Below are 43,707 nucleotides of genomic sequence, written 5' to 3'. Positions count from 1 at the left end.
GGGTGGGGGTGAGGAACTGTACGTTGTTGCCGACGAGCACGGTGGAGCCGATACGAATCGGGCAGACGTCCAGGAAGACGCAGCCAAAGTTGAAGAAGGAGCCGTCACCAATGTAGGTGTTCACGCCGTAGTCGAAGCGTGCGCCGGGGCGGATGTGGGAGTGCTCGCCCAGGTGGCCGAGGTGTTCACGGTAGACGTGCATTGCCTGTGCCTGCTCGCCGCGTGCGTAGTGTTCTTCGGCGAGGACGGTTGCAGCGTGGATGCGCTTAGTCTGCGCGGCGCATTCGGCGTCGGGCATGTAGGCGGCGCCGGAGACCATGCGGTTGAAGATGTCGCCGTTGGGGCGCTGCGGGGTGTGCATTAGTGGGCTCCTCCCAGAAGGTAAGCAAGTGCGATGATGGCCATTCCGAACAGGATGACGACTCCTCCGGCGATAGCGAATCGCTTGGAAATCTCGCGGAGGAGCTTCTTGAACTGCTCGTCAGTGATGTCTTGCTGTCGTTTACTCATGCTTTAAGTATCCCAGAGTTGCGGGGTTCTGCCTTAGTGTTTCGGTGTTTATTGCGGTATCTGGGGCGGGCGTACCGTGTGAGTTTCTGCATGGGAAGAGACCCCGCTGAGTTGAAGCCTGCGGGTGCGGGAAGGCACAATCATTGCATGACTGAGGCTCAGAAGAACACGAACCTGCAGGATGCGGCGGCTCCTGCATCCCCCGCTGGCGCATCCGCTGGTGTAGCTGCTGGTGCGCATCCGTTGGCGCATCGCCCCTGGTTGAAGAACTATACTCCGTGGACTGCGCGCGATATTGAGCTGCCCGAAACCTCGCTGAGCCACCTCATTGACGAAGCGGTTCGCACCGTACCCCACAAGGTGGCGCTGGAGTTCTTTGGCGCGACCACGACTTACGCTGAGCTGGGCGATCAGATTGAGCGTGCCGCGGAGGGCCTGCGTGTGGCGGGTGTGCAGCCGGGCGACCGTGTGGCGCTGATTCTGCCGAACTGCCCTCAGCATATTGCGGCGTTTTACGCGATTCTGCGTTTGGGCGCGATTGTGGTGGAGCATAACCCACTGTACACGGGTGCGGAGTTGCGCCACATGTTTGAGGATCACGGCGCGAAGGTCGCGATTGTGTGGGATAAGATTGCCTCGCATATTACGGGTCTTCCGGCGGATATCCGCCCGAACCATATTTATTCGGTGAACATGATTTCGGCGATGCCCGCGCTGATGCGTACCGCGCTGAAGTTGCCGCTGAAGAGTGCGCGTGCTTCGCGTGAAAAGCTGACGGGTCCCGCTCCGGGCACTGTGTCGTGGGCTCAGCTGGTGAAGAGCGAGCGTATTGATCCTGCGCATCGCCGCCCGACGGCGCACGATATTGCGCTGCTGCAGTACACCTCGGGTACGACCGGTCTGCCGAAGGGCGTGATGCTCACGCACCGCAACCTGGAGTCGAACGGCCGCATGGGTGAGGCGTGGATTAACCCGGGAGATGACGAGGTGATTTACTCGGTTCTGCCGCTGTTCCACGCGTACGGCATGACCCTGGGCGTGACGATTGCGTCGCTGTGCCGTGCCCGCCTGGTGCTGTTCCCGACCGTGGACATGGACCTGATTTTGAAGGCGATGAAGAAGACTCGCCCGACCATTCTACCTGCGGTTCCGCCGGTGTACCGCCGCCTCATGGATGAGGCGAAGAAGCGCGGTATGTCCCTGGAGGGTATCCGTTACGCGGTGTCTGGCGCGATGAACCTGCCGCCTGAGCTGGTTGCCGAGTGGGAGGAAGCCTCCGGCGGTTTCATGGTGGAAGGCTACGGCCTGACCGAGTGCGCGCCGCTGGTGTCCTGTAACCCGCTCAATGACACTCGCCGTGCCGGTTTCATTGGTGTTCCGTTCCCCTCCACCGATATTCGCGTGGTGGACCCGGAAACCGGCGAGGATGTGCCCGAGGGCGAAGAAGGCGAGCTGTGGGTGAAGGGCCCGCAGCGTTTTGCAGGCTACTGGAAGCGTGAAGATGAGACGGCGAAGACCATCACCCCCGATGGTTGGCTGCGCACCGGCGATATTGTGCGCCTGGACGAGGACTACTTCATCCAGATTGTTGACCGCATCAAGGAGGTCATCATCACCGGTGGCTTCAACGTCTCCCCGACGGAGGTTGAGGTCGCCCTCAAGCAGCACGATACGGTCGCGGACGCGGCGGTGGTCGGCATTCCGCTGCCCGCAGGTGGCGAGATGGTCGTTGCCGCTGTGGTTCCCGCCCCGGGCCGAGTGGTGGAGGAGCACACTCTGCGTGAGCACTGCTATTCGAAGGTGACCCGCTATAAGGTTCCGCGCCGCATCGTGGTGGTAGATGATCTGCCCCGTTCGATGCTGGGTAAGGTTCTGCGCCGTAAGGTGCGTGAGCAGCTGATTACTTCGGGCGAGTTTGACCAGTAGGCGCTAGCGGCTCGCTGATTACCCGTTTTATGAACGCCGGCTTGGGTTTTCGTACCCTTGCCGGCGTTTTGTGTGCGCCTGAATACACCGATAATGGCGCTTTGTGACCTGGAAATAATCACCGTATGACGAAATATGACAAAATATGACGACCTTGACGTTCTGTGTCTCATGAATAGCTCTTAACTTCCACACCCGCCCCCGCGCGTGCTGTAATTGTCCCATCATCATTCCCATCGGACGTGCTAATACCAACGTCAGCACCCGGCGGAACGCATCATCATTCAACAGAAAGATTCATAGCCGTGAAGAAGTTTGCTGCTGCACTCGCAGTTGTCCCCATGGTCTTTGGCCTGGCAGGCTGCGGTTCCACCAACTCCTCCTCCTCTTCCTCCAGCTCCAAGAAGGTCACCATTGGTGTGGTGGGTTCTGAGAAGTTCAACAAGACCCTGAAGGAAGAAGCTAAGAAGCAGGGTATCGACATTGAGTACAAGGAGTTCAGCGCTTACACCGAGCCGAACCCCGCACTGGACGCCGGTGACATCGACATGAACCGCTTCCAGCACATCGCGTACCTGTCTAACTACAACGTGAGCGCTAACAAGGACCTGCAGATTGTCGGCCCGACCGTCATCTACCCGATGGCTCTGTTCTCCAAGAAGCACTCCAAGCTGGCTGACATCCCCCAGGGTGGCGAAATCGTTATCCCGAACGACACCGTGAACGAAGCACGCGCACTGAAGCTGCTGAAGACCAACGGTCTGGTTACCTTCAAGAACGCTGACGTTGACGCACCCACCATCGACGACGTGGACACCGCTAACTCCAAGGTGAAGGTCACCCCCGTCGACGCAACCCAGACTGTGGTTGGCATGGAGTCCGCTGACGGCGCAGTCGTCAACAACGACTTCCTCAAGGATGCAGGCCTGAAGCCCGCAGACGCACTGGCTCAGGACGACCCCAAGACCGACCCCTCGGCAATCAAGTACGTGAACCTCTTCGTTGCTCAGAAGGACAAGGCTGACGACGAGACCTACAAGAAGATTGTTGAACTCTTCCACACCAAGGCCGTCATGGACGTCGTTCAGGAAGAGACCCGCGGCACCGCTGTTGAGGTCAACGTGAGCACCGACGAGCTGCGTCAGTCCCTGGCTAACGAAGAAGCCAAGCTGCGCGCCAAGAAGTAATCTTCTCAATACACGCCTCCTCTAGGCATACGCAAAGGCGGTAAGTCTAAGAACCCGATGCGGGTGAAGGCTTACCGTCCTTTGCGTAACGGCGTTAAGGCCCTTTAGCGCCCCAACCACGACATTTACGGATACATATTTATGAGTGAACTGGCACAGAGCTTCGGCGACAGCACCTCGCCCATGGTGGTTCTGGACGGAGTCTCCAAGGTCTTCGGCAACGGCCCCAAGGCAGTAGTTGCTGTCGACAACGTCTCCCTCACCATTAACCGCGGTGAAATCTTTGCAATTATCGGCTACTCCGGCGCCGGTAAGTCCACCCTGGTCCGCCTCATTAACGGCCTGGAAACCACCACCAGCGGCACCCTGACCGTTGGCGGCTTCGAAATTTCCGGCAAGCGCGACTCCGAACTGCGCGAAGCACGCACCAACATCGGCATGATCTTCCAGCAGTTCAACCTGATGAACTCCCGCACCGTGCTCGGTAACGTTGAGTTCCCGCTGAAGATTGCCGGCTGGTCCAAGAAGGACCGCCGCGCCCGCGCCCTGGAAATGCTCGAGTTCGTGGGTCTTGCCGACCGTGCAGGCCACTACCCGAACCAGCTTTCGGGCGGTCAGAAGCAGCGCGTGGGTATTGCCCGTGCGCTCGCGACCAACCCCGCCCTGTTGCTGGCGGATGAGTCCACCAGCGCGCTGGACCCGGAAACCACTCATGAAGTGCTTGCGCTCCTTAAGCGTGTGAACCGCGAACTGGGCGTGACCGTCGTGGTGATTACCCACGAGATGGACGTGGTCTCCAGCATCGCTGACCGTGTGGCGGTCATGGAGTCCGGTCGCGTGGTCGAGCAGGGCAACGTCTACGACGTCTTCTCCAACCCGCAGACCGACGTGGCGAAGCTGTTCGTGGCAACCACCGTCAAGCTTGCCCCCACCGGCAAGGAGGCGGCTGAGCTGCGTGCAAACCACAAGGGTTACCTCATCAACGTTGAAATTGTGGAGGGTAACCAGGAGCTCGGTAAGGTGCTGTCCTACCTGGGCGCCCGTAACGTCCGCTTCAACATTGTGGGCGGCGGTATTGAGACCCTGCAGGGCAAGGCGTACGGTACCCTCACCCTGGAACTTCTCGGCGAAATCACCAGCATTGATGCCGCTGTTGCTGAACTGAAGACCGTTGCCCGCGTGCAGGAGGTGCGCTAAATGTTTGCTACTACTCTTCCGCTGGCTGCGTCTAAGACTGACTGGTCTGAGTTCCTGCCCGAGAAGCTGCTCCCGGCTATTGGCGACACCTTCTACATGGTGTCTATCACCATGCTGTGCGCCGGTCTGGTTGGCCTGATTGTGGGTGCACTGCTGTACACCACCCGTGAGGGCAACATCTTCCAGAACCGTTTCGTGTACACGATCCTGAACATTCTGGTGAACGTGATTCGCCCGATTCCGTTCATTATCCTGATTGCGGCGCTTGGCCCGCTGACGAGCGCCGTGGTGGGTACCCGCCTGGGCGTGAACGCGGCGGTCTTCGCGATGAGCTTCGGCGCTGCGTTCGCCATTGCCCGTATCGTGGAGCAGAACATGGTCTCCATTGATCCGGGTGTGATTGAGGCGGCGCGCGCGATGGGCGCTTCTAAGCTGACCATCCTGTTTACCGTGATGATTCCCGAGGCGCTTGGCCCGCTGATTCTGGGTTACACCTTCCTCGTTATCGGTGTGGTGGATATGTCCGCTATGGCCGGTTACGTGGGTGCCGGTGGTCTGGGTAAGATCGCGATTGTGGACGGCTACCAGCGCTTCAACGACGAGATCACCTGGGCTGTTGTGGCGATTATTATCGTCCTGGTTCAGCTGGTTCAGTTCATCGGTAACTTCCTGGCGAAGAAGGTTATGCGCCGATAAGCTCGTACCGCTTAGGTATAAGCCGATAAGGCATAGAAGACCCCCGGTTTGCTCTTGATGAGCGGGCCGGGGGTCTTTCTTTGTGTCGGGTTTCTTTGTGCCTGGTTCCTTTGCGCCAGGGGAGGGGGCGCTAGTCGCTTAGCCCTGCGCCGCCTCAGACTGCTGTGCCGCCTCAAGCTTGGCGATCCAGGTGCGTGCCGCCTCCCAGAGCTGCGGGTCCTTGAACGAATCGAAGCGGCCAAAACCGGTAGGTGCCTTCTGCAGGTCGGTACCGGCGGGAGTGTAAATCATGACCTTCGTGCCGGCGTCACGTGCCGCCTGCGCGCCCGCGGGGGAGTCCTCGAACGCCAGCGCCTCGTGACCTTCAAAGCCGAGGCGACGTGCCGCCTCCAGGTACATGTCCGGGGCGGGCTTACCGGCCGGAACGTCGTTGCTGCTGACCCAGGTGCGCACCAGCGGGGCGTAACCGTAGCTTTCCATTTTCAGGGTCAGGATCTTCGCGGTGGAGTTCGACGCCACCGCAACGGGCATGTGCTCGCTCAGGAAGCTCAGGAACTGTTGCGCACCCTCGATCAGGTCCACGCCGGAGCTGATGACCTCGTGCTCGGTGGCGAGCAGGTCCTTCATCACGCGTTCATGGTGCTCGGCGTACTCTGCGGAGGCAACATCCGCCTTGTGACCGTTCTGCGCCTCGTAGGAGAGCAGGGCAAGCTCCTCAGCGACGTCGGCTGCCGCCAGGCCGGTGAGGCGGTGCTCCACCTCCTCGGTGAAGGGAACAGACCAGCGGGCGAAAAGCTCACGCTGCACATCGTTCCAGACGGTCTCGGAGTCGAGGAGGATGCCGTCGCAGTCGAAGATTGCGCAGCGGGGGAACCAAACGGAGGGTACGGTGTGTTCAAACATAATGTCAGTCTCTCACAGGGTTTTAGGCTATGGAAGCGGTGGCTCGGTGCGTGAGAAAACATGCAGGGCGCACACTGGGTGAGGGCACAAAAGCACGCGGCACATAAGTAGGCATAAAGAAACCCTCCCGCCGCATCCACAAGAGAACGCAACGGGAGGGTAAAGCTCAACAGCTTAGAGAGCGGACACCGGCTTATGGGTCACCTGACGCATAAACGGAATGGTCGCCAACAGGCCCACATAGACCAGCACCAGACCCAGCGCAATAGCGCCGAAGGTCATACCGAACATCTTCGTCAGAATCTCACCGGAAAGACCCTGCGCCGCAATCAACGCCGTCAGCGGTAGACCCAGCAGCGCAGAAACCACGCTAATGAGCACCAGCGGACCGAAAACCACGGTCAGGCGCGAAGCCTGCAGCAGCCTCGTGGGGGTACCCATCATATTCAGCGAAGAGTACAGCGAACCACGCTCGTAAATGGCGGCGCTCTGGTTCAGCACTGCGGAGAGGGTGACCAGCAGGTACGAGAAGAACAGCATCAGCAGCATGCCCTGGAACATGTCCGCCATGATGGTCATGAAGGGGCCGGCGGCGGGGCCTACCTCCTTCGCCGTTTTGTTCATCTCACCCGCCAGAATCAGGATGGGGCCGAAAAAGGTCACTAAGAAGGTCGACAGTGCCACACCCGAAACCTGACGCCACGCACCGCGCGGGGACTCCAGCACCGCACGGTAACCCAGCAGAACCGACGCCTTCTGGGTCATGCGCACACGAATCTTTGCGTACGCCCACACCAGGAAGGTACCAATCAGGTCGATAGCAACCATCATCAGCAAACCAGGCAGAGCAATGAAAATCGCCAGGTTCTTAATAGCGCTATCGGCACCGCCGTCCTGGAAGGGCGAGAACATCTTGAAGCCCGTGGAGGTCGATGCCAGAATCATCACGGCAATGATCAGAACAACACCGATACCCAGGGCAATGTAACCGGCAGAACCAGCCTTCGCGCGGGTACGCACACCCAGCGGGCTGATGCTGACCTTCGCCAGACCGAAGAGGGAGCTCAGAGCCGCCAGAACCATACAACCCAGGAAGCAGTAGAAAATCATGCTTACCGGCAGGAGCATATTCTCAGCACCCAGCGGAACGTTCATGAAGTGCATGGCACCGAATGGGAAAATCAGCACCAGGTAGAGCAGCAGACCGATGATGAAGCCCACGAGGGAGTACACCAGCGCATCCGCCACCGACAGACCCACAATCAGGGTCGTGGAAGCACCAATCAGACGCAGGGACGCAAGACGCTCGTCACGGCGGCGGGCACTCAAACGAGCAGCCGAAGCACCCAGGGTAAAAAGCGGAACAACCAGCACCAGAGCGGCAACCCACGCCAAACCCATGTAGAGCTTCTGAATGCCCATCAGGTTCACCAGTTCGTGGTCAACGTTGGTGGCGTGGTCAAGCCAAGTGCTCAGCGCCTGAACACCACCGGCAACCGTCAAAAACAGTGCCGAGGAGGCGGCAAAAGCCAGCACGGGAAGAATCGCCTGCGAACTCCATAGGGTTCGCTTGGCGAGTAGAGCATAGATTTGCATTATGCACCTGCCTGAGACTGAGCACCCGGAGTCTGAACGCCGAGGTTCTGAGCACCGAGGTTCTGAGCGGGAACGCCGCCCTGGTTATTGCGCTGATCGCTCACAATCTGACCGTCCTGCAGGTACACCACGCGGGAGCACGCCGCCGCCACGTTCGGGTCGTGAGTAACCACCAGCAGAGTCTTACCCTGCTGCGGAATCATGGTCAGCAGCAGCGCCATCACCTCACGCGCGGTCTTCGAATCCAGCGCGCCGGTCGGCTCATCCGCAAAGGTCACGGGAGCGCCGTTCACCTGAGAACGGGCAATCGCCACACGCTGAGCCTGACCACCGGACATCTCACCCATACGGCGGTCCAGCATCTGACCCAGACCCAGACGGTTCAGCAGATCAGCCGAAATGGAACGCGCCTGCTGGCGGGGAACACCGGCAATCATCGCGGCGAGGGAAACATTCTCCTCCGCGGTCAGCTCGGGCACCAGCAGACCCTGCTGGAACACGAAACCAAACGAATTAGCGCGCAGGGAGGTGCGCTCACGCTCGCTGAGGGACTCCACCGCCACCTGGCCGGTGGGGCCATTGAAGAGCACGGAACCGGCATCGAGCTTGATAATGCCCGAGAGCGCGTGCAACAGGGTGGTCTTACCCGAACCGGAAGGACCCATAATCGCCACGGACTCGCCGGGGAAAATATCGAGGCTCACGTTACGCAACACCGGGTTATTGCCGTACGACTTGTGCAGGTTACGGGCAGAAATAATCGCGCCGCGTGCGAAGGGCGCCTGCTGCATCTGCTGAGGTGCCTGCGCGGGGTAGCCCTGCGGCTGACCCTGATAGTAGCCCGCCTGGCTCTGCTGGTTAGGCTGACCGGGCTGACCGGAATACTGACCGGCAGGCTGCGCCGCCTGCGGAGGGGTCATTGAATACGGGTTCTGAGCCTGGAACTGCGGGTTCTGAGATTGAGGATTCTGCGTCATGACAACCTTCATTGGGTATGAACTAACGGAAGTACCCTTCTATCATCTCAGCTTCTCGGCGGCTCAACCCTCCGTCTGGGGGCTGAAAAATATGGGAAAACCCTGAAAAAATTTGCCCGACCGGGCGCTCAATCGTCCTGTGGCTCATACCGCGGGATGAGTGCGCTTCATGAGAGAATACGCCTCTTGCCCCCTTGAACTGCGCGGGGGCAATGCCATACTAGAAGGATGACCGACGCACAGAACACCCTCATCATCACTCCGGTACCCAACCCCGAGGCAGGAACCCGCATCATCTTCCTGCGCCACGGCCAGACCGACTGGAACATCGACCACCGATTCCAGGGTGGCACCGACATCCCGCTGAACGACACCGGCCGCGAGCAGGTACGCACCGCCATCGGCGCCCTGAAGCAGGCAGAAGCCGACGGCACCACCGTGGACGCTATCGTCTCCTCGCCCCTGTCCCGCGCAGTAGAAAGCGCCGAAATCATTGCCGAAGGCCTGGGCGTACCCTACCACGGCGCCTTTGACGGCTTCCAGGAGCGCTCCTTCGGCGACCTGGAGGGTCAGGTTGCGACCCGCGAGCTGATTCTCGCCTCCCGCCAGTCCAACAACGCATACAACGTGGAACCCAAGAAGGACTTCCTCGCCCGCTCCCTGGCGGCGTTGAACCGCGTCCGCCGCGAATACGAGGGCCAGACCGTCGTGGTTGCCGCGCACGGCATGCTCATCGCCCTGACCATGACCGCCCTGCTGGCTGACCGCCACCCCGAACTGCTCAACGAGGACGGCATCTACCCGATCCCCGTGAACGCCTCCCTCACCGAGGTGCCCCTGCAGTACCTGGACGACGCCATCGACCGCCTGCTCGTGCAGCATCTGGAGCCCGAGCTGGGCCCCGAGGAGGTCCCGGCGGGTGCCGAGAATACGACCCTCACCCTGATTCGTCACGGCCAGACTGACTGGAACAAGGCGAACCTGATGCAGGGCATCACCGACATTCCGCTCAACGAAACCGGCCGCGAGCAGGCACGCACCACCGGCAAGAAGCTCGCCGACATGGGCCTGGAGTTTACCGTGCTGGTGTCTTCGCCGCTCTCCCGCGCCCACGAGACCGCGCAGCTGGTCGGTGAGCACTTCGACCTGCAGGTACACAAGACCTACCCCGAGCTGGTCGAGCGCGCCTACGGTGCCGGCGAGGGCCTGGACATTCCCGCCCCCGAACGCCGCGCCCCGGAACGCTACTACCCGAACGTGGAATCCGAACGTGACGTGTACATTCGCGCGGTGCGCACCCTGCGCAATATCGTGCGTGAACTCTCCGAAGAGCCGGGCGACCAGAAGATTATCGCCGTCAGCCACGGCAGCTTTATCCGCCGCGCCCTCTCCGCAGCAGCCGGTGAAGAATGGACCGTGACCGTGCCGAACGCCGAACCGCTCACGATTGACGTGCCGGGCCTGTTCGCATGGGACTCGGCCAAGCAGTTCGACGAGGTGGGCCGCCTTGTTTGGTAAGGGACAACCCGGTAGCGGTCATTCTGGCGCTCGCGTGTGGCGGTTGATTCTCTGGCCCGTCACTGCGCTGTACTGCGCCGTGGTGGCGAGTATCGTGTTCGCGCCCGTGCACGTGGACGATAACGAGATGGGTGGCCGCCTCGCGCAGCTGCTGGACACCGGTCACGCCGAGGGCTGGCTACCCGCGTTCATCACCTACTCGAGTATTGAGCAGCTTTCGAACGTCATCATGTTCATTCCAGGCGGTTTTCTCTTCGCCCTGCTGCTGAGGCCGAAGGCTCGCCCGCACGTGCTGTACGCGGGCTTCCTGGTCAGTGCCTGCATTGAGACGATTCAGAGCTTCATGCCTGATCGTACGGGCGACCCGGTGGATGTGCTGATGAACGGCTCGGGCGCCCTGCTGGGTGCCGCAGGTGCTTTGGGTGTGCATCGTTGGCGTCGTGCGCGTCGTGAACGCAAGGGTAAATAAGGTTCTATGCCTGGTGGAGGCGCCGGTTCCGAGGGCTCTCGGAGCCGGCGCCTTATGCTTTTTGCCCTGCTGCGAGTGCGCTGGCGGGGTCTATCAACACCGTAGGTGGCGGGGAGAAGCAAAACCCAACAGTTCATTAGGTCAAACAGACATAAACAGGCAACAGCTCGCAAATAGGTGTGGTTTCGGTAGGGAACATTCGGGTAATATTCCGGCAAATACAGCGTTTTATATTGACTTACCCACAAAAACCCACATAAAATCAAGTATTACCCTAAAGCGTTCTGCCAACTCACTGAAACCATGCCTTTCACGGCTCTATAGCCACGCAGAACGCAGACGAGAACACACAGATTTCCTCCCCACTAGCCCAAAGGAACACCGATTTATGTTCGCAGAAGAACGCCGTGCCGAAATTGCAAAGCTTGTTGCCTCCGCACGTCGTGTCAACGGCGCTGACCTTGCGCGTCGTTACGATGTGACCATGGAGACCGTGCGCCGCGACCTCGCCGCACTGGAAGAAGCAGGTAAGCTCCGCCGCGTCCACGGTGGCGCTGTCACCATTGAGCAGTCCACCTCCCTGGAGTCCTCCATTTCCTCCCGACAGGGCATGAACACCCCCGAGAAGCGCCGCATTGCCACCAAGGCGTACCAGATGCTGCGCGACTCCGAGGCGGGCTCCATCGTCCTGGACGCAGGCTCCACCATCGAAATTCTCGCCGACCACATCGGCGCCGAGAACTTCAGCCTTAAGACTGGCAACGACCGCATCATTATCACCCACGCGCTGCACATTGCAGTCAAGCTTGCCGAAGCTGAGGGCGTCACCCTTGAACTGGTTGGCGGCCAGCTGCGCAAGATGACCTGGGCTGCTGTTGGTGCACGCGCCGCAGAGCACTTCGGCACCATGCGCCCCGATATCGCTTTCATTGGTGCCAACGGCATTGAAGCCCACTTCGGCATCTCCACCCCCGGCATGAACGAAGCCATCGTCAAGACCGCAATTTGCAAGGCAGCCCGCCGCGTGGTCTTGCTCTGTGACTCCGCGAAGTTCGGTCAGGAATCCCTGGTTCGCTTCGCAGGATTTGAGGATATTGACACCCTCATTACTGATCGCGAGCCCGAAGGTGCCCTTCGTCAGGCACTTGAGGCCGCAAACGTTGAGATTGTGATTGCCTAATGATTATTACTCTGACCGCCAACCCCAGTCTGGACCGCACCATTGAGCTCGGTGCGCCCCTGGCTCACGGCGCCGTGCAGCGTGCTGTTGGTGCCGTACAGGATCCCGGTGGCAAGGGCGTGAATATTTCCCGCGCCCTGCAGGTTTCCGGCGTGCCGACCCTCGCCATTGTGCCCGGTGAAGCCACCGACCCGGTGCTGACCGCACTGCAGGCTGTGGACGTCGAGTTCGCTAACCTGCCCACCGGTGAGCCGATTCGCTCGAACATCACCGTGGTTGATCCGGATGGCACCACCACCAAGCTGAACGCCCCCGGTACCGTTTTCGATGCTGAACTGCGTCAGAAGCTGGATGAGCTGGTGGTTGAGCGTTCCAAGGGTGCTGACTGGGTGGTTCTGGCTGGTTCGCTGCCTCCGGGTCTGGAGCCGACCTACTACTCCGAGCTGGTGGCGGCACTGCGTGCCTCCGGCTACGAGGGCAAGATTGCTATTGATACTTCTGAGGCGCCGCTGATTGCGACCGTCGCCGGTGAGCACAAGCCCACCCTGATTAAGCCCAACTCGGAGGAGCTGGCTCAGCTGACCGGTAGCGACAACTGGGAGGAGCTGGAGGCTAGCCCCGAGCTGACCGCCCGCACCGCCCAGAAGCTGCTCGGCGACGGTATCGAGTACGTGCTTGCCACCCTCGGTGGCGGCGGCGCGGTGCTGGTCACTGAGCAGGGTATCTGGCACGCTGTGCACGAGCCGATTCAGGTTCGTAGCACTGTGGGTGCTGGTGATTCCTCGCTGTCTGGTTTCTTGATTGCTCACACTCGCGGTGAAGATGCCCCCGGTTGCCTGGTTCAGGCGGTAGCTCACGGTTCAGCTGCTGCGGCTCTGCCGGGTACCCGTATGCCTTCGCTGGAGCAGACCACTCCTGAGAAGGTCACTGTTCGTCAGCTGCAGCTCTAAAGCTGGGTTTGTGGTACTGACCTGCATATATTCCCAAAAAGGAATGTATGCAGGGGTGTTACCTCAACACCCACACGCATATACGAACACAACACACACAGGTTGCACACACCTTGAACTCATATAGGGGAGAGGCTCGGCACCGCTGAGCGGATTCCCGCCCCAACACATACCCGAGGAGGGAATATGTCTGATCTGATCACCGCAGATCTCGTCCTGCTGGACGAGAACCTCGGCGAGACCCGATTCGACGTAATTGCCAAGCTCGCCCAGGCAGTCGTAAATGCCGGACGCGCAACCGACTTCGAGCAGCTCTACGCGGCTGCCGAGGCACGCGAATCCAAGACCGACACCGGCATCCCCGGTGGTATTGCGATTCCGCACTGCCGTAGCGCCGCCGTCACCGAGCCGACCCTGGCGATGGCACGCCCCAACCCGGCAGTTTCCTTCGGTGCAAAGGACGGCCCCGCCGACCTGATTTTCTTTATTGCTGCACCGGACGGCGCTGACCAGGCTCACCTGAAGCTACTGTCCACTCTGGCACGCTCCCTGATGAAGAAGAGCTTCACTGCGTCCCTGCGCGAGGCATCCTCGGCTGAAGAGATCGTTGAGCTGGTCAACGGTGCGCTCGGCGTGGGCGAGAAGAAGGCAGAGGCCAAGCCCGCCGAGGCTGCGCCCGCCGCACCTGCCGCCTCCGATCAGGACACCCCCGCTGCTTCGGCTCCGGTGAAGAAGATTGTTGCTGTGACCGCATGCCCCACCGGTATCGCTCACACCTACATGGCTGCGGACGCCCTCAAGTACGCTGCTGAAGAGCTCGGCTACGACCTGAAGGTTGAGACTCAGGGCTCCTCAGGTAATGAGAAGCTGACGCAGGCTGATATTGACGCCGCAGACGCCGTGATTTTTGCGGTGTCCGTGAACGTGCGTGAGCGTAACCGCTTCGCAGGTAAGCCCTTCGTTGAGTCTCCCGTCAAGCGCGGTATTGACGAGCCTAAGGAAATGATTGCGGAGGCTCTGGCTGAGGCTGAGAACCCCAACGGTGCACGTGTTGCCGCTGCCGCATCCAGCGGTGAGGACAGCGCAGGCGCTACCGAAGGCGCTTGGGGCTCGCGCATCTACAAGGCCGTGATGACCGGTATCTCCTACATGATTCCGTTCGTTGCCGCCGGCGGTATTCTGGTCGCCCTCGGCTTCGTTTTCGAGGCAATCACCATGCCGAACCTCGGTGATGTGGATACCAAGGCTATCTTGGGTTCAGCAACCCTGTTCAACCTCGGTGACGTGCACTGGACCCTGTACCTGGGTGCTGTTCTGCAGACCATCGGTGGTTTCGGCCTGAGCCTGATGGTTCCGGCTCTTGCCGCGTACATTGCGTACGGTTTGGCTCAGCGTCCCGGTATTGCTCCGGGCTTCATCGCCGGTTCGGTGGCTCTTGCGGTGAACGCGGGCTTCCTCGGCGGTATTGTTGGCGGTATTCTCGCCGGTCTGATTGCGTACGCTCTGGGCACCCTGAAGCTGCCCCGCTGGCTTGGCTCGATGATGCCTGTGGTCATCACCCCGCTGGTAACTTCTCTGGTTGCCGGCCTGGCAATGTACCTGCTGCTCGGTGCGCCCCTGGCGTGGGTTATGACCACCCTGCAGGATTGGCTGACCTCCATGTCTGGTGGCTCCGCTCTGCTGCTGGGCCTGATCCTGGGCGCCATGATGGCTTCTGACCTGGGTGGCCCCATCAACAAGGCTGCTTACCTCTTCGCAACCGCTGGCCTGTCCTCGGGTGCGACCGTGAACCAGGAAATCATGGCTGCCGTCATTATTTCCGGTATGGTTCCGCCGCTGGCTATGGCTCTGGCAACCACCCTGCGCCCCAAGCTGTTCAACGAGAACGAGCGTGAGAACGGTAAGGCTGCGTGGCTGCTGGGTGCATCCTTCATCTCTGAGGGTGCTATTCCCTTCGCTTCGGCTGACCCGGCTCGCGTGATTCCTTCGACCATTGTTGGTGGCGCTATTGCCGGTGCAATCTCCATGGGTGCGCACGTGGCTTCCCCGGCTCCGCACGGTGGTATTTGGATTATTGGTCTGGCACAGAACCCCCTGATGTTCCTGGTGGCTGTTGTTGCCGGTACCGTTGTTTCGGCACTCGTGTACGTGGTGCTGAAGTCCCTGGGTGCCCGCTCTAAGGCATCCGCATAAAGGCCGTATAACCTCACCTTCATTTGACCGTCTGTTTGCAGACACACGCGTGAAGAAACGCGTTACACTGTAGACAAACCACAGATAGGACATGAATTTATGACTACCTACAAGGGCGTCGGCGTATACGCCGGCCGCGTTATTGGCCCCGTTCTTCAGATGCCTAAGCCCATCGAGGAACCCAAGGACGGTCTGCGTCTGAGCGGCGAGACCGCTGAGGCTGCAGCGCAGCGCATTAAGGACGCATCGGTCCGCGTCAAGGAAGACCTGCTCGCTCGTGCAGAGCACGCTAGCCGTGACGGCAAGGCTGTTCTGAAGTCTACCTCTCAGATGGCTACCGACCGTGCACTGATTAAGAGCGCTATTAAGCTGGTTGAGACTCAGGAGATGGCGCCCGAGCGCGCAATTTGGGAGGCTGCAACCTCCTTTGCTGACCAGATGGCTGCCCTGGGCGGCTACATGGCTGAGCGCGTCACCGACATCCACGACGTGCGTGCCCGCATCGTTGCTGAGCTGACCGGCCAGCAGGCTCCCGGCATCCCCGTTTCTGATGAGCCGTTCATCCTGGCTGCTATTGACCTGGCACCGGCTGATACCGCGACCTTGGACCCCGAGAAGGTTATCGCTCTGATTACCTCTGACGGTGGCCCCCAGGCACACACCGCTATTCTGGCTCGCGGCCTGGGCCTGCCCGCTATTGTGGCGGCTAAGGGCGTGACCGAGATTGCTGACGGCACCATCGTCTACGTGGAATCCAACGAAGGCATCGTTGACACCGAGCCCACCGACGCTGACCGCGAAGCAGCTATCAAGTACGCAAACCGCAAGCCCATCGCTGACTTCGACGGTCAGGGCGTGCTGGCTGACGGCACCCGCGTTGAGCTGTACGCAAACGTTGGTGACGGCAAGTCCGCTGAGAAGGCTGCAAGCCTGAAGGCTGAGGGTGTTGGCCTGCTCCGCACCGAGTTCGGCTTCCTGGGCCACGACTCTGAGCCTTCTATCGAGACTCAGGCTAAGACCTACAAGTCCGTGTTTGACGCATTCCCCGGCAAGCACATTGTGGTTCGTACCCTGGACGCTGGCGCTGACAAGCCCCTGCCGTTCCTGAACGTGAACCCCGAAGAGAACCCCGCACTGGGTGTTCGCGGTTTCCGTACTGACTGGACCGTTCCGGGCGTTCTGACCCGCCAGCTGGAGGCTATCAAGGCTGCTTCGGAGGACTCCGACGCTGACATCTGGGTTATGGCTCCGATGATTTCGACCACCTCCGAGGCTCGCAACTTCGCGAACATGCTCAAGGAGATTGGCCTGCCCGTTCACGGTGTGATGGTTGAGACCCCCGCAGCTGTGATGAACGCTGAGGCTATCCTGGGCGAGGTCGACTTCGTGTCCATCGGCACCAACGACCTGACCCAGTACACTATGGCGGCTGACCGTCTGCTGGGCGACCTGGCGCACCTGAACAACCCCTGGCAGCCTGCAGTGCTGAAGATGATCAAGATGACCGTTGAGGGTGCTCAGCGTGCATCGGTCACCGCGGGTAAGAAGAAGTACGTGAGCGTCTGTGGTGAGGCTGCGGCTGACCCGGCTCTGGCTGTTGTTCTGATTGGTCTGGGTGTTGACACCCTGTCCATGAACGCTGGCGCTATCCCCGCTGTGGCTGCGGTTCTGAAGTCCGTGACCAAGGAGAAGGCACAGCAGATTGCGGCTATCGCCCTGCAGCAGATTTCTTCTGCTGAGGCGAAGGAGAGCGCACGCAAGGCTCTGCCGATTCTGGACGAGCTGGGCCTCTAAGCCTTAAACGATTCCGGGCTCTGCCTGCCGCTCCTTGACGTGGTGTGCTGGGCGGTGCCTGAGTCCATAAAAATGCCGGGTGTAGAGTTTTATTTCTGCATCCGGCATTTTTGGTACTTGTTAGCGTATGGCTGAACGGTACAATTTATAGAGTAAGGGCGGGTCCTGAAGCGCCCCGTTCATTTAGAATAGGTACTGATATATTTCGGTTCCTTGATCAAAGGAGAAACATAATGGCAGAGCGCGAAGCCACTATTGCAAGCCGTGTTGGCCTGCACGCACGTCCGGCAGCTATCTTCGCTGAGGCAGCTGGCGACCTCCCCGTCGAGGTCACCATCGCAGCTAAGGGCGAGCCCGCAGATGAGGCTATGGACGCTGCATCGATTCTGTCCCTGATGTCCCTGGGTGCAAAGCACGGCGACGTTGTTGTCCTGCGCGCAGAGGGTGAAGGTGCTGAAGAGGCTCTGGACTCGCTGGTTAAGATCCTCGAGACCGACCACGACGCTGAGTAATTGACTTTCGCCTCTGAGGTGGCCGTGAGCGGTGCGCTTCAGATGCTGTGAAGGCTACAGCCTTAAAGCGTGAATATCCCGTCACTTCGGTGGCGGGATATTTTTTTGTTATGAATAATTCATGTTTTATTGAGGTGTGAGTGGGGGTAGGTGGGGGATATTTCTCTGCAAATCTTAATGTATATATAACCTTTATTTTTCCTCGAAAATAGCTCTAGAAATATCTCCCAAAATATCTTCTGTGCAGTAGTGACCTGGATTTCTCTTCATATCAATGAAGCTCTCTGCCGTAAGTTCCGCAGAGCGCTTTTGCTCACAAAATCACTGGTCAGAAAAGTGATATTTCTGCTCTTCAGTGCTACCGCAGAATCGTGCCCTTGTTAGACTAAAAAGGCACTGTCTATCTGGGAGGGACATTGGCAGAATCGAGGAACACCCCCGCGACCCCCACATCGCGGGAAGCTTCGCATGCAGGCGAAGCAAATACTGCCGCAACGGAAGGAAGCGAGCAGAACACCACCGCTGGCTACATCGCCGGTAAGCGCGGTTTTCCCCTGGTTTCGCTAGACCAGGTCACCGACGAGAAATTGCGCCGCGTGCTGGCTCAGCATGCCGCCTCCGCGACAAGCCAGGAGGGCACCGTTAAGGCAGAAGCGGTGAGTGAGGTGCTCCAGGAAGCTGCTGCCGACATGGGCATTACCCCGCAGGAGACCGCAGCGCCCGGTTGTGACCCGGAACTGTGCCCCCACGAGCACGATCATGGGGCGCGTACCGTCATTGACCCCTCCCTTGTGCCTGATGATGAGCTGGACGCGTACCGTGAGGACCCGAAACCCGTCACCTCCAGCAATATGGTGACCGAGGCGGCGCTGACCCGCCCCTCCCAGCCGGTGCCCATGACCGGCATGATCCCGCAGGTGCCCAACTCCCATGCAGCTCGACGCTACGGCGCGGATCCTACCGCAATGCCGAAGACCGGGCCTGTCTCGATGCCCACCACCTCCGTACCGCTGGTTGAGGGCGGCTCTCGCGGCCTGTTTGGGCGCGGTAGCGGTGGTCGCTGGGGTTCGCGTCGCTTCCGCTCCTTCGTGCGCACTGAGGAGGCGGCACCCGCCGCCCCGCGCGGTGCCCAGCGCATCGCACAGCGCCAGTTCGTGCCGACAATCCGCTCTGAGGAGCATGAGCGCCGTGAGGCGTTCCGCCGTGAGAAGGAGTACGCCCGCGATACCCTGAATTTCACCCTGCGCCTGGCGGAGGCGATGTTCCACTACGGCGCGGATGCAATGGACGTGGACTCGGCGATTATTGCGGTCTCTTCGGCGTACGGGCTGGACTCGGTGGAAGTCGATATTACGAACCAGTCGGTGACCATCAACTACACTTCGGACCCCGATATTTACATGGAGTCCCGCATCGCCAAGCGCAATGCGAACGCTGACGAGCGCTTTACGCACACCTTGGTGCGTGTGGTGCGTTCCTCTACGGAGAACTATGAGGCGCTTTCTGAGGTGTACGGCCTGATCTACAAGATCACTCGCGGTGGTATGACCCTGGAAATGGCTGATTTGAAGCTGAACCAGATTACCCACCGACCCAAGCCGTTCCCGCCTCTGGTGGTGTGGCTGGCGAACCTGGCGTGTGCCGGAACCCTGACGGCGGCGCTGGGTGCAAGTTTTGCGACGGCGTTGAGTGCGGCAATCATCTTTATTCCCGTGTACCTGCTGATTCAGTGGTTGAGTTCGATTGGTATTCCGGCGTTCTTCCGTATGGCTGCTAGCGCTGGTCTGATGACCTTCTTGGCGATTTGGCTGGGCGGTGAGGGATCCATTCTTTCGGTGTTGCAGCGTCAGGGGGAAGCGATTTCGGCGCCCCTGGTGGTGGCTGCGGGCATGATTATGTTCTTGCCGACTCCGCGTCTGGTGGGTGCCGTGCAGGACGCGATTAATGGCTTCCCTGTGACGGCTGCGGGTCGTTTCGTGTCCACGGGCATGAGCTTCTTGGGCCTGGTGGTTGGCATTGCGACCGCAGTGAGTGCGATCAATATTTTCAACGGCCCGACCCTGGATATTGAGCAGCTGCGTTTTGACCCGACGACCCCGCTGGTGGCGTCGTTCTTCTTCCTGATTGCGACGGCGACCTTTGCGATTACCCTGCAGACAAAGCTGGTGAAGGTCGGCTGGCTGATGGTCATTACGGGCTGCGGTTTGGCGGCGTATTACTGCTATGAGCTGCTTGCCGGCCCGAGTACCGGTCGCGGTCCGACGGCGTGTGCGGCGGTTGTGATTGGTGCGTTGAGCACGTATTTTGCGTACCGTCTGCATGTGCCCCAGGCTATTTTCTCGATTCCTGCGATTACGTTCTTGTTGCCGGGTCTGTCGTTCTTCCGCGGCATGTATTTGTTGACGGTTGAGACGGACGTGATTCTGGGTATGCAGAATATGATTACGGCGGTTTCGATTGTGGTGGCGATGGCTTCGGGTGTTGCGTTGGGTAATTACACGATGCAGTATGCGCTACAGCGTTTTACGACTCCGCGAAACGTGGAACCGGTGGATTCTTAGCCCTTTTTCAAGGGTATATAGCCAATATTGCATATATTGGTGGCGGAAAGGGGCGGTAACCTGCGAGTTCAACTCACAAGCTACCGTCCCTTCGCTACACCCATTACGCCAGCTCGTATACTGGCTCTTGTGCTGCGCCTAGCGGACCGTTCTAGCGGACCGTCCAATCCACCGGCTCCGCCCCCTGCTGCACCAGCAGGGAATTTACGGTCGAGAACGGGCGCGAACCAAAGAAACCACGACGAGCAGACAGTGGCGAAGGATGCGCCGACTCCACGCTCGGGTACGGCTGCAGCATGGGTGCGCACTTGCGTGCATCCGCACCCCACAGCAGACCCACCAGCGGCTGGTTACGCGCCACCAGTGCACGGATAGCGCACTCGGTAATCTCCTCCCAACCCTTGCCGCGGTGCGAACCCGCATCAGACTCACGCACCGTCAAAACCCTGTTGAGCAGCATGACACCCTCATCAGCCCAACAGGACAGGTCGCCGTGATCAGCCGGGGCGATACCCAGATCGTCCTCAAGTTCCTTGTAAATATTGTTCAGCGAACGAGGCAACGGCATACCGCGGTGCACCGAGAACGACAGACCCATCGCATTGCCCGGAGTAGGGTAGGGGTCCTGACCAATAATGAGGACCTTCACCTGGCTCATCGGGCGGCGGAACGCATTGAAAATATCGGCGGCAGGCGGGAAAGTACGGTACCCCGCCGCGTGCTCCTCACGCAGGAAAGCGCCCATGGCGTGAATCTGCTCTTCGACGGGGGCGAGTGCTGCCGCCCAATCCTCGCTCATAATGCTGCTGAGGGGCTGGTCCATGAATCTCCTCGGGAATCTCCTGGTGCTGACGCGACCCGGACGGTGACGGAACCGGGCGCGGGATGAATAGTTCTCCTCTAGACTGAGTTTCTCTTCTAGACTGAGTTTCTCTTCTAGACTGAGTTTCTCTTCTAGACTAGGGGATGACGAATACACGCGCTAGGAGATGCCAGCCGCGGCAGGCGAGCTGCAGACAGGAGGGAATGTGTCAGAACGGGAACGAGCTGAAACCGCTGAGGCCCAGACGGAAGTAGAAAACCATCCGGAACAGCAGAGCCAGGCGGAAGCACAGAACCAGCAGGAAGTAGAGAACCAACCCGGCGGCCTGACCCCGGTGGAGCGCCGCATCCTTGAGGTGGAGCGCCGCCGCTTCAAACACCAGGGCTCCAAAGAGAAGGCGATTATCGCCGCCGGATTCACCCCGATTGCCTACTACCAGCGCCTTAACGTGATGCTGGATGATGAGCGGGTACGCGCCGCAGCGCCGCAGATGATCGACGTTCTGCGCGCCCGCCGAGACGCTGACTAGGGGCTCAAACTGGGGGAGTCGTGCGAGCTTTCCAACTCCTGCTTTCACCCCCGCACACCTCAAGTTCAACCAGAGATTGAATGCTGTGCGGTGTCCGTCTCTTTCACAGCCGGTTGCGGGGCGTTCACATTGGTTCTCGCTAGTTGAGACGGTACTCTAGGTACTAGAACACCAAGACCGCACCTTCCGCAGCCGCGCGATGCGTCAGCCTATGCGCCAGGCAGGGCGGTACGGTACCAGCCGGTAAACAGAGACCCGTGAAATGAGGATAAATGAGCTACCCCCGCGACGAATTTGACGAGGTAGACGAAAACACCGCCCGCCGCGGAACCTACCGCGCGGTCAATGCTGACCCGGCAAAGAGCCCCAAGGGCGCCATTCCACTGGTAGCTGCAGGCGTGGTTGGTCTGCTGATTGGTGGCGCAATGTACGTGTACGCGCCGCGCACCGCCTCCCCGCAGTATTCGGCGTCCACCGCGAAGAGTAGCTCCGCCCCCGCAAGCGCCTCTGCGTCCTCTGCCCCGGCTAAGGCTTCCGCCTCGGCAAGCGCTACGAAGACCGGTCTGGCTGAGTCCATCTCTGTGGCGGTCTACAATGCGGCAGCTCCGGCGGGTAGCGCCTCCAGTGCGGCGGCTCTGCTGACCGGCTATACCATTAACGAGACCGCGAATTACACCGGTGTGGCTCCTGCAACCAGCGTGGTCTACTACGCTGAGGGCTACCAGTCGCAGGCGCAGAGCATCGCCTCGAAGCTGGATATTTCGCAGGTGCGCCAGGCGACTGCCAACGTTGAGATGGGCAACCACGAGGTGATTGTGGTTCTGGCTTCCGATTACACCGGCTAAAACCCAGCCCGCGTCGCTTCTGTAATTACAAGTTTTCTTTCAACCCCACCCGTGCCATTCCAATCGTGCACCGGGTGGGGTTGATGCTTTTAACGCCCCTTTTGGCGGGCTTGATGAGCGCAGATTAAGCACTGGGCGATTAACCCTTCAACCTTGGGCTTAAACGTTTGCTCCACGCCGGTGCGGGTGCCACAATTGATGTAGCATTCGGGCGTTCTGCGCCCTACTCTGCCCGCACCCCTGTCACGGTTGTCGTCACGGGTGCGCGGGGGAGGGGTAGCGACCCGATTTTAGACGTACTGCATCCCAGCGGGATGCAGGAGAACATCCTATCGTTCAGGAGGACACTTATGGCAAAGCTCATTGCTTTTGACGAAGAGGCACGCCGCGGCCTGGAGCGCGGTCTGAACACCCTCGCCGATGCAGTGAAGGTGACCCTCGGCCCCCGCGGCCGCAACGTTGTGCTGGAGAAGGCGTGGGGCGCCCCCACCATCACCAACGACGGTGTCTCGATCGCGAAGGAAATCGAGCTGGAGGATCCGTACGAGAAGATTGGTGCGGAGCTCGTCAAGGAAGTTGCCAAGAAGACTGACGACATCGCAGGTGACGGTACCACCACCGCTACCGTTCTGGCTCAGGCACTGGTTCGCGAGGGCCTGCGCAACGTGGCTGCTGGCGCTGACCCGCTGAGCCTCAAGCGCGGCATTGAGAAGGCCGTCGAGGCCGTGACCGAGGCTCTGCTCTCCTCCGCGAAGGAAGTTGAGACCGAGGAAGAGATCGCTGCAACCGCGTCTATTTCCGCTGGTGACGCTGAGATCGGCAAGCTCATTGCTGAGGCAATGGAGAAGGTCGGCAAGGAAGGCGTCATCACTGTTGAGGACTCCAACACTTTCGGCCTGCACCTGGAACTGACCGAGGGTATGCGCTTCGACAAGGGCTTCCTGTCCGGTTACTTTGTGACCGACCCGGAGCGTCAGGAAGCAGTCCTGGAGGACCCCTACATCCTGGTTGTGAACCAGAAGATTTCGAACGTTAAGGACCTCGTCCCCGTCCTGGAGAAGGTCATGCAGTCCGGCAAGCCGCTGCTGATCGTTGCTGAGGACGTTGAGGGCGAGGCTCTGGCTCTGCTGGTGCTGAACAAGATGCGCGGCTCCATCAAGTCTGTGGCTGTGAAGGCTCCGGGCTTCGGTGACCGCCGTAAGGCTCAGATGGCTGATATCGCTATCCTGACCGGTGGCCAGGTCATTACCGAAGAGGTTGGCCTGTCCCTGGACGCAGCAACCCTGGACATGCTCGGTTCCGCCCGCAAGGTCGTTGTGACCAAGGACGAGACCACCATCATCGAGGGTGCAGGTGACGCAGCAGCTATCGAGGGTCGCGTTGCTCAGATTCGCGCAGAGATCGCTAACTCTGACTCCGACTACGACCGTGAGAAGCTGCAGGAGCGCCTGGCTAAGCTCGCCGGTGGTGTTGCTGTGCTGAAGGCTGGTGCCGCAACCGAGGTTGAGCTGAAGGAACGCAAGCACCGCATTGAGGATGCTGTGCGTAACGCTAAGGCTGCCGTTGAGGAGGGTATCGTCCCCGGTGGTGGCGTTGCTCTGATTCAGGCTGGCGTGAAGGTCTTCGACAAGCTGGAGCTGACCGGCGACGAGGCGACCGGCGCGAACATTGTGCGCGTGGCTATTGACGCACCGCTGAAGCAGATTGCTGCTAACGCTGGCCTGGAGCCGGGCGTTGTGGTTGACCGCGTTCGTTCCCTGCCCGCTGGTACCGGCCTGAACGCTGCGACCGGCGAGTACGAGGACCTGATGGCTGCTGGTATTGCTGACCCGGTGAAGGTGACCCGTTCGGCTCTGCAGAACGCTGCGTCTATTGCTGGTCTGTTCCTGACCACTGAGGCTGTTGTTGCGAACAAGCCGGAGCCCGCTGGTGCGGCTGCTCCCGGTGCGGACGGCATGGCAGGCATGATGTAGTAGAAATTTATCCCTGATGGGGTAAATTTCTACGGAATCCGTGGCACGCGAAGCGTGACCCGGTGGTGACCTGACGCTGGTACTCAAACCATAACTTTTTGTCCCTGATGGGGCAAAAAGTTATGGAATCCAAAGGGCACGAAGTGACCTTCGGTGGTGAGATGCCGCTGGAAGCTAACCCGGCATAATCCCACCGCATCCGTATGAGGCGGGGGCGGCTACCCACTATGGGTGGCCGCCCCCGCTTTTGTGCGCCTGTTTCTTGGCGCCCGCGCATCCTGCGTCTTTGACGGGCCGGCGGCGTGCCGGCTCGTGGAGGCGGTAAAATGGTGCCCCTATGGAATGTGCCTATTTTCGTGATGACCTCTGTTCCTCCTGCCCCAGCATTGAGACCGCCTACACCGCGCAGGTGCAGGCGAAGCAGGAGCACGCCCGCGCCCTGCTTGCTGCGTACCCGCAGCTACAGTGGCTGGACCCGGTGACCAGTGCGGAGGCGGGCTTCCGCAATAAGGCGAAGCTTGTGGTGGGTGGTTCGACGAAGAATCCGACCCTCGGCATTGTGGATTACCGTACGGGTGCGTCCACTGATCTTGGCGAATGTCCTCTCTATATGGAGCCGATTCGGGCGGCTATTCCGGTGCTGCGTGAGCTGATTCAGCGCGCAGATTTGACGCCCTATGACATTCCGAATCGTCGCGGTGAGCTGAAGAATATCCTCGTGACGGCTTCGGCGGCGGGCGAGCTGATGGTGCGTTTTGTGTTGCGTTCGAAGAAGCTTCTGGTGCCGATTCGCCGCCAAATGGACTGGCTGCAGGAGCGGCTGCCGAATCTGGCGGTGCTGTCGGTGAACCTGCTGCGTGAGCCGGTGGCACGCGTTGAGGGTGACGAGGAGATTATCCTGTCGGAGCGTCAGACCCTGCCGATGCAGGTGAACGACCTGACCCTGCACCTGCGACCGCAGAGCTTCTTCCAGACGAACACGAAGGTTGCCGAGGCGATGTACGCGCAGGGCCGCGAGTGGGTGCGTGAGGTGGCTCCGCGCTCGCTGTGGGACCTGTACTGCGGCGTGGGCGGTTTTGCCCTGCATGCCGCCTCGGTGATGGATGGCGGCTCGGTGACCGGCATTGAGATTAGTGCGGAGGCGGTCGCCTCGGCACAGCGCACGGTCGCTGAGTACGGTCTGGAGGGCGTGGACTTTTCGGCTCAGGATGCGCCGGAGTTCGCGGTGTCTTCGGGCGCGGTGCCGCAGATGCTGGTGGTGAACCCGCCGCGCCGCGGTATCGGTGAGAGCTTGTGTGCGTGGATTGAGGGTTCGGGTATTGACCGTGTGGTGTATTCGAGCTGTAACGCGGTGACTTTGGCGAAGGATCTGGAGCGTATGCCCTCGTATGCGCCGGTGCAGGGCCGTGTGCTGGACATGTTCCCGCATACGGACCACTATGAGGTTATGACGTTGCTGAAGCGCGGGTAGGTTTCTCGGGTCAAGCGCTCATTCCTATCCCAAGTCCGCGAGCAGATACATAACACTAGGGCGCGAGCAGGTGATTTTTGGCCGAGCAGGTAGTATTTTTCCTGCATGCTCGGCCAAAAATCACCTGCTCGCGGTGTTATCAGGGTTGCCCGCAACGTGGCGGAGGTGAGGCGATGATGCCCCGAGGCGATATACAGAGCACAGTCATGCACCCGCACGGCTCTTTGCCTCATTCCGCGATTCCTGCGCCCGTATCGCTCGCGCAGTCGGGCCGAGAATGAACGTGAATACGGTGGCGATGATGAAGAGTGCCCCTCCGGTAACAATGGTGTTGATCGCGCCGAACGCTGGTACCGCCCATCCGGTGATGAGGTACCCGACCATACCCGCTAGGGAGAAAACCACACCCATGAAGCTGTAGACGCGCCCGCGCATGTGTTCGTCGATAGCGTCTGCGAAGAGGACTTGCCCGAGCACTTCTTCGGGTCCGTAGAACATGCCCCAGATGAACCAGAGCACGAGTACCGCCCACAGCGCCGGGTGTAGTCCCATACTCAGACAAACGGCGCCGTAGCCGAGTCCGGAGATGCACATCCACCCGCGTTTGGTCATACGCACCCGCCCGGCGCCTGTACCGACGCCGAGTTTGGCTGAAAGCCAGGAGCTGATCACGCATCCGGCGGCGTAGACGGAAGTTGCGATTCCGAAGGCGGTGTAGTCGTGCCCGAGGCCGCGGGTGAGGTATTCGAGCATGGGCAGGGTGGTGATGGGTACGGCGGCGATGGAGAGGAACCAGAAGGTGAGCATACCGCGCACGATGGGGTTGTGTGCGGTGTAGGCGGCGCCTTCGCGCAGGAGTCTGCCGGTGTGGTGTTCCTGCACGGTGGCGGTGCGTTCGGCGTGGGTGAGGTCGTAGTTGCGTATGGTGGCGACGGTGAGGGCAGCGAGCAGGTTGAGGGTGCCTGCGAATCCGACGGCGAGGGCTGGGGTGGTGAAGGATGCGACGGCGGCTGCGATGGTGGGGCCGAGGGTTTGGGCGAGGAAGATGAGGCTGCCGCGGCGTGCCATGTATTTTTGGTAGTCGTCGCCGAGCAGGGAGGGCATGGCGGCGGAGGCTGCGGGGGATGAGAAGGTGCCGAAGGTTGAGACGAGGAATGCGATGGTGAGGAAGGCGGGTAGTCCTGCGGCGGCGTAGAGGGCTGGGGATGCGATGAGTAGGGCGGCGCTGGCGAGCCTGAAGCTGACGGTGAGGGTTTTGCGGTTGAATTTGTCGGCGATAGCGCCTGCGAATGGTGCGAAGAGGATGACGGGGACTGCCTCGACGACCATGACGATAGCGGAGTGGGCGAGGTCGCCGGTGGCGCCGTAGGTCAGCAGGGGCATGGCGATAGCTTGGATACTGGACGCAAGAGCATCAGAAACCTGCGCGGTCAGGAGCGTGAGCTGCCCGCGTGCGTTCAGCGGCGTTGCTGATGTGGGTTTTGCGGTCGCGTCTGGTGTGTTTGTTGGAATGCGCGACGCAGGTGATTCAGGGTGCTCAGGCGAAGGGTCTGTGGTGCGTCTCATAATACTGTGGATTCTATCACGGGTAAGAACGCTGTAACCGAGGCGAAACAAGACACAAGATGCGCGAGCAGATAACAGTCCGTTATCTTCTCGCCGAAATATTATCTGCTCGCGGTGTTATCGGGGTTGCCCGCAACCGGGCGGTGGCGTCTCGGGCTGGTTGTGTCCGAGGCGCCACCGCTTTTTCGTTCCCCTCTAGCGGGCGTGAAATTCTATCCCTGCGCCGCGAAATCCTGTGCCGCGAGAATACCCGCCGCGTACGCCGCCTGGCCTACGTGCTGGGCTGCGTCGTCAATCAGGCTGACCAGGCGCACACCGCGAGTTACCGGCGGAGTCCACGAACGGTCAATAATCTCGCTCAAATCAGCCTCGCTCAGCGTCTGCGCGTAGTCGGCGAGCGCCTCGCCAGTTGCCACAAGGTATTCCACCAGCAGGGCAGAATCTTCAACCACGATGGAGCGTGCCTGCTCGGCGGTGTGGCCGTAGCCCATGGTGTCGCCGAGCTCGCCCAGGTTGAAACGCTCCCTGAAACCCTGAGTCTCCCAGACCTGCGGCTGACCGTTCAGGGCGGAAAGCTGCATATCCATCTGCCGCCCGGCGTGCCAGAGTAGCCACGCAATAGAGTTCGGGTGACCACCAGGATGCGCGTTCAACGCCTCGGCTGATAGCCCCTTGACGGCCACGGCGGCTTCGATGCCGGGGCGGCTGGCGGCGTCACGTAGAATGTCGTGGGTTTTCATGGAATCCTCCTGAAGATGCTGGCTCCTCGCAGGGAGCCGGGTAGTTTCAGTCTACGCCCGCGTGTTCGCTGCCTTGAAAGAGTCGCCTTGAAAGAGCCGGTTTGAAAGAAAAATGTGGTGCACGGGAATAATACTCATTTCTTCCCGTTGAATTCTGCGAACACATCATCATCTAAATTTCACAGGAGAATAGTATGACCACCCCCGCTCAGCTGCACTTTGACATGGTCGTCATCGGCTTCGGCAAGGGCGGCAAGACCCTCGCCGGCGCCTACGCCAAGACCGGCAAGAACGTTGCTCTCATCGAACAGTCCACCGGCATGTACGGCGGCACCTGCATCAACATCGGTTGTGTACCCACCAAGGCGCTCGTGCACCGCGCCGACGAGTTCCGCGCTAGCGGCGAGCGCACCCTTGAAGAGGCAAACGCCGCCTACGAATCCGCCGTGGTTTTCCGCGACAAGCTGACCGGCATGATGCGCGCCAAGAACCGCGAAATCCTGCTGTCCAACGAGACCGCTAAGCTCATTGATGGTCACGCACGTTTCATCTCCGACACCGAGGTTGAGGTTACCGCGGGCGAGGACACCCTGCGCGTTACCGCCGACTACTTCATCATCAACACCGGTGCCGTGTCGGTGATCCCGCCGATTGAGGGTATCCGCGAATCTGAGCGTGTGCTCACCTCCACCGAGCTGCAGAAGCTCACCCCGCGCCCCAAGCGCCTGGGCATTATCGGTGGCGGCCCCATCGGTGTTGAGTTTGCCGGTATTTTCTCCTCCTACGGCACTGAGGTGACCATTCTGGACGGCGCCCCCGCCCTCTTCGGCCGCTACGACGAGGATGTTGCCCAGGTCGCCCGCGAGATTATCGCAGATCAGGACATTACCGCTCATGCCGGCGTGCGCGTGCAGTCCTTCAAGGACGGCGCTGACTCGGTGACCGTGACCTACCTCGACTCCGAGGGCGCTACTCGGCAGCTGGAGGTGGACTACGTGATGGTTGCGACCGGCCGTAAGCCCGCCACCGAGGGTCTGGGCCTGGAGAACACCAGCATCGAAACCAACGACCGCGGCGCAATTGTCGTGGATGAGCACCTGCGCAGCACCGTGCCGAACATTTTCGCGCTCGGTGACGTGAATGGCGGCCCGCAGTTCACCTACATCTCCATGGATGACTACCGCGTGGTGCTCTCTCAGCTGGTCGGTGACGGTTCCCGCTCCACTAAGGACCGCAAGGCAGTGGCTTCGACCATTTACATGAACCCGCCGCTGTCCTCCGTGGGTCTGACTGAGCGTGAGGCAATCGAGGCTGGCCACAAGGTGAAGGTCGCTTCGAAGCCGGTTGCTGCGGTTGCCGCGATGCCGCGTGCGAAGACCCAGGAGAACCCGCGCGGCATCATGAAGTTCGTGATTGACGTGCAGACCGACCAGATTCTGGGTGCCCAGCTGCTGGTCATCGAGTCCATGGAGGTTATTAACCTGGTGGCTCTGGCGATGCGCCACGGCATTACTGCTTCGCAGCTGCGCGATGAGATTTACACTCACCCCTCGATCACTGAGGGTCTGAATGAGGTTCTTGCCGTCGCGGCGCCCGTGAACTAGTTGAACTAGAATCGCGGCTGAATTCGCGGTTCGTATAGCGTTTCTGCTTGTCCGAGTGCTTCCCTGCCCGTTCCTCCCGTTGTGCTATCAACGGGGGTGCGGGTGGGGAAGCATTTTTGTTAAAGTTCAGATATACCTTGTAGCTAAGCATGCCCTAAGATGGTTATGAGATAAGCGCAAGCTCACCGATTGGGTGGTCAGCGCGAGAGGGCTCGGAAGAGACACCCACTCGCGGCTACACCCACCACAGCACACCGCCTGCGCCGCGCATACAACCGAAAACCATAGGCACGAACCGGGAGAATCATGGCACTGCCCAAAATCAAGCCCTACACCTACGTCGACCGTGAACACAGCAACCGAGTGAGCTGGCCCGTGGACCCCTCCCGCGCTGTACTGCTCGTGCACGACATGCAGGTGCACTTCGTCCAAGCTTTCGAAGGCGCCAATCTGGGTGAGGGCAACGCCAACCCGGACGCCCAGATTAACGTCGCCATCAAGAACCTGCGCCGCCTCATTGACGCCGCCCACGCAGCAGGAATCCCCGTCTACTACACCGCGCAGCCGCCGCGCCAGAACCCCGAAGACCGCCGCCTGCTCATCGACTTCTGGGGCGATGGCCTGCAGAATGACGAATCCGCCCGCGTGCTTGACGCACTTGCACCCACCGACCGCGACACCGTGCTGACCAAGTGGCGCTACTCCGCGTTCGTGCGCAGCCCCTTCGAAGATCTGCTCAAGGAATCCGGCCGCGACCAGCTCATTATCGGCGGCGTGTACGCGCACATTGGCTGCCTAACCACCGCCCTGGAGGCGTTCATGCGCGACATTCAGCCGTTCATGGTTGCCGATGCGCTCGCCGACTTTTCGGAGGAGGAGCACCGCATAGCGTGCGAGTACGCTTCGGGTCGTTGCGCTCGCGTGCTGAACACCGCCGATGTGCTCGCAGACCTGCAGGCTGCAGAAGATGCTGAGAAGGCTGAGACTGCTGAGGAGGCGCGCGCATGAGCTGGGTCATTGTGACCGGCGCGAACGGCGGTATTGGTGAGGCAACCGTCCACCAGCTCATTAAGAACGGTTATTCGGTATTTGCGGCTGACCTGGCGGAACAGCCCATTACCCCCTTCGGCACCTACGGGGATGCTATCTTCCGCTACCGTTCCGTGGACGTGACCAGCGAAGAGTCCGTTATTGCCCTCGCCAACGCTGTAGCGGCGCTCGACGAACCCATCACCGGTGCGGTGCTCGCCGCGGGTATCGCCCACAGCCAGCCGCTGTTGGAAACCAGCTTCGACACCTGGAAGCGCCTGCATGCGGTCAACTCCGACGGCGTGTTCCTGTGCCTGCGCGAATTCGCCCGCATCATGATTGACCAGCAGGAGTCCGACCCGACCAACCGCCGCTCTCTGGTGACGGTCGCCTCCAACGCGGCGCGTGTGCCCCGCGCGGAGTTCGGCGCCTACGGTGCGTCCAAGGCGTCGGCGGCGCGCGTGAGTTCCAGCTTCGGCCTGCAGCTTGCCGCGCACGGTATTCGCGTGAACTCGGTCTGCCCCGGCACCACCCGAACCCCCATGGTGACTGAGGCCTGGGAGGGCGAGGACCGTTCCGCCCTGCCGGTTGCCGGTAACCCGGAAACGTTCCGCCTGGGTATTCCGCTGCGCCGTATTGCCGACCCGGCAGATATTGCGGCGGTCAACGCTTTCCTTATTTCTGAGGCGGCGCGCCACATCACCATGCAGGAGATTGTCGCCGACGGCGGCGCAACCCTCTAGCGGCACCCCGCGCCCGGTCTGTGATCACCCGGCGCGAACCTACACACCACTGATAGAAGTACGATGACGAACCTTCCTGACTTTATCTTTGCCACCGGCACCCGCGTGCTCCGCGCGGCCGGTGCGATGACCCCTGTCACCTTTGATAACGCCCTGGACGAGGCAAAACGCGCCGGTAGCGCCGTTGTGGGTCTGATTCCTTTTGACCCGGACATGCCCGCCTACCTCTTCGTGCCCGAACGCTTGGAGGAGCAGCAGGTGCCGGTCCCCGAGCAGACCGTAGAACTTGCCGAACCGGTATCGGTCACCGGCCGTCAGAACGACCGGTTCCGTGCCGCCGTGGCGACCGCAGTGGAGCGCATGAAGGCGGGTGAGCTGAGCAAGATTGTGCTTTCGCGCGTGCTGACCGCCCGCTACGCACCCGGCGCCCTCAATCTGGAGGCGCTGTATAACAACCTGCGCGCCCAGCAGCGTTCCGCCTTCAACTTTGCGGTGCGCCTGCCCGACGGCGAGCGGGGCATGAGCGGAAGCTACCTGATGGGTGCCTCCCCGGAGCTGGTGTTCCGCACCGAGGGTCGCGCCTTCAAGACCCACCCGCTTGCCGGTAGCGCCCCGCGCATCGCCGAGCCCGGTAGCGCCGAGGACGAGGCGATTCGTGACCGCCTGTTCGCCTCGCCGAAGGACCGCCACGAGCACGCCTACGTCATCAACGATATTGCGGAGCGCCTGGCACCCATCGCCGAGGAGCTGAACGTACCGCAGGTGCCCTCGCTACTGCAGACCCCGCAGCTGTGGCACCTGGCGACCCCCATCGACGGCGTGCTGAAGGAGGGGCTGACCTGCCTGGACGGTGCCCGCGCGATCCACCCGACCCCCGCGATTTGCGGTGCCCCCACCGAGAAGGCGCTGGAACTGATTCGCCAGCTGGAGTCTTTCGAGCGCCGCTACTTTGGTGGCCTGGTCGGCTACATGGACGCCGAGGGTAACGGCGAGTGGGCGCTGGTGCTGCGCTGCGCCCAGGTCAGCCCGGAGGAGGCGGTGCTGTACGCCGGCGCGGGTATTGTGGCTGAGTCCGACCCGGAGCTGGAGCACACCGAGACCGGTACGAAGCTCGGCAGCTTTGGCCGTGCACTGGGTGTGGACACCCTGGGTGAAGATACCCCGGGCGAAGATACCCCTTAGGCTCTGTGTAGGTACTGTCTTGAACGCCTTGACAAGGCGGAATGCAACGGCTGAATAAAACAGCAGAATAAAACGACTGAACGCGCTCGCTGGCATGGCGGGCGCGTTCAGTCGTTGTATGAGTTGTTCGGGGGTTGAGCGCGGCTAATCGGTGAGCAGACGCTTGAGCTCCAGGGGAGTGGCAACCGGCAGAAGCTGAGCCTCAACCTGCGCGGGCTCACCCTCGGTCGGGTTCTCCACCGCCAGGGCGATGAGCATCTTCTGCGCGTGCTCGGGGTTCTCCGCGTCGGGCAGTGCCACGGGTACCCAATGCAGGCTAAAGCTTCGCTCGATAGCTTCGCCGCCCTGATTACCGCCCTGGCCACTGCCACGAGGCGCGCTAAAGGTCGCTTGGGCGGCCAAGCTGTCCTGAGTCAGTACACGCAGGGCGGTCGGCTCGGGAACGTTGCTGTCCAGAAGGTCACCCGGAACCTCCTCGTTCATGGCAAGTTCGAGCGCATCCAGCAGCTCATCGGTGATCTGCACTCGAACCAGGGAAGGCACCACGCTCAGGCCGTGGCCGGTCGCCTTGAGCACCGCCTCCTTAGCGGTCCACAGCGCAACCGAGAGCAGGTGCAGTACGGGTGCGGGGCGTTCCTGCGCCACCCGCTCATAGAACGTACGTTCTTCATTGGAGAGTGCCAGGCGCGCAAAACCGGAGAACAGGCGCGCATCCAGGGTCTCAACATCCACGCCGAGCACCGCCGAGGCGTTACGGCTAAACGCACCCACCACCAGCGGATTCACCTGCGACATATTGAAATTCACGCCCGCAATACGCGGCTTACCGTGCTTCTTACCGCTGGTGCACAGGGGGCAGGAACGATCCACCTCAATCTCAGAAGCGGCACTCGAAGGCACATCCAAACGTGCCGCCGCCATGGCACGCATGAGCGCCTGAGTACTCAGATAGCTGACCGCCGCCGTGGAGGTCGGCAACTGCGCCGCATGCTGCTGCTCAGCAAGCCCCAGGTAGCTCAACCAGCTAAAACGCAGGGAACCGTACATCGTACGGGTGGGAAGAGCGAAAATCTGCACGCGCTCGCTCGGACGGGCGGTAGGGCGCTCCGGGCGCTGTGCGCTGGGTGTTTCGGGGGCAGAATAGCTCATAGGTTTAGTGTACCCGCCCGGCATCACGGCAATTGGCGCGCGCGAGGCTCCTTGAGGTTATCCACAGCGCTGACCGCGCGCTACGCACCCTCGCCGCCGGTGCGGTAAAGTCATCACAGACATCATTACGGACAGCCGCCCGCACAATAGAGCGGCGGCACAGAAAGAAGGTACCGTGAACAGCACGCAAGAGATCATTGCCGCCGCAGACGGCTCGGCGCTGGGCAACCCCGGACCGGCGGGCTGGGCATGGTATATCGACGACGACCACTGGGCGAGCGGCGGCTGGGCACACGGCACCAACAACATGGGTGAGTTGAAGGCGGTCCTGGACCTGTTCGAGGCGACCGCATCCCGCCCGGAGGCGAAGCTGCGCGTGTACTGCGATAGCCAGTACGTCATTAACTCGCTGACCAAGTGGATGCCCGGCTGGAAGAAGAAGGGCTGGAAGAAGTCTGACGGCAAGCCCGTGCTCAACCGCGACCTTCTGGAGGCGCTGGATGCCGCCTTGGCAGGCCGCGACTACGAGTTCATTTGGGTGAAGGGCCACGCCGGCCACGAGCTCAACGAGAAAGCTGACTCCCTGGCGAATGGTGCTGCGCGCGCCTACCAGGAGGGCCGCGAGCCCGCGCACGGTCCCGGCTTCGGTGCGTCTGCTGAGGCTGATACTGCGGCTGAGCCTGCAGCGGCTCCGGTTGTTGAGGCGCCGATTGTGAACGCTCCCGCGGCTGAACCGGCGCTCTCCGAGTCTTCCGCGGACGCCCACCTGCCCGTGCAGGAATTCACCGCCGCCGAGATTGAAAACGCCCAGCGCGGCGTGGAGAGCCTGCGCCTATCCGGTCTGCTGCGCCCCGCCTCCGCGGTGAACGCCCCCGACCCGGAGGCGGTCCGCACCCGCAAGGAGCAGCTGGCACTCGCGGCAGAACGTGCCGCTGAGCGTGATGCAAAGGCGTTGGCGCGGCAGCAGGAAACTGCCGCTCAGCAGGCATCCAGTGCCGCGCAGGCGGAAGAAGAGGATGACCTGACCGGCCTGGAAGAGTTCGCAGGTCTGGACCCGAACGACGTTGACCCGGCGGAACTGCTGGGTGAGACCGAAGAACAGGTAGCAGAGCAGGTGGCAGAACCCGCCGTGGAGTCCGTTCAGGATGCTCCCGCTCAGCCCGCTGAACCCGCGCCGGTGGCACCCGCACCGTCTGCTCCTGCGGCACCCGCCGCGCCTGCCCCGAATCCCGAGGAAGCCTCCGCCGCAGAACAGCTGCTTGAAAGCCGCGGCTCCGTCATGGAGGCGGCGCAGCTGGAATCCATGCTGCACGAGCGTCTGGTGTGGGTGACCGCCACCGGCAAGTCGGTGTCCCGCTCCTCGGTGCTGCAGTACCGCGAACGCGCCTTCACCCAGCAGGGTGCCCCGCTCAAGCAGGGTGTGCAGGTGCTGGATTCTTCCAGCGTGCTGGTCATGGCGGCGGTTGCCACCGCGCGCGGCCGCGTGAGCCGTTCGAGCATCTGGCATTACGACGGTGAGCGTGCCCTGTGGCGTCTGCGCTTCCGCCAGGAGACCCCAGCCTCCTAAACCCCAGCCTCCTAAAGCCCGGGTCATAATGCTCGGGCTTCTAGGTTTGTGCCTTTCAAATTTCCACGCAATAAAACCCCGCCGCATCCTCAATCTCGAGGATGCGGCGGGGTTTTCTCAATAGATGTTCGCCGCCTTCTGGCGAGCCTGGCAGGCGGTATGCCGTGCGGCCGGGACCTTTAAACCGCCCGGTCTGCCGTCTGCCTGCGGGTGGGGTTCTGGGCTTGCTGCCCTGACCCCTTAGCCGACGAACATGGAGGCGTTAGCCTGCTCGGTGTCTGCGTAGTTCACGCCTGCGCGGGTGAGTGCCTCGTTAATCTGGGTGATGGATGCTTCGACCTGGCGCTGGGTTGCGTGCCACTGGTCCAGTACGCCCTGGAAGTTTGCGGATGCGGAGCCGGTCCAGGAGCTCTGCAGGTCGTGCAGGGAGGCGGTCATACCGTTGACGTCTGCGGTGATGGATGCGACGTAGGATCGTGCCTGTGCGCTCTTGGCTGCGATGACTTCGGAATCGACATTGAACTGTGCCATGGTTTTTCTCCTTTGAGATATTTGAGATAGGTGGGGCGGGGCGGTTGCCCCGGGTGGAGCTTGGGATTTGGATCTCTGGAAGGGTTGAGTTCCTGACCGGAAGCTTGTTATCACTATATCTTTCAAAATACATCAAATGAGTCAAAAAATGATGAATTGATAAATCTGTGGATAAACCCGCCAGATTCGCTCCGGCATCTCGAAAAAATCGAAAACCCACCCGAAAATGACGTGCCCATGACGCGCACAGCAAAGCCCCCGAGCCGCAGAACGTTCAAGTTCTACAGTCCGGGGGCTTGTGCGTTATCCAGCGTTGTAGCGTTACTTCATCAGCTGATCGTCCGAGACGGGCGGCGGGTAGAACGGCAAAGAAATCACGAAGGTAGCGCCGCCACCGTCGGTCTCTTCAATGTGGATCCTGCCCTCGTGCTGCTCAATAATCGCAGCCACAATGGACAGGCCCAGACCCGTACCGCCGGTCTCACGCGAACGTGAAGTATCGGTGCGGTAGAAACGCTCGAACACGCGCTCGCGGTCCTCACCGTGAATACCGGGGCCGTGGTCGCGCACCTCCAGCACGGAGAGCGGGAAGCCGGGAACCTCTTCGCGCACGCCCACCGCAATCTCTAGGGGAGAACCGTCGGGGGTGTAGCGCATGGCGTTGGTCAGCAGGTTCGCCACGACCTGACGCAGGCGCGATTCGTCGCCGAGCACGGTTGCGGAGGTTGGTGCCACCTCTTCGTTCAGACCCACGAGGGACACTGCACGATCGGGTGCCGTGGCGTAGGCGTCGTTACTAGCGTCCACCGCGAGGTTGAACAGGTCGAAGGGCGCCAGCTTGGATTCGCGGCGCTCATCAATACGTGCCAGGGTCAGCAGGTCTTCCACGAGCTGGCCCATACGCTTGGACTCTGACTCGATGCGGCTCATCGCGGTTGCGACCGCCTCATCGGTGGGTAGAGCGCCCTGACGGTACAGTTCCGAGTAGCCTCGAATACTGACCAGCGGGGTGCGCAGCTCATGCGAAGCGTCACCCACAAAGCGGCGCATTTTCGCTTCGCTCTTCTCGCGGGCTTTGAAGAGCACCTCAATTTGGGCGAGCATCGTGTTCAGCGAAACCGCAAGGTTACCAATCTCGTTGCTGGGGTTGTAGTCCTCAATACGCTGCGAGAGGTCGCCGGCAGCAATCTTAGCGGCGGTCTGCTCCACACGCGCGAGCGGCTCGAAAGTGCGGGTCACGATCACCCAGGTCATCGCAATCGCGGAGGCGAGAGTAGCCAAACCAAACGCGAAGGTCAGCACGCCCACGAGGGCGACCACCTGGTTGGTCTGCTTCAACGGCATCGCAATAATCAGGGATGCCGCCTCCGTCAGCCCGGAGGAATCATTCGACTCGATGGGCACGGCGAGCACACGCCAATCGGAGGAACTACCCACCGAATTGACGGTGACCGCCTCCTCGTTTTGCTTGCGAACCTTCTCTTCGGTCCAGCCCTGCAGCGCCGGCTCGCTGAACTGTTCGCTGTCCTCGGACTTGAGCGAGTACAGTACGTTGCCGTCCTTGTCGAGCAGGTACAGGCGGTAGGTGCTCAGGGATTGTTCCTGATTGCCGGAGGGGCGCACGGTCGCCAGCTGCACGAGCGAGGGGGCGCTGCTCTTCATCTCTTCGTCCAGCTGGTGCACCATCTGGGCACGCAGAGCGGAAATCGCCACCAGGCTCGTCACCGCAATAGAGAGGGCAATGAGCATGGAAGTGATGAGCACCAGCTGGGTGCGAAGGGAGAGAGACTGGGGAATCCGGTCGAGGGGTTTAAGCGCCACGTTAGCCTCGAGAACCGCGAATCATGTAGCCCACACCGCGCTTGGTGTGGATGAGCGGCTCGTGGTTTTCGCGGTTGTTGTCAATCTTGCGGCGCAGGTACGAAATGTAGGACTCGACGATGGAGGAGTCGCCGTTGAAGTCGTACTCCCACACGTGGTCGAGAATCTGCGCCTTGGACAGCACACGGTTGGCGTTGAGCATCAGGTAGTGCAGCAGGTTGAACTCGGTGGGGGAGAGGTCAATCTCTTCGTCGCCGAGGAACACTTCGTGGGTATCCACGTTCAGGGTGAGTGCGTCAACGCGCAGTACGGCGTCGTCCTCTTCCTGGATGCTGCGGCTACGGCGCAGAATAGCGCGGATGCGGGCGATTACCTCGTCGAGGGAGAAGGGCTTGGTGACGTAGTCGTCGCCGCCAGCACCCAGACCGGTGACCTTGTCTTCGGTGGCGTCCTTCGCGGTCAGGAAGAGCACGGGGGTGGTGGTGCCGTTTTCGCGCAGGCGGCGGGTCACCTCGAAGCCGTCCATGCCGGGCATCATGACGTCCAGGACGATGAGGTCGGGGTTTTCCGCGTGTGCCTTTTCGAGGGCTTCGCGGCCGTTGCCGGCGGTGACTACTTCAAAACCGGCGAAACGCAGGGAGGTGGCGAGCAGTTCAAGAATGTTGAACTCGTCATCGACGACTAGGAGTTTTGCTTCAGCAGACATACTCTATCTTTCTCTCTGAATGGCAGGCTGTACTTGATAAGTGAATGATGTGTGTGTGAGCTTGCGGCTCAAATCTTTATGCCTTGTTGCGGCGCATGACCGACAGAATGAGCGCGGCCATGAGGGCAATAAAGGCGACGGGGAGGAGGACCAGCGGAATCTGGCTCATGAGGGCGGGCGGCGCTGCCCCAACCCACTTCATCACGAGCATTGCGACTCCGGTGAGCAGGCAAATCAGGGCGAGAAGCGCACCGCCTGCGCCGAGCCAGCGGATGGCTCCGGCGTAGGGAAGGGGCGCGGGCGCCTGGTCTGCGGTGCTGCGCGTGTCCTGTACGGGTTCATTACTCATGGATTTAACGGTATCAGCTCACACACAGCTGTTCGTGGGCGAAGCCCCAGATTTAGCGGTTTGAGACCCAAATTCACAGCGTATGTGAAGCTTAGGGGAGCGACCGCACTGTTTGTGCACGCGAGATGCTTTAATAGGGGTATGTCTGAACAGGTTATTGAACTGCTCCCCGAAACTACGCCCGCTACTGACGCGCCCGCAGAGTCCGTTGCGCCTTCTGCCGCGCCTGAGAGCACCGACGAGGGTAGCGCTGTACCTGCTGAGACTCAGCCCTCCGTGAACGCCGAGGAACCTGCGGCCGCTGAAGAAGCAGCCGCTGAGGAAGCGCCGGCAGAGAATGCGGAGAAGACCGAAGACTCCACCCCCGACCCCTTCACCCCGCTGGATGAAGAGGTGGGTGCCCCCTCCTTGGGCGTTCCGCACAAGCTGCGCCGCACCTCCAAGGTGGACGAGATTCTTGCCGCCGCCAAGGACGTGGCGCTACAGGGTATTCAGGAGATCGCCCCCGCGCACGCTATCGGCCTGGTGCACCACGTGCGTGCCGAGGAAGAGCGCCTGAGCACTCACCTTTTTGAATGCACCCTGCCCGGTTACCGCGGCTGGTTCTGGTTCGCGACCCTCTCACGTGCGCCGCGCTCCCGCGTGGCAACGATCTGCGAGGTTGGTCTGCTGCCCGGCGACGACGCGCTGATTGCGCCGGATTGGGTGCCGTGGGCTGACCGCGTTCGCCCCGAGGACCTGCAGGAGAACGCCGTGGAGGAAAACGCAGACTCTGCTGAGTCTGTTGAGTCCGCTGAGAACGAATCTGCAGAGAACGAATCTGCTGCAGAAGAAACTGCCGAGGCTGAGTCTGCAGAGTAAGCCTGCCGCCTACTCCTCTTAATAAGGGGCGGGCTAGCAAAAGCGTATATATAAAGTGTTGTGAGTCGTCCACCGATTTTCGGTGGGCGACTCAATGACTTAAGCCGTGGCAAAAGCCGCTAAAAAAGTACATAATAGATTATTGAATTAAGTAACGACTTAGGCAGTGCTATCTAAGTACTGTTGCGGTGAAAGCTGGGAGAGATACATGACAGACCTCATCGATACCACAGAGATGTATTTGCGCACCATCCTCGAACTGGAGGAAGAGGGCATCGTCCCCATGCGTGCGCGCATCGCTGAACGACTCGAGCACTCCGGCCCGACCGTCTCCCAGACCGTGGCGCGCATGGAGAAGCACGGCCTGCTCACCGTTGAGCCGGACCGCCACCTCGAACTGACCGAGGAAGGCCGCCACAAGGCGGTCGAGGTGATGCGTAAGCACCGCCTGGCTGAGCGCCTGCTCTCCGACATTATTGGTCTGGAACTCGAGTACGTGCACGAAGAGGCATGCCGCTGGGAGCACGTCATGAGTGACAAGGTGGAGAAGCGCATCCTGGAGATGCTTAAGGACCCCAAGTTCTCCCCGTACGGCAACGCTATCCCCGGCTTGGAAGATCTGGGCCACACCAGCGAGAAGAACGACGAGCGCACCGTGCCCATGTCTCTGGCTGCGCGCGATTCCGGCCCCGAGGATCGCTTCACCATTTCTCGCTTCCCCGAGTCCATTCAGACTGATGTTGAGCTGCTGAAGCTACTGGCTGACGCAGGCATTGTCTACGGCGCTTCGGTGTCCGTGGTTGCCGGCCAGAACGATGACGTGATTGTTCACGCCGACGGTGAAGAGGACACCCTCTCCCTGGATATGGACGTGGCAAACGCGATTGTGGTCAAGCGCGGCGGCAACCTCTAAGGTCTAGTTCTGAGAGTCCGCTAACCCAGCTCACGCTAAACGGTGGTATCGCCTCCCTTGGTGGAGGCGGTGCCACCGTTTTTGTGTCTGCTGCGGTTTATATGGCCTTGTGGTGGGATTCGGGTTGAGGCGCCTAGCGGGCGGGGCGTTTCAGAGTTTGGTCGCGTGCGCGGGCGCATATACTCCTCTCTCAAAGTTTTAGCAACTGCGCTCGAGTGCATTTTTCGTGTTTTTCGCTTAAATCTGAGGTTGAGACTGAGGGAAACGCCGGTATTTGGGCAATCTCTGAGAGCGGACACTTAAGAGATAAGGGTCATTTTTAAGAGTTTTGAACCCTGTCCTTAAGGGGTGATGGTGCATTAAAAGCGAATGTGCATCCTTGTGAAATGCCTAGTCAAACGCCTTAAGTCGCTTAAGCTCCCACAAATAAACGGGGGTCTAGTCAGCCCAATCCACTCTGTTCCGCCGGGGGTGAAAGCCCGGAATTTAAGACCGAAAGAGGTGACAACTGGGAGTTTTCTGTGTATTCTCTTTTCTGTGCCCAAATCCTAATCGTAAGAGGGCACCGTCGAAGCGGTTCCGCTGAGTTCTGCCAACGCTTCGATGAACGTCTACCCAATATGGCAGAAGCGGGGGACCCAATCCCCAAGCTGGGATACGGCTTCTCAATCGAGAAGCCTCGGGGCTAAGTCACTTCGGTGGCCGAGCGAATCCATGCTCGAGCCCGACAGCTCACCTCGTCAGGCAATGGAGGAATTACCAATGGCTAACAAGATCGTACGTACCGCAGGTGCAACCCTCGCAGCAGGCGCAATCCTGCTCGGCTCGACCGTTCCCGCGAACGCATTTGCACAGATCCCCGCTGCTGCTGATCTGTCCTACGACTACACCAACTACGAGTTCGACTACACCAGCTACAACACCCCCGCAACCACCTACGTTGCACCCCAGGCTCAGGCACAGCAGACCTACGTTGCTCCCGCAGCAACCGAGGCACCCGCTGCACCCGCAGTTGAGACCTCCTACGTAGCACCCCAGGCTGAGGCACAGCAGGCTTACGTTGCTCCCGTAGCAACCGAGGCACCCGCTGCTCCCGCAGCTTCCTCCGCTTCCACCGGTAACGCATCCCGCGACGCAATCGTTGCAACCGCAATGAGCGGTCTGGGTGGCGCATACGTTTGGGGCGGCAAGACCTTCGGTGCATGGGACTGCTCCGGCTTCACCTCTTGGGTTTTCGCTCAGCACGGCATCAAGCTGACCGCTTTCACCTACGCAATGAAGAACGAGCTGCGCCCGACCTCTAACCCCCAGCCCGGCGACATCGTCTTCCAGAACGGCTACAGCCACGTTGGTATCTACCTGGGCGACGGCAAGATGATCTCCGCTCTGAACCCCACCAACGGTACCATGGTGCACCCCACCTCCTGGATGTCCGTTGACGGCTACTACACCGCTCTCTAAGCCTTAGCGCATAAGAGCTGGGTCTAGCCCAACATACTTCACAAAAGGCGCCCACCCCGCACGGGGTAGGCGCCTTTTGCGTACCCAAGAAGTTCCGCAAAAATACCGCCGAGAGCGCACCTTAGTACGGGTGCATTCTCGGCGGTATTCGTTTGGGGGCGTTTCTCTACGGTGTGAGGCTACGGCGCGAGAGCCTGCAGAAGCTTCTGAGGGTCCTGCTCCCACTCGGCCAACTCAGATCGCAGGTTAGTCCGTGCGGGCTCCTCCGAGAGCTTATATGCCTGCTCAGAGAGGAAGACACGCTCACGGCCCAGGGTGGAACGCAGGAAGGTCGTGCGCCCGGTACGGAACGTCTCATCGTCAAAATGGGAGTACTCGCTGCGCACCCCGCGCAGGTAGCGGTGATAGCGTGCCGAATCAGCCGCCAGGATAGCCATATCGGCATCGAGGAAAAACTGAATATCCGCCGGCTCATAGCCCGCCGGTAGGTCGGCAGACTCGGGCAGCTCGTGGGTTGCCGTGGCACGCACCAGAAGGCTCACCATCTGCAGCTCGTCACCACTGAGCAGACCCGCGGTAACCAGCGGCTCCAAGGAGGCGCTCGCCAGCTGCTCGCTACGGCGCTCATCCTCACCCGGCGCGCCCTCGTACACCGCGTCGTGGAACCACGCCGCCAGAACCAACACCAGGGGAGTAGAACCCTGCGTGCGGTGTGCGTAGAGGCGGTCCAGGTCGGTGAGCATCTGCGAAAGGTGCCCGCTGTGGTGGTAGGCGCGGTGCGGCTGCTCCCACGCCTGCAACAGGCTCTCACCCAGTTCCACCACCTGCGCCGTGAGTTGAGCTTGGCTCGCGGCAGGAGCCTCCACATGCTTGAGACGGGGTGTATTAAGGCGGGGCGCAAATGCCGCCTCCCAGGCGCGAAGCAGGCGCGGGCGAATCTTCTCGGGGCGTTCCTTTAGGGGAATCCGTAGACCGCTGGCAATGAGCGTGCGAGTCAGCTGTGCACCGCTGAGTTCCTTCGCGCCCGCCCGCACCAGCTCATCGTAGAGGTGCGCCGGCACGTCGTAGTGGTCGCGGTCGAAAGCACGCTCACTGATGCCCGCCGCTGCGGCGAACTCGTGCAGTTCCGCCAGGGATGCATCGGAGATGAGGTGCGAGAAGACGGTGCCGTGTGCGGGCCAGGTGGGCGGGTCAATGTAGATGCTCATTCGTACATTGTAGGAGCGGTTCCGGTGCCGGGTGCGGGTGTCCTCATGCGGTGAACACGGGCTGGGACGCAGGACGGGCAGTGTGCGGGCGGAAACATGGGCACAGCGCGGCTCCTGGTGGCTTATAGGGTCCCGTGCGACCAGTCGTGCGGGGTGCTTTATACTGGATAGGTACGCCCTCGTAGCTCAGGGGATAGAGCACTTCTCTCCTAAAGAAGGTGTCGGACGTTCGAATCGTCTCGGGGGCACACAGAACCGGTAGTCATGCCGGTACGAGAAAACCGCCCGTCGCTTGCAGTAGCAGGCGCGGGCGGTTTCTCTGTTTCTGCACGTAACGAGTACTCAAGAAAACACGTTGTTATAGCTGAGACAGGTCAATCTTGCCCATCAGCAGGATCTTCTCGCGAGCGGCCTTATCCGTCATCAGCTCAGCAATATTGTGCGGGACAACCTGCCAAGAAATACCC

37 protein-coding genes, 1 tRNA gene, 1 pseudogene and 1 riboswitch are annotated in these 43,707 nt (G+C 60.8%); of the genes and pseudogenes, 25 read left to right on the top strand and 14 right to left on the bottom strand.

All coding sequences use genetic code 11. The features are described from left to right. Together HXO69_RS02945 and HXO69_RS02940 are read right to left on the bottom strand one after the other, a co-directional pair. Positions 1-361: pseudogene (locus tag HXO69_RS02945) on the bottom strand (sugar O-acetyltransferase); the annotation flags it as partial. Beyond that, positions 361-510 (bottom strand): hypothetical protein, encoded by a 150-nt coding sequence (locus HXO69_RS02940; protein ID WP_005504480.1) that lies wholly within the window; start codon positions 508-510, stop codon positions 361-363. The gene HXO69_RS02940 and the pseudogene HXO69_RS02945, both read right to left, overlap by 1 nt. Before the next feature lie 147 nt (positions 511-657). Between HXO69_RS02940 and HXO69_RS02935 the strand changes: the two genes are divergently transcribed. The 4 genes from HXO69_RS02935 to HXO69_RS02920 all read left to right on the top strand — a co-directional run bounded on the left by HXO69_RS02935 (position 658) and on the right by HXO69_RS02920 (position 5,516). Then, a complete protein-coding gene (locus HXO69_RS02935) occupies positions 658-2,436 on the top strand; it encodes a long-chain-fatty-acid--CoA ligase (protein WP_296545217.1) in 1,779 nt (592 codons plus the stop codon). Positions 2,437-2,741: 305 nt separating this feature from the next. Next, positions 2,742-3,623 carry a MetQ/NlpA family ABC transporter substrate-binding protein gene (locus tag HXO69_RS02930; RefSeq protein ID WP_296545216.1) on the top strand — a complete coding sequence of 294 codons (882 nt, stop codon included), beginning with the start codon at positions 2,742-2,744 and terminating at the stop codon, positions 3,621-3,623. A 141-nt stretch (positions 3,624-3,764) separates the two neighbouring features. Further along, a complete protein-coding gene (locus tag HXO69_RS02925; RefSeq protein WP_070846715.1) occupies positions 3,765-4,820 on the top strand; it encodes a methionine ABC transporter ATP-binding protein in 1,056 nt (351 codons plus the stop codon). Then, a complete protein-coding gene (locus HXO69_RS02920; protein WP_012902834.1) occupies positions 4,821-5,516 on the top strand; it encodes a methionine ABC transporter permease in 696 nt (231 codons plus the stop codon). 138 nt (positions 5,517-5,654) lie between these two features. Here the strand turns inward: HXO69_RS02920 and HXO69_RS02915 are convergent, their stop codons facing one another. The 3 genes from HXO69_RS02915 to HXO69_RS02905 form a co-directional block, all read right to left on the bottom strand. After that, positions 5,655-6,419 carry an HAD family phosphatase gene (locus tag HXO69_RS02915; protein WP_296545214.1) on the bottom strand — a complete coding sequence of 255 codons (765 nt, stop codon included), beginning with the start codon at positions 6,417-6,419 and terminating at the stop codon, positions 5,655-5,657. A gap of 174 nt (positions 6,420-6,593) precedes the next feature. Next, positions 6,594-8,015 carry an ABC transporter permease gene (locus HXO69_RS02910; RefSeq protein WP_296545213.1) on the bottom strand — a complete coding sequence of 474 codons (1,422 nt, stop codon included), beginning with the start codon at positions 8,013-8,015 and terminating at the stop codon, positions 6,594-6,596. Continuing rightward, on the bottom strand, positions 8,015-8,992 hold the full coding sequence (locus HXO69_RS02905; protein WP_296545212.1) for an ABC transporter ATP-binding protein: 978 nt from the start codon (positions 8,990-8,992) through the stop codon (positions 8,015-8,017). The genes HXO69_RS02910 and HXO69_RS02905 overlap by 1 nt, the downstream gene beginning before the upstream one ends. Positions 8,993-9,220: 228 nt before the next feature. Between HXO69_RS02905 and HXO69_RS02900 the strand changes: the two genes are divergently transcribed. From HXO69_RS02900 to HXO69_RS02865, 8 genes are all read left to right on the top strand, one after another. Next, positions 9,221-10,510 carry a 2-carboxy-D-arabinitol-1-phosphatase gene (locus HXO69_RS02900; protein ID WP_296545210.1) on the top strand — a complete coding sequence of 430 codons (1,290 nt, stop codon included), beginning with the start codon at positions 9,221-9,223 and terminating at the stop codon, positions 10,508-10,510. Positions 10,511-10,544: 34 nt separating this feature from the next. Next, on the top strand, positions 10,545-10,979 hold the full coding sequence (locus tag HXO69_RS02895) for a VanZ family protein (RefSeq protein ID WP_296545208.1): 435 nt from the start codon (positions 10,545-10,547) through the stop codon (positions 10,977-10,979). A gap of 388 nt (positions 10,980-11,367) precedes the next feature. Continuing rightward, entirely contained in the window at positions 11,368-12,159 is a 792-nt protein-coding gene (locus tag HXO69_RS02890; protein ID WP_049357323.1) for a DeoR/GlpR family DNA-binding transcription regulator, read from the top strand. Then, positions 12,159-13,109, top strand: coding sequence for a 1-phosphofructokinase family hexose kinase (locus tag HXO69_RS02885; protein WP_005508167.1), 951 nt, complete (start codon positions 12,159-12,161; stop codon positions 13,107-13,109). The genes HXO69_RS02890 and HXO69_RS02885 overlap by 1 nt, the downstream gene beginning before the upstream one ends. A gap of 186 nt (positions 13,110-13,295) precedes the next feature. Next, positions 13,296-15,302, top strand: coding sequence for a fructose-specific PTS transporter subunit EIIC (locus HXO69_RS02880; RefSeq protein WP_296545206.1), 2,007 nt, complete (start codon positions 13,296-13,298; stop codon positions 15,300-15,302). Between the two features lie 99 nt (positions 15,303-15,401). Then, positions 15,402-17,096 (top strand): phosphoenolpyruvate--protein phosphotransferase, encoded by a 1,695-nt coding sequence (gene ptsP / locus HXO69_RS02875; protein WP_296545204.1) that lies wholly within the window; start codon positions 15,402-15,404, stop codon positions 17,094-17,096. A gap of 233 nt (positions 17,097-17,329) precedes the next feature. Next, positions 17,330-17,608 carry an HPr family phosphocarrier protein gene (locus HXO69_RS02870; RefSeq protein ID WP_005504506.1) on the top strand — a complete coding sequence of 93 codons (279 nt, stop codon included), beginning with the start codon at positions 17,330-17,332 and terminating at the stop codon, positions 17,606-17,608. Positions 17,609-18,024: 416 nt separating this feature from the next. Next, positions 18,025-20,169, top strand: coding sequence for a threonine/serine exporter ThrE family protein (locus HXO69_RS02865; protein ID WP_296545203.1), 2,145 nt, complete (start codon positions 18,025-18,027; stop codon positions 20,167-20,169). Positions 20,170-20,320: 151 nt separating this feature from the next. On the opposite strand, the gene HXO69_RS02860 is transcribed toward HXO69_RS02865, so the two are convergent. After that, entirely contained in the window at positions 20,321-20,992 is a 672-nt protein-coding gene (locus HXO69_RS02860; RefSeq protein WP_296545201.1) for a uracil-DNA glycosylase, read from the bottom strand. 205 nt (positions 20,993-21,197) lie between these two features. Between HXO69_RS02860 and HXO69_RS02855 the strand changes: the two genes are divergently transcribed. The 4 genes from HXO69_RS02855 to rlmC all read left to right on the top strand — a co-directional run bounded on the left by HXO69_RS02855 (position 21,198) and on the right by rlmC (position 25,810). Then, the gene (locus HXO69_RS02855; RefSeq protein WP_296545200.1) at positions 21,198-21,521 is read left to right on the top strand and encodes a DUF3263 domain-containing protein; all 324 of its coding nucleotides are present in this window, start codon (positions 21,198-21,200) and stop codon (positions 21,519-21,521) included. A gap of 272 nt (positions 21,522-21,793) precedes the next feature. Further along, the gene (locus HXO69_RS02850) at positions 21,794-22,366 is read left to right on the top strand and encodes a LytR C-terminal domain-containing protein (protein WP_296545198.1); all 573 of its coding nucleotides are present in this window, start codon (positions 21,794-21,796) and stop codon (positions 22,364-22,366) included. A 350-nt stretch (positions 22,367-22,716) separates the two neighbouring features. Then, positions 22,717-24,339, top strand: coding sequence for a chaperonin GroEL (groL, locus tag HXO69_RS02845; RefSeq protein ID WP_005504512.1), 1,623 nt, complete (start codon positions 22,717-22,719; stop codon positions 24,337-24,339). A 337-nt stretch (positions 24,340-24,676) separates the two neighbouring features. Then, positions 24,677-25,810, top strand: a complete 1,134-nt coding sequence (gene rlmC / locus HXO69_RS02840; RefSeq protein ID WP_296545197.1) for a 23S rRNA (uracil(747)-C(5))-methyltransferase RlmC — start codon at positions 24,677-24,679, stop codon at positions 25,808-25,810. A gap of 204 nt (positions 25,811-26,014) precedes the next feature. Here rlmC and HXO69_RS02835 read toward each other — a convergent pair whose 3' ends face one another. Both HXO69_RS02835 and HXO69_RS02830 read right to left on the bottom strand, forming a co-directional pair. Next, positions 26,015-27,376 (bottom strand): MFS transporter, encoded by a 1,362-nt coding sequence (locus tag HXO69_RS02835; RefSeq protein WP_246824527.1) that lies wholly within the window; start codon positions 27,374-27,376, stop codon positions 26,015-26,017. Between the two features lie 212 nt (positions 27,377-27,588). Continuing rightward, a complete protein-coding gene (locus tag HXO69_RS02830) occupies positions 27,589-28,116 on the bottom strand; it encodes a mycothiol transferase (RefSeq protein WP_296545195.1) in 528 nt (175 codons plus the stop codon). A 194-nt stretch (positions 28,117-28,310) separates the two neighbouring features. Between HXO69_RS02830 and HXO69_RS02825 the strand changes: the two genes are divergently transcribed. From HXO69_RS02825 to HXO69_RS02810, 4 genes are all read left to right on the top strand, one after another. Further along, positions 28,311-29,720: an FAD-dependent oxidoreductase gene (locus HXO69_RS02825; RefSeq protein ID WP_296545193.1), complete on the top strand. Its 1,410-nt coding sequence runs from the start codon at positions 28,311-28,313 to the stop codon at positions 29,718-29,720. 306 nt (positions 29,721-30,026) lie between these two features. Then, on the top strand, positions 30,027-30,728 hold the full coding sequence (locus HXO69_RS02820) for an isochorismatase family protein (RefSeq protein WP_296545192.1): 702 nt from the start codon (positions 30,027-30,029) through the stop codon (positions 30,726-30,728). Further along, positions 30,725-31,492, top strand: coding sequence for an SDR family oxidoreductase (locus HXO69_RS02815; RefSeq protein ID WP_296545189.1), 768 nt, complete (start codon positions 30,725-30,727; stop codon positions 31,490-31,492). Before HXO69_RS02820 ends, HXO69_RS02815 begins: the two co-directional genes overlap by 4 nt. A 63-nt stretch (positions 31,493-31,555) precedes the next feature. After that, entirely contained in the window at positions 31,556-32,674 is a 1,119-nt protein-coding gene (locus HXO69_RS02810; RefSeq protein ID WP_296545187.1) for an isochorismate synthase MenF, read from the top strand. Positions 32,675-32,818: 144 nt separating this feature from the next. Here the strand turns inward: HXO69_RS02810 and HXO69_RS02805 are convergent, their stop codons facing one another. Continuing rightward, entirely contained in the window at positions 32,819-33,823 is a 1,005-nt protein-coding gene (locus HXO69_RS02805; RefSeq protein ID WP_296545186.1) for a 4'-phosphopantetheinyl transferase superfamily protein, read from the bottom strand. A gap of 175 nt (positions 33,824-33,998) precedes the next feature. On the opposite strand from HXO69_RS02805, the gene HXO69_RS02800 reads away from it, so the two are divergent. Next, entirely contained in the window at positions 33,999-35,390 is a 1,392-nt protein-coding gene (locus tag HXO69_RS02800; RefSeq protein WP_296545184.1) for a ribonuclease HI family protein, read from the top strand. 240 nt (positions 35,391-35,630) lie between these two features. On the opposite strand, the gene HXO69_RS02795 is transcribed toward HXO69_RS02800, so the two are convergent. The 4 genes from HXO69_RS02795 to HXO69_RS02780 all read right to left on the bottom strand — a co-directional run bounded on the left by HXO69_RS02795 (position 35,631) and on the right by HXO69_RS02780 (position 38,797). Next, the gene (locus HXO69_RS02795) at positions 35,631-35,921 is read right to left on the bottom strand and encodes a WXG100 family type VII secretion target (RefSeq protein ID WP_005504526.1); all 291 of its coding nucleotides are present in this window, start codon (positions 35,919-35,921) and stop codon (positions 35,631-35,633) included. Positions 35,922-36,242: 321 nt separating this feature from the next. Next, positions 36,243-37,742, bottom strand: coding sequence for a sensor histidine kinase (locus HXO69_RS02790; protein ID WP_296545182.1), 1,500 nt, complete (start codon positions 37,740-37,742; stop codon positions 36,243-36,245). A 1-nt stretch (position 37,743) separates the two neighbouring features. After that, positions 37,744-38,448 carry a response regulator transcription factor gene (locus HXO69_RS02785; RefSeq protein WP_049326988.1) on the bottom strand — a complete coding sequence of 235 codons (705 nt, stop codon included), beginning with the start codon at positions 38,446-38,448 and terminating at the stop codon, positions 37,744-37,746. A gap of 76 nt (positions 38,449-38,524) precedes the next feature. Further along, entirely contained in the window at positions 38,525-38,797 is a 273-nt protein-coding gene (locus HXO69_RS02780; protein ID WP_049326987.1) for a hypothetical protein, read from the bottom strand. Positions 38,798-38,938: 141 nt separating this feature from the next. Between HXO69_RS02780 and HXO69_RS02775 the strand changes: the two genes are divergently transcribed. The 3 genes from HXO69_RS02775 (at position 38,939) to HXO69_RS02765 (ending at position 42,032) form a co-directional block, all read left to right on the top strand. Further along, the gene (locus HXO69_RS02775; RefSeq protein ID WP_296545178.1) at positions 38,939-39,658 is read left to right on the top strand and encodes a DUF3027 domain-containing protein; all 720 of its coding nucleotides are present in this window, start codon (positions 38,939-38,941) and stop codon (positions 39,656-39,658) included. Between the two features lie 208 nt (positions 39,659-39,866). Beyond that, the gene (locus tag HXO69_RS02770) at positions 39,867-40,571 is read left to right on the top strand and encodes a metal-dependent transcriptional regulator (RefSeq protein WP_005504532.1); all 705 of its coding nucleotides are present in this window, start codon (positions 39,867-39,869) and stop codon (positions 40,569-40,571) included. Positions 40,572-41,173: 602 nt separating this feature from the next. Continuing rightward, positions 41,174-41,333, top strand: a riboswitch (cyclic di-AMP (ydaO/yuaA leader). Then, complete coding sequence (locus tag HXO69_RS02765) at positions 41,334-42,032, top strand: C40 family peptidase (protein WP_296545177.1); 699 nt, start codon at positions 41,334-41,336, stop codon at positions 42,030-42,032. 179 nt (positions 42,033-42,211) lie between these two features. On the opposite strand, the gene HXO69_RS02760 is transcribed toward HXO69_RS02765, so the two are convergent. Then, complete coding sequence (locus tag HXO69_RS02760; RefSeq protein WP_296545176.1) at positions 42,212-43,240, bottom strand: DUF4031 domain-containing protein; 1,029 nt, start codon at positions 43,238-43,240, stop codon at positions 42,212-42,214. Between the two features lie 175 nt (positions 43,241-43,415). Here HXO69_RS02760 and HXO69_RS02755 point away from each other — a divergent pair. Further along, positions 43,416-43,488: transfer RNA gene (locus HXO69_RS02755), tRNA-Arg, on the top strand. The last annotated feature ends 219 nt before the right edge of the window (positions 43,489-43,707 follow it).

Source organism: Rothia sp. (in: high G+C Gram-positive bacteria), from assembly GCF_015265375.1.
Classification (GTDB): domain Bacteria; phylum Actinomycetota; class Actinomycetes; order Actinomycetales; family Micrococcaceae; genus Rothia.
Note: the sequence above shows the minus strand (reverse complement) of the source record. Positions and strands in the feature narration are given on the sequence as shown.

Coding starts and splice junctions, on each gene's coding strand:
- HXO69_RS02805 (WP_296545186.1), bottom strand. CDS start 33,823: ATGAGCTATTCTGCCCCCGAAACACCCAGCGCACAGCGCCCGGAGCGC.
- HXO69_RS02775 (WP_296545178.1), top strand. CDS start 38,939: ATGTCTGAACAGGTTATTGAACTGCTCCCCGAAACTACGCCCGCTACT.
- HXO69_RS02915 (WP_296545214.1), bottom strand. CDS start 6,419: ATGTTTGAACACACCGTACCCTCCGTTTGGTTCCCCCGCTGCGCAATC.
- HXO69_RS02835 (WP_246824527.1), bottom strand. CDS start 27,376: ATGAGACGCACCACAGACCCTTCGCCTGAGCACCCTGAATCACCTGCG.
- groL (WP_005504512.1), top strand. CDS start 22,717: ATGGCAAAGCTCATTGCTTTTGACGAAGAGGCACGCCGCGGCCTGGAG.
- HXO69_RS02900 (WP_296545210.1), top strand. CDS start 9,221: ATGACCGACGCACAGAACACCCTCATCATCACTCCGGTACCCAACCCC.
- ptsP (WP_296545204.1), top strand. CDS start 15,402: ATGACTACCTACAAGGGCGTCGGCGTATACGCCGGCCGCGTTATTGGC.
- HXO69_RS02935 (WP_296545217.1), top strand. CDS start 658: ATGACTGAGGCTCAGAAGAACACGAACCTGCAGGATGCGGCGGCTCCT.
- HXO69_RS02905 (WP_296545212.1), bottom strand. CDS start 8,992: ATGACGCAGAATCCTCAATCTCAGAACCCGCAGTTCCAGGCTCAGAAC.
- HXO69_RS02770 (WP_005504532.1), top strand. CDS start 39,867: ATGACAGACCTCATCGATACCACAGAGATGTATTTGCGCACCATCCTC.
- HXO69_RS02830 (WP_296545195.1), bottom strand. CDS start 28,116: ATGAAAACCCACGACATTCTACGTGACGCCGCCAGCCGCCCCGGCATC.
- HXO69_RS02925 (WP_070846715.1), top strand. CDS start 3,765: ATGAGTGAACTGGCACAGAGCTTCGGCGACAGCACCTCGCCCATGGTG.
- HXO69_RS02780 (WP_049326987.1), bottom strand. CDS start 38,797: ATGAGTAATGAACCCGTACAGGACACGCGCAGCACCGCAGACCAGGCG.
- HXO69_RS02820 (WP_296545192.1), top strand. CDS start 30,027: ATGGCACTGCCCAAAATCAAGCCCTACACCTACGTCGACCGTGAACAC.
- HXO69_RS02785 (WP_049326988.1), bottom strand. CDS start 38,448: ATGTCTGCTGAAGCAAAACTCCTAGTCGTCGATGACGAGTTCAACATT.
- HXO69_RS02810 (WP_296545187.1), top strand. CDS start 31,556: ATGACGAACCTTCCTGACTTTATCTTTGCCACCGGCACCCGCGTGCTC.
- HXO69_RS02920 (WP_012902834.1), top strand. CDS start 4,821: ATGTTTGCTACTACTCTTCCGCTGGCTGCGTCTAAGACTGACTGGTCT.
- HXO69_RS02795 (WP_005504526.1), bottom strand. CDS start 35,921: ATGGCACAGTTCAATGTCGATTCCGAAGTCATCGCAGCCAAGAGCGCA.
- HXO69_RS02910 (WP_296545213.1), bottom strand. CDS start 8,015: ATGCAAATCTATGCTCTACTCGCCAAGCGAACCCTATGGAGTTCGCAG.
- HXO69_RS02765 (WP_296545177.1), top strand. CDS start 41,334: ATGGCTAACAAGATCGTACGTACCGCAGGTGCAACCCTCGCAGCAGGC.
- HXO69_RS02815 (WP_296545189.1), top strand. CDS start 30,725: ATGAGCTGGGTCATTGTGACCGGCGCGAACGGCGGTATTGGTGAGGCA.
- HXO69_RS02870 (WP_005504506.1), top strand. CDS start 17,330: ATGGCAGAGCGCGAAGCCACTATTGCAAGCCGTGTTGGCCTGCACGCA.
- HXO69_RS02890 (WP_049357323.1), top strand. CDS start 11,368: ATGTTCGCAGAAGAACGCCGTGCCGAAATTGCAAAGCTTGTTGCCTCC.
- HXO69_RS02885 (WP_005508167.1), top strand. CDS start 12,159: ATGATTATTACTCTGACCGCCAACCCCAGTCTGGACCGCACCATTGAG.
- HXO69_RS02825 (WP_296545193.1), top strand. CDS start 28,311: ATGACCACCCCCGCTCAGCTGCACTTTGACATGGTCGTCATCGGCTTC.
- HXO69_RS02850 (WP_296545198.1), top strand. CDS start 21,794: ATGAGCTACCCCCGCGACGAATTTGACGAGGTAGACGAAAACACCGCC.
- HXO69_RS02880 (WP_296545206.1), top strand. CDS start 13,296: ATGTCTGATCTGATCACCGCAGATCTCGTCCTGCTGGACGAGAACCTC.
- rlmC (WP_296545197.1), top strand. CDS start 24,677: ATGGAATGTGCCTATTTTCGTGATGACCTCTGTTCCTCCTGCCCCAGC.
- HXO69_RS02760 (WP_296545176.1), bottom strand. CDS start 43,240: ATGAGCATCTACATTGACCCGCCCACCTGGCCCGCACACGGCACCGTC.
- HXO69_RS02860 (WP_296545201.1), bottom strand. CDS start 20,992: ATGGACCAGCCCCTCAGCAGCATTATGAGCGAGGATTGGGCGGCAGCA.
- HXO69_RS02940 (WP_005504480.1), bottom strand. CDS start 510: ATGAGTAAACGACAGCAAGACATCACTGACGAGCAGTTCAAGAAGCTC.